Consider the following 40,726-nt stretch of genomic DNA (forward strand, 5'->3'; position numbering starts at 1 on the left):
ACCGAGTAGAAGTTGCGAACGCTGTTGCGCACGAACCATTCCTGGATATCGGCCATCATGCGCAGGCTGAATTCGGTGGAGAAGATGCAAGTGTTCTGCCCCTGATCCTCCTTGAGGATGTCGGCTTGCACGGTGCCGCGCACGGTGGCCAGCGTGCGCGCCCGGATCTCGGCGGCCTCGTCCGCATTCGGCTCCCGACCCTCGGCGGCCGTAAAGCGTTCCAGCGCTTGATCTATCGCGGTGTTGAGGAAGTAGGCGAGGATGGTCGGCGCCGGACCGTTGATGGTCATCGAGACCGAGGTGGTCGGCGCGGTCAGGTCGAAGCCGTCGTAGAGCGCCTTCATATCGTCCAGTGAGGCGATCGAGACGCCCGAGGTGCCCACCTTGCCGTAGATGTCGGGGCGCTCGGCCGGATCGTGGCCGTACAGCGTCACCGAATCGAACGCCGTCGAAAGCCGTTTCGCGTCGGAGTGCTCGCTCAGCACTTTGAAGCGGCGATTGGTGCGGAACGGGTCGCCCTCGCCGGCGAACATCCGGGCCGGATCCTCGTTGTCCCGCTTGAACGGGAAGACGCCCGCGGTGTACGGGAACCGGCCGGGCAGGTTCTCCGCGCGCAGGAAGCGCAGCAGCTCACCGTGATCGGTGAACCGGGGGAGCGCGACGCGCGGAATAGTGTTGCCGGACAGGGTTTCCCGGCGCATCGGTGTGCGAATCTCGCGGTCCCGCACCCGGACCACCTGCTCCTCGCCCCGATACGATTCGGCGAGCGCGGGCCATTCGGCCAGCAGCGCGGCATTGTCCGCTGCGAGCTCGGTGCGGGCTTGAGCCGCGAGCTCGGCGACGGCCGCGTCGTCGGGAAGTTCGGCCGCCACCTGCTCCAACCGCTGAACCCGTTGCGCGACAACGACCTGCGCGGCCGTCTCGGCGTGGTAGGCGCGCACGGTATCGGCGATCTCGGCCAGGTAGCGCACCCGCGCGGGGGGAATGATCTGCGCGAACCGGGTGGACACCTTGGTGTTCACCCGGGGCAGCACACCCGGCTGTAGCTGTAGTCCCTTGTCTGCGAGCACATCCATCAGGTGCTGATACAGCGCGGTGACCCCGTCGTCGTTGAAAGTCGCCGCGCTGGTGCCGAATACCGGCATATCCTCCGGTGCGGCGCCGAACTGCTCGCGATTGCGGATCAGCTGGCGTGCGACATCGCGCAGCGCGTCGGCCGCGCCGCGGCGCTCGAACTTGTTGATCGCCACCACATCCGCGTAATCCAGCATGTCGATCTTCTCCAGCTGGGATGCCGCGCCGAATTCCGGCGTCATCACGTACATCGCCAGGTCGACATGGTCGGTGACGGCGGCGTCGCCCTGCCCGATACCGGGCGTCTCCAGGATGATCAGGTCGTAACCCGCTGCCTTACAAGCGGTTACGATGCCGTCGATACCGTTCGGCAGCTCGCGGCCGCCGCGGGTGGCCAGGGAGCGGAAGTAGATGTGCTCGCCGTCCAGCGCGTTCATCCGGATCCGGTCGCCGAGCAGTGCGCCGCCGCCGCGCCTGCGGGTCGGGTCGACGGCGAGGATGGCGACCCGCAGCTTGTCCTGCTGGTCCGAGCGCAGCCTGCGCACCAATTCGTCGGTGAGCGAGGACTTTCCGGAGCCGCCGGTGCCGGTGATGCCGAGCACCGGAACGGTGCGGGCCGCGGCGGCCCGCTCGAGTGCCGCACGGGTCTGCTCGGGCAGCGCGTCCTGCTGCAGGCAGGTGATCGCGCGGGCGAGAGCCGCCCGCTCACCGGACAGAATGGCTTCCGCCGTAGGCGGTTTCGCCGAAAGGTCGATATCGCAGGCGCGGATCAGCTGATTGATCATGCCGGGCAGGCCCAGCCGCTGACCGTCCTCGGGGGAGAAGACGGTCACCCCGGATTCGGCGAGCCGCGCGATCTCCTCGGCGACGATCACCCCGCCGCCCCCGCCGAAGATCCGGACATGTTCGGCCCCCGCCTTTTTCAGCGCTTCGGCCAGGTATTCGAAATATTCGACGTGTCCGCCCTGATACGAGCTGATCGCGACGCCCTGGGCATCCTCGGTGAGCACGGCGTCGACCACCTCGCGCACCGAGCGGTTGTGGCCGAGGTGGATCACCTCCGCACCCTGCGCCTGCAGGATGCGGCGCATGATGTTGATGGCCGCGTCATGACCGTCGAACAGTGCGGCCGAGGTGACGAAGCGGACGGGATTTTCGGGCGTGTGCAGCGCGGTATCGGCCACGGGTTCCTCCGGCGAGTCCTCTTTGGCGCCCGATACTAGGACGTCAAAGTAATTCTACGGTGACAGCTGTCACATCGCCAGGCGACACGGGTTTCACTCAGCCTGACGACAACTCGCGACATTCCGCGGGACTCGAGTTGCGATAAGTGTGCTTTCTCGAAAAACCCCTTATCCGTCCGCTGTCTCGAATCAGAAGGTCGATCACCATGGGGCGAATCTCCTTTCGGCTGGTGGCCGCGTGCGCCGCGCTCGGCATCGCCGGTCTGTCCGCACCGCTCGCACATGCCGAACCCACCCCGCTCAACGGCCTGTTCGCGCTCGCGCCAGGCGTTTGCGGAAACGGCGTGGTGACCGGAAGTTTCTTCCGGATGATTCTGCCGACCGGCGACGCGAACGGGCCCTACCTGCAGAACAGCGACTCCCGCTGCGGCGACCAGACGGTGACACCGCTGGCGGCGGGCACCGACGGCGGCCTGGTCAGCGGCGAATATCAGCCGCAACCCGCGGCCGCCTTCGACGCCGCGGGCAATGCGCAATCCGGTCGGGTGACGACGCCGGTCCGGTTCTACGGTGTCGACTTCGCCACCGCGACCAACCCCACCGACCCGCAGACCGGCGCGGCGACCGGGCTGCCGCAGCTGTTCAGCGACGGCGGGCAGCTGTCCGGCGACCTGAGCAGCCTCGGCGTCACCTGGAACAACCAGGTGTTCAACCAGGGCTCCCCGAAACCCGGCGGCGGACTGCCAGGCAAGACCAGCAGGCTCGGCGGAACCATCGATGGCGCGGGGAATTTCGTCATCGAGTGGACGAGCCAGATCGTCGGCGGCCCGTTCAACAACTTCACCGGGCTGTGGCATCTGGCCGGGCAGTATCGGGGCGCGCAGGCCGCGCCCGCGGCACAGCCCATCGCGAATCCGCCTGCGGCTCCGGCTGGTCCGGCCGCGCCCGGGGCGCCTGCTGGTCCGGCGGCTGCTGGTCCGGCCGCGCCCGCGGCTGATGTGCCCGGTCCGGCTCCGGCGCAGGCCGTGCCGCTGCTGGCCCAAGCGGTGAACCAGCCCAAACAGGCCGATCCGGTGTTGGCGACCAAGACGATCTCGGTGCCGCGCGAAGACGGCCCGCCGGTGTGGTTGGTGCCGGTGCTGCTCATCGTCGCGGTGGTGGCGGCGGGCGTCTTCTTCAACGCCGACCGGCTCGTCGGCCGGAATCGCGAATGACGGCCCCGCCGTCGGCATCCGGGCTTCCCGCATACGCCGACTATGTGTCGAGCGTCGAGCGCGCACCCGCGCGGGCAGGTACGCGCTGGCCCTTTCTCGTGCTCATCGTGCTGGGCGCGCTGCTGGTGGTGACGCCGATCGTGACCGCGATGTTCCCCCGCGCGGTCAGGGGCGAGGCCATGATCGATGCGTTCCGGCCGTATGTGACGCAGCCGAGCGTCGACGGTTATCGTGCCGACCTGCGGGTGCTGGCCGACGCGCGCACGAATGTCCTTGCGCTGCAAGCGCGCGATCAGGTGCCAGGGCACTACGAGCGAATCGATACCTTCGTCCGGGAGTATCCGGCGATCGATTCCGATATGTCCGCGATGATCGATACGATTGACGCCAATCGGGCGAACTATGAAAAACTTTCGGCGACAGCACCTTTCGGCTCACTGCCCTGGCTGCTCGCGCTGCCGGGTCTGGTCATCGCCGGTGCGGGAATCCTGGGTTTGCGGCGTGCGGGTGCCGGTCGGCGGACCACGGTATGGCGGGCGGTGGCCGTATTCGGTGCGCTCATCCTGATCGCGGTGCCGTTCGCCGGTCGGCTCTTCCCGGCCGCACCCGCCGCGCAACCGCTGATCGATGGGTTCCGGTCGATCCTCACCCAGTCGGAGGTGCGCAAGGTCCAGGGCTACTTCGTCACCCTGGTCGCGGCCGACGGCGAGCTGAACAGCAGGTTCACCGCCGCTGTCCGCACCGCCCACCCCGATGCCGAGCTAGCGGGCATCACCGCACTCGAATCCGACTGGCAGCCGATGACTTCCCGCTTCGCGGCGCTGATCGGTGCGATGAACGACAACGTCGACAATTTCGATGCCATTGTCGCGCTGAATGATTCGACAAAATCGCTGGGGTTCAAGGCCTTTCGCGGCATCGGTTGGTTCTACCTGATTCCGGGCGCGCTCGTCCTTGTGCTCGCGACCGCGGGAATCAGGCCGCGCCGGATCGTACGCGGAGGTGAATCACAGTGAGCGGCAGAGCCGGTGGTGTTCGGCGGGCGATATGCGGTGTTCTTCTTATGGTGGGTTTGTTGGTGACCGGGTGCTCGAAAGATACATCCGCGCCCTCCGGGCCGGAACAGTTGATCGGACTGCTGCGGTTCACGCCGGGTGCCGTATCCGGAGATACGGTGAGCGGCACCTGGTTCCGGATGGTGCAGCCGGGTGGCACACCGGAGCACGGTCCGTACATGCCCAACGGTGACTCGCCCGCGCAGGGCGGCGCGACGACGTTGCTCGAACCGGGCACCGCGGGCGGCCTGCGCGTCGGCGGGTATCAGAGCGAACCCAAACCCGGCTTCGTCCAGGGTAATTCGCTTTCGGCCTCGATAACCAAACCCACCAAGTTCTTCGCCGTCGAGTTCGGGATCTCCACCAATCCGACCGATCCGCAGACTCAGCGGCGGGTGCCGCCACCGACCGTGGTGAACGACAACGGCAAGCTCACCGCCGACCTCTCGTCCTGGGCGGCGTCCTGGAACGACCAGGAATTCAATCAGGGCGCGCCCAAACCGCCGGAGAAACAGGCCGCCCAGGTGGCGGGCGCCGAACAGGTGCAGAAGGTCTGGGACTGGGTCGCGCAGCAGTGGTTCGACAAGCCGAAATCCGATGCCGCCCAAGGACCCTCCGCCACCGGCAGCTACGACCCCGGATCCCGGCGCTTCACCCTGCAGTGGACCAGCCTGATCGTCGGCGGACCGTTCAACGGATTCACCGGCGTCTGGCATCTGGAGGGCATCTTCGAACCCGCCGCGCCTGCCCCGAAACAGTCTGTGCCACCGACGAATTAAGGAGTACGGTCCGATGACTTCCAGCACCACCCGGCGCCCGGCGCTGGCCGCGGCCATCCGTGCGGTGGCCGCGCTCACCGTCGTCGGCAGTGCCGTAGCGGTCACCGCGCTGACCGTCCGCCATGGCGATCAGGTCGCCACCGTGGTGGTCACGCAGGAGCGGGCCGCCGATGTGTCCGCGAACGCCGCTCCGGCCCAACAGGTTCCGGCCGCACCGCCCAGTCAACCGAAACCCGTTCCCGCTGCGCCCGCCCCTGCGGCCCCGCACGGCGCACCCGCCGCGGTGGCGATCGCACCCGGTTCCGGTGTCCCGAGTAGCGCTGTGCCGCTGGGGACCTCGCCCGGTGCGCCGAGCAACGCGGTGCCGCTGGGCACATCACCGGGCGCACCGAATAACGCTGTCCCGCTGAATACCTCACCTGGCGCATCCGGGCCGAACACTTCGGTGCCGCTGGCCACGGGGCCATTCGCCGCCACCCCCGCCAACACCCAGCCGCCGTGCCCGCTCGGCTGGCCCGCCCCGAAACAGCAGGGTGGGCTGGCCTCGCTCATCGGCCTGGCCCCGCTGGCAGGTCCATTCTCCTCGGAAGCATTCGCACTGGGCTCGGTGTACCAACCGATTCTGCAATTGGCAGGCCCGGTGCTCGCGGAGATCGCACCCGTCATCGCGCGGTACCAGCCGGTGCTGGACCCGATCATCGCCAAGGTGCAGGGCGTGGAAGCCGTTGTCCTGCAAGCCATTCTGCCGTACTACGGCCCGTACCGCGACCAGCTCATCGCCGCCGAGGGCGATCTCGCCAAGGTGCTGGCCCCGGTGCTGAACCGTGCGTACAACAGCGAAATCGCCTCATGCTTCGTCGCCTGGCAGGGTCAGCTCATCGAACAGGCCAAGGGCGGCCGGATCACCGTCGCATCCCTCGCGCACCCGGGAACGGTCGTCGAACTCGGACCAGAGGAGTAGTCCGGCCTGGACCGATTGGTGCGCGGTGCTTCGGCTCGGCAGGCCAGGTTCGGAGGTGTCGGTGCGCCGAGCGATTGGTTGCGTCGCTACGACGACTGGATCGCCGAGGTAGGCGCGGGATGCGTTAGTCTGGGCGATTCCGGTTCCCACCCCGGATGACGCTGTTCCCACGCGGGTTCGTCGTAGCGGCTTAACCACTCATCTGAACCTGCCGATCACTCGCAACATGGCAGTCGTGGGATGGATCACAATCCCTATTTACTAGGACATCCAACTATAGGATCTCCGTAGATACCCAGGAAAGGACTGGCATGGTTCGCGAACTCACCCACTTCATCGGTGGACAGCATGTACCGGGGACCTCCGGCGACTTCGGGGATGTCTTCGACCCCAATATCGGCCAGGTGCAGGCCAGGGTGCCGCTGGCGAGTGCGGACGAGGTGGCGGCGGCGGTCGCGAATGCCGAAGCGGCGCAGCAGGTGTGGGCCGCGTTCAATCCGCAGAAGCGGGCCAGGGTGCTGATGAAGTTCCTGACGCTGGTGCAGGATGAGATGGATTCCCTTGCGGCGCTGCTGTCTTCGGAGCACGGCAAGACCATCGCGGACGCCAAGGGCGATATCCAGCGTGGGCTGGAGGTGGTGGAGTTCGCCGCCGGTATCCCGCATCTGCTCAAGGGCGAGTACACCGAGAGCGCGGGCACCGGCATCGACGTGTACTCGATGCGTCAGCCGCTCGGCGTCGTCGCGGGCATCACCCCGTTCAACTTCCCGGCGATGATCCCGCTGTGGAAGGCGGGTCCGGCGCTGGCATGCGGAAACGCGTTCGTGCTCAAGCCTTCCGAGCGCGATCCCTCGGTGCCGCTGCGGCTGGCCGAGCTGTTTCTCGAGGCCGGGCTGCCCGCGGGCGTCTTCAACGTGGTCAACGGCGATAAGACGGCCGTCGACGCGCTGCTGCACGATTCGCGGGTCAAGGCCGTCGGCTTCGTCGGCTCGACGCCGATCGCCCAGTACATCTACGAGACCGCGACCGCGAACGGCAAGCGCGCCCAGTGTTTCGGCGGCGCGAAGAACCACGCCATCGTCATGCCGGACGCCGACCTCGACGATGTCGCCGACCAATTGATCGGCGCCGGTTACGGTTCCGCCGGCGAGCGGTGCATGGCCATTTCGGTGGCGGTCCCGGTCGGCGAGGAGACCGCGGATCGCCTGGTGGCCAAGCTGACCGAACGCGTGCACAAGCTGAACATCGGCCGCTCCGACGATCCGGGCGCCGATTTCGGCCCGCTGGTGGGCCGGGACGGCGTCGACCGGGTGAACTCCTACGTCCAGCTCGGCGTTGATGAGGGCGCCGAGCTGGTGGTGGACGGCCGCGGCCTGACCGTCGACGGCGGCGAGAACGGATACTTCGTCGGCGCAACGCTTTTCGACAGGGTCACCCCCGATATGCGGATCTACCGGGACGAGATCTTCGGCCCCGTGCTCAGCGTGGTCCGCGCCGCGACCTACGAGGAGGGGCTGCGCCTGGCCAACGAGCACGAATACGGCAACGGCGTGGCGATTTTCACCCGCGACGGCGATACCGCCCGCGATTTCGCGGCCAGGGTGCAGGTCGGCATGGTCGGCATCAACGTGCCGATCCCGGTGCCGATCGCCTACCACACCTTCGGCGGCTGGAAGCGTTCCGGCTTCGGCGATCTGAACCAGCACGGTCCGGATTCGATCCGCTTCTACACGAAAACCAAGACGGTGACGCAACGTTGGCCCTCCGGTCGCAAGGAGAGCAATGCCTTCGTCATCCCGACGATGGACTGAGCAATGTTCGCCCTCGACGACGACGAACGCGCCATCCGCGATACCGCGCGCGGTTTCGCGGACGAGTTCCTCGCCCCGAACGCGCTGGAATGGGATGAGCGCAAACACTTTCCGGTAGACGTGCTGCGCAAGGCCGGTCCGCTCGGCCTCGGCGGCATCTATGTGCGCGAAGATGTCGGCGGCTCAGGCCTGCGCAGGCTGGACGCGGTCCGCATCTTCGAGCAGCTGGCCACCGGCTGCCCGGCCATCGCCGCCTATATCTCGATACACAATATGGCGACGTGGATGATCGATCGGTACGGCGACGACAGACAGCGCAACCGCTGGCTGCCTCGGCTCACCGCGATGGACGCGCTAGGCAGCTACGCGCTCACCGAACCCGGCGTCGGCTCCGACGCCGCGGCCCTGAGCACCAGGGCCGTTCGCGACGGTGACGACTACATCTTCAACGGCGCAAAGCAATTCATCTCGGGTGCGGGCAGCACCGATGTCTACGTGGTGATGGCGCGCACCGGCGAGCCCGGTTCGCGCGGCATCTCGGCGTTCATCGTCCCGGCCGATACGCCCGGAATCTCATACGGCGCCAACGAGAAGAAGATGGGCTGGAACGCACAGCCGACCCGCCAGGTGATCTTCGAGGACGCGCGCGTGCCCGCCGCCAACCTGCTCGGCAATCCGGGCGACGGCTTCCGCATCGCGATGAACGGCCTCAACGGCGGGCGGCTGAATATCGCCGCCTGCTCGGTCGGCGGCGCACAGGCGGCGCTCGACCGGACGGTGCCGTATCTGGCCGGGCGCAACGCCTTCGGCAAACCGCTGTTGAAGAATCAGGCGCTGCAATTCGAATTGGCGGATATGCGAACCGAATTGGAGGCGGCCAGGACGCTGCTGTGGCGGGCGGCGGCGGCGCTGGACGCCGACGCGCCCGACAAGGTCGAGCTGTGCGCGATGGCTAAGCGTTTCGCGACCGACGCGGGTTTCGAGGTCGCGAACAAGGCGCTGCAATTGCACGGCGGCTACGGCTATCTGGCCGAATACGGCCTGGAGAAGATCGTCCGGGATCTGCGGGTGCATCAGATTCTCGAGGGCACCAACGAAATCATGCGGGTGGTAGTCGCCCGCTCGGTGGTAGGAGCGGCGTAGTGAACGAACCGGAAGTCCTGATCGAACGGCGCGATGGGCTCGGGCTCATCACCCTGAATCGCCCGAAGGCCATCAATGCGCTGAATCATTCGATGGCGCTTGCGATCACGCACGCGCTGCGGGAGTGGGCCGACGACGAAGCGATCCGCACGGTCGCGGTCGTCGGGGCGGGGGAGCGCGGCCTGTGCGCGGGCGGCGATATCGTCGCCATCCACACCGACGCGAAATCCGGTGTCGCCGGCCCGGATTCGCCGACCGGCCGCTTCTGGCGCGACGAGTACATCCTCAACGCGCTCATCGGCCGCTATCCCAAACCGTATGTCGCGGTGATGGACGGCATCGTGATGGGCGGCGGCGTCGGACTCTCCGGCCACGGCAGCCACCGCATCGTCACCGAACGATCGAAGGTCGGCATGCCGGAGGTCGGCATCGGCTTCGTCCCGGATGTCGGTGGCACCTATCTGCTTTCGCGCGCGCCGGGCGAGCTCGGCACGCACATCGCGCTCACCACCGCGCGGATGGGCGCGGGCGACGCCATCGCCGCCGGTTTCGCCGACTATTTCGTCGCATCGGAACACATTCCGGCCCTGCTGGATACGCTGCGCACCGAGACGGCCGAGATCGCCATCGCCAAATTCGCCTCGGCGGCACCGGAATCCGAGCTGGTCGCGCAACAGCAGTGGATCGACGCCTGCTACGCGGCCGATTCGGTGGCGGAGATCGTCGCGCGACTGCGGGCCGACGGTGCGCCGGAGGCGGCGAAGGCGGCAACCGATATTCTCGGGAAATCGCCGGTGGCGCTGAAGGTTACGCTGCGCTCCCTGCGAGCCGCCCGTGGCCTGACCGATCTGGAGTCGGTCCTGAACGAGGAATACCGGGTATCCATCGCCGCGCTCGCCTCGCACGATCTGGTCGAGGGTATCCGCGCCCAGGTGGTGGACAAGGATCGCAACCCGCGGTGGTCCCCGGCCAGCCTGGTCGAGGTGACCGACGCCGAGGTGGACACGTACTTCGCCGCGTTGGGCGACAAAGAACTGGGTTTGGTTGCTCCGGAAGGTATTCGGTTATGAAGATCGGCTTTCTAGGCCTCGGACATATGGGCGCGCCGATGGCGGCCAACCTGATCAAGGCGGGCCACGACGTGCTCGCATTCGACCCGGTACCCGCCGCGCAGGAGCAGGCGCGCAAAGACGGTGCGACCGTTGTGGATTCGGCCGCCGCGGCGGCGCGCGATCGCGATCTCGTGATCACCATGCTGCCCAACGGAAAACTCGTGCTCGACGTCTACGCCGAACTACTCCCGGCGGCCGCACCGGACACGCTGTTCGTCGACTGCTCCACCATCGATGTCGCCGACGCCAAGGCCGCCGCGGTGCTGGCCATCGGCGCGGGCCATCGCGCCCTCGACGCACCGGTCTCCGGCGGCGTCGCGGGTGCGGCGGCGGGCACGCTGACCTTCATGGTCGGCGGCGGCGCCGCGGATTTCGCCGCGGCGCTGCCGGTGCTGGAGGTGATGGGCGCCAAGGTGGTGCACTGCGGCGGTTCCGGCGTCGGCCAGGCCGCCAAGATCTGCAACAACATGCTGCTCGGCATTTCCATGATCGGCTTGTCCGAGGCCCTGGTGCTCGGCGAGAAGCTGGGCCTGAGCCATCAGTCCTTCTTCGATGTCGTCTCCACCGCATCGGGCCAGAGCTGGGCGCTCACCAGCTACTGTCCGGTCCCCGGCCCGGTCCCGGCCAGTCCGGCCAACAACGACTACCGCCCGGGTTTCGCCACCGCGCTGATGAACAAGGATCTCGGACTGGCGGCAAACGCGTTGCGCGACAACGGTATCGACGGCCAACTCGGCCTGCTCGCGGCGGAGATCTACAACCGGTTCAACCAGACCGATGCCGACCGGGACTTCTCCGCTATCGTCACCGATATCCGTGACCGTTCCGATCAAGAGGGTGCCTAGTGACCGAGTTCGAGACGATTCTGCTGGAGCGCAAAGGCCGGGTCGGCTGGATCACGCTGAACCGCCCGAAGGCGCTCAACGCCCTGAACGCCCAGGTCCTCGACGACGTAATCGCCGCGCTGGACGAGCTGGAGCACGACGACGAGATCGGCGCCGTGGTGATCACCGGCTCGGAGCGGGCCTTCGCCGCGGGCGCCGATATCAAGGAGATGCAGCCCAAGTCGTACATGGACATGTTCATGAACGATTTCTTCGCCCGCTGGGACCGGCTGGCCCAGTTCCGCAAGCCGACCATCGCCGCTGTCGCGGGCTACGCGCTCGGCGGCGGCTGCGAGCTGGCCATGATCTGTGACATCCTGATCGCCGCCGATACCGCGAAATTCGGTCAGCCGGAGATCAAGCTCGGCGTGATTCCGGGCATCGGCGGCTCACAGCGGTTGACCCGCGCCATCGGTAAGGCCAAGGCGATGGACCTGGTGCTGACCGGCCGCAATATGGACGCCGATGAGGCCGAGCGCGCCGGGCTGGTCTCCCGGATCGTGCCCGCCGACAAATTGCTCGACACCGCGCTGGAGGTGGCCGAGACCATCGCGTCGATGTCCTTGCCGGTCACCATGATTGCCAAGGAGTCGGTGAACCGGGCCTTCGAAACCACACTGGCGGAAGGACTTCGGTTCGAGCGGCGGGTGTTCCATTCGCTGTTCGCCATCGAGGACCAGAAGGAAGGCATGTCCGCCTTCGTCGAGAAGCGTCCGGCGAAGTTCACCAACCGCTGAGCGAATTCTGTTCCGGCACAACGGGAACTATTTGGTGACGGTGTCGCTCGGCGTGCCCGCGATCCGGACCGGGGTCGGCGTGCTGCCGGTCTCGGCCGGTTGCGCCGAACTGCGGTCCATCGCAAGCAATCCCGCGATGGTCGCGCCGAGCGCCAGCGTCACCGCGACGGCCGCGAGCACCTTGCGCCGGTCCATCGGGCCGGGTGCGCGCAGCGCGGCGCCGACTCTGGCCCGGGCCATCCGCACGTCACCCATCGGGCGCTCGGCCGCCAGCAGCACCGCGCCGCGCGCCGAAACGTATTCGGGTTCCGGGTCGTAGATCATCGGCAGATCGACGAGCTCGGCGAGCGCTTCCCGGATGCTCGGGCTGCGGGTGCAGCCGCCGAGCAACACCATCGCCTCCGGCTGCACCCCGGACTCCTCGATGATCTGCCGCACGAACGACGCCGAGTGGTGAATACCCGCCGCGCACAGTTCGGCCAGGTCGCTGCGGGTGACCACGGCCCGGCCGCCGGAGACGGTGTCCATCGCGGTGACCACCCTGGCATTGCTGAGCGCCTCGCGGTGCCTGCGGCTGGTGATCTTGTCGGTGAGCACGCCGCCGCGCGCCAGCTGCCAGCGCAGCAGCGCGTCATAGCCGTCGCCGCCGAGTACCGTGCTGCGGCGTCCGGCGAGCACGGTGTCGGTGCGGCAGTCGGCGTGTGTCACGGTGAGACCGGAACTGCCCAGGTCGTAGAGGATTACCGAACCGCTGTCCGGCAGTAGACCGGTGAATCGGAGATAGCGCAGTTGGGCGAGCGGCTCGTCGACGATGGTCAGGCGGGTGCGGCCGGCTGTCGCCCGGATGGCCTCGGCGTGCAGGGTGCAGCGGCAGGTGACGGCGGTGGAGGTGATGAGTTCGTCGCGGCGTTCGGCGGATGCGCTCATTCGGCGGATCGCCTCGAAAACCGGTTCTTCGACGCCGCCGCCGGCCCGGCGCGGCACCTGGCACCGATCGATCGGGGGGAGGTGGGGCTGATCGGAATGCGTGAGCATCGCGCGTGCGCCACCAGCGCCCGCCGACACCCCCAGGACCAGCACCATGGACTCCATGGTGGACCTTTTCCCCTTCGCTGCCAAGGCGACCGCGCGGGGAATTCGCTAGTTGGATGCCGGACCGTTACCGGTTGGTCGTCTCGATAGCGTAGGGGACCGGCCGGTACCGGCGCTAGCCGTCGGCTGGGTCGGCGGCCCAGCGGACCGCCTGGCCGCCCGCGTCGAAGTCGCCCGCCGCGTGCCGGAACTCCGCGAGCAATTGCAGCAGTGTCCGCAATCGGTCCGGCGGCAGACCCGGCATCGAGAACACCTCGGCATTCAGGCGCTCGGTGGCCTGTGCCACCAATTTCCTTCCGGCGTCGGTGATTTCGATAAGCGTAGCGCGGCGGTCGCTGGGGTGCGGCACCCGGCGCACCAGTGCGGCCGCCTCCAATCGGTCGACGGTGTTCGTGACGCTGGTCGGATGGACCTGCAGCCGCGCGCTGGCCTTCGCCATCGGCAGGGCGCCGGTTTTGCTGAAGCTCAGCAGCATGAGCAATTCGTACCGGGAGAAGGTGAGCCCGGTCGGTTTCAAGGCCTCGTCCACCCGGGCCATCACGATTTGCTGGGCACGCACGAGTGAGGTGACGGCGGCCATGCCGTCGGCCACGTCGCCCCAGCCGTGGCCGCTCCACTGACGATGCGCCTCCGCGATGGGATCCAACGGAAGTGGGCGTGGCCGAGACATATTCCGATCATTGCACGCTGCTTCGGATCACGGTGAGCGCAACGATGGGCGCGCCGGGGCGAATTCGGCAAGATCTATCACACGACGCGACGGTGAAATTCCGAAAGTCACCGTCTCCGTCGCGAATTGGATGCAAGCGGGCGTGGCTGAGTGGTTGAGGCAACGGTCTGCAAAGCCGTTTACGCGGGTTCAATTCCCGCCGCTCGCTCCAATTTACGGGTGCGCTGCCGGGCAGGGCCCCGGACCGATGGATGTCCTCCCGCCGGTCCGGGGCCGCTCGTATTTCAGACGAGACCGGAGAAATCCCGCGCTACGGCGTGGTTGCGATCGGCGCAGGTGCCGAGCGTGTAATCCGGGTAGAACCCGTAATATTCGCCGCGGGTGGTCGTGCTCCAGAGCCGGGCGCCCGGGCTGCGGGTCTTGTAGAAGTTGACCAGATATCCGCCCTCGTAGACGCGCAGCAGCGAGTAGCCGCCCGGATACTCCTTGACCGCCGCCACTTCCAGGAATTCGACGGCGCAGTTCGCATCCGGCCTGGTGCGCCGATTGCGGTGGGTGTGGCCGCTGTGCTGGAGAAATACACCGGGCGCTCGCTCGTACATGCCCTGTAGTTCGGCGCTGGTCGGCCCGTCGAGTACGAAGGCGGGGCCGGCGATATTGGTGAGACCGGATTCGGCGGTCACCGGGTGATGGCCGAATACCAGGGTGGGGCGGTCCGGATCGGCGCGCAGGATTTCGCCGAGCCGATCCAGCTGCGGGCGTTCGATGCTGCCGCCGGAGCCGTCGAGCTGGCTGGTGTCCAAACCGATGATGCGCAATTCGCCGAGCGTATGTTCGGTGAGTTCCTGGCGCGGCAGGAATTGTTCGCCCCAGCAGTCCCGGTGGTCGCCCGCGTATACGGGGCAGCCCGCGTAGTCGGCGCCGATGTGCGGCCGGTCGTGATTGCCGCGCGCGACCAGATAGTCGCGGCCGAGCACGCCCCAGGAATCGAGCCGGGCGCGCACCGCCCGCGACTGTTCCGGTGTCGCCTCGGCGGTGAGATCGCCTGCGACAAGCAACCTTTCGGCACCACGGGCGCGCGCGTCGTCGAGCAGCGCGGCCAGCATCACCTCCGGATACGGCGGCACGTCCTGGCTGAAACCCGGCGGCAGACCGTCCGCGATGATGCCGCTGATCGTCTCGCCGTAGTGCACGTCGTTGCTGAGCGCGATGGTGTGCAGCAGCCGCCCGGGCGGCGGGGTCAAAGTGGTGAATTCCCCAGTGGATTCGGGTGTTCCGGGAGCTCCGGCGACGAGATTGAGCGCGGGCGTCGCGCGTACGCCCCGCGACCTGGCCTCGAATCGGTATGCGCGCCCGGGTTCGAGACCGCCGATTTCGGCGTAGTGGTACGGGGTCGGGGCGGCGTCGTAATAGACCTCCACGAGCGGCCCGAGTCCGTCGGCGGGGCCGAGCAACACCTCGGCGTCGGCATCGGCGGGCAGCGGGCGGCCCGCGGCGTCGGGGGAGCAGGTCGTCCAGGTGAAGATCACCGAGGTATCGGTGATGGTGACCACCTCGAGGTCCGTGGCGAAGAGCGGATTCGCCTGTGCGCCACCCCTTCCCGTATTCAGCATCGGTAGCATTGCCGCGAGGCCGATGGCGCCGAGAACCGTGCGCCGGGACGGTCCGCAGCAGCTCATAGCTCGCGGATCAGTTCTTGCTCGACTGTCCGGAACAGACCTTCCACGTTCCATCTTCCTTCGTGAGGCGCTCGTTGGTTGCGGTGTCGGTATCGGGTTCCTGCCCCGGCATGGTCAATGTCAACCTACCGGTGATGTGCGCGGTCGCCTTGTTGCCGGTGATCACGATGTTGTCGATTCTATCGATGGTCACGTCGACTTTCGCGGCGGCGAACTGGCGCCGCTGCTGTTCGGGCAGCGCGGCGAAATCCGCGCGATCGGCCGCGCAGGCCTTTGCCGCGGCGGCCTGGAAACCGTTCGCGCCCAACGTATTGTAGAAATCGTGGATGGCCAGTTCGATGCGCTTGTCGTCGGCGGCGAACGGTCCCTTCCCCTCGGCGGTGAGCAGCGCGGCCGCGGTGATCGCCGCCGCCACCACGATGCCCAGCGCCGCGACCAGCGCGATGACCAAACCGGCCTTGGCTTTCCGTGAACTCAGCGGTCCGGCGGGAGTGGGTAGCAGCTGAAGCCACATCGGGTACTGCGGTTGCGCCGGGTCCCGCGGTGGGTCGTCGGGCGACTGCGCGCCCTGCGGATGGTTCATCTCCTCATCCTTGGTCCGAGTCCGTAATCCGATAGCCCGCTCGTGTGCAGGCTACGTGCCGCCTCCGCGCGCCACGCGGGAAATGCGGCGGTGACAACGGGTTGTCCTCCGGCCCAGCGTCGGCACGAATTCCGGAGCGATTCATTCCTCGAATTTCGGCGCGAATCGCGCGGATCAGGCCATCGACCAAGATCATGGTCAACAATTGGCAAATTTTATCGTGAAAGAGGAAATCGCTGATACAGTCCCATAACTGATCCGGAATTAGCGTGCGACATGGCGTCATGTCGCAAGAACTGCTATCGCGTGGCAACCAGACGTGCTGGCCTCCAGCATCGACCGAAAGGTGTGACCGCATGAGGATCAGGAAATTCGTCACGACATCTTTGCTCGCCATTGCCGCGACGAGCATTTCGGCAACGGTCGCGCATGCCGACCCGGCGGTGCCCGTGCAGAGCGGAACCGAACACGGTGTCGGCTACACGACCACCATGACCGAGGACAACCAGGGCGTGACGACGCACCTGACCAACGGCAGGTTCGACCTGACCCCGGACGGGAACGTCATCAGCATCACCGCCGATGACGGCACGCTGGTCGAGCGCTGGCCGACGGCGTTCCAGGCCCCGGGTTACCTCATCCGGGTATCCGCGGACGTCAGCCCGGACGGCAGCACCATGACCGTGCACCCGACGGAGCGGATCGTGACGCCGACCGATCCGGCGCAGCCGCCGTTGAAGGATGTCGGCCTCATCGGTGGTGTCGCGGGCGTCATCGTCGGGGCGCCGATCGGCGTAGTGCTCGGCTGCGCAGTAGGTTTGGTGTTCCTGATCGTCGGCTGTATTCCCGGCATCTTCATCGGCGGCGTGATCGGCGGCGCCGTCGGTGGTTTGATCGGCGTGGTCCTCATCTGAGTCGATCCGGGGCCGCCGCGGTGCACGCACGCGCCGCGGCGGCCTCCGGTCGTTCCGCGGTGAGGCCCGAAAAATCGTGGAGCACAACGTGATTGCGATCGGCGGTGCTGCCGAGTGCGTATCCGGGCAGCAAACCGAAATACTGGCAGCGGGTACGGGTGCTCCAGCGGCGGGCGGCATCGGTGCGGGTCTTGTAGAAGTTGATCTGGTAGCCGCCCTCGTGGACGCGAAGCAGGCAGTAGCCGCCCGGATATTCCTTCACCGCGGCGACTTCCAGGAATTCGACATCGAGCGGGATATCGGGTGTGCTGCGCCGCGTCCGGTGGGTGTGGCCGCTGTGCTGCAGGAAAACACCCGGGGCCGTGCGATATAGCTCCTGCAGCCGAGCCGCCGCACGCCGATCGAGGACGAAGCCGGGGCCGCCGAGGTTGGTGAACGCGGAATCCCTCGTGACCGGATGGTGGCCGAAAACCAGTGTCGGACGGTCGGGTTCGGCGCGCAGCACGGTGCGCAGGTGATCGAACTGCCTCGGCTCGATGCGGCCGCCGGACGCGTCGAGGTCGGTGGTGTCCAGTCCGAGCAGGCGCAAGCCGCCCACCTCGTGCACCTGAAGCTCCTGGTGCGGCAGGAAATTCGCGCCCCAGCAGTCGTGGTGTGCCGAGCCGGGCACCGCGGGTCCGGTGCGGTACTCGGGACCGATGTGCGGACGGTCGTGATTGCCGCGACAGACGAAATAGTCCGCGCCCAGCGCGCCCCAGGTATCCAAATGCGCGCGTACGCCGCGGCATTCGTCCGGCAGGGCTTCGTTGGTGAGATCCCCGGCGACTATCAAGTGATTTGCGCCGTGTGCGCGTGCGTCGGCGAGCGTGGCGTCCAACATCACCTCGGAGTACGGCGGGTGGCCGGGATCCTGACGCACACCGCGCGGCCGGTTCCGCAGGACCAGCCCGCTCACCGGTTCCCCATAGTGAATATCGTTGGCCAGCACGAAGGTTCGCAGCAGCCGGCCCGGTGGCGGCACCAGGGTCGTGAAAACACCGCTGGATTCGGGACGGCCCGATCGTTGGGTGGTCACATTCCTGGCGGCCGTCGCGCGGACCCCGCCGGACCAGGCCTCGAATCGGTAGCTACGTCCGGGTTCCAGGCCGTCGACCTCGGCGTAGTGGTAGGCGGTCGGCGCCGGATCGGAATGGGCGAGCACCGGCCGCCTGCCCGAATCCGCCGGGCCGATCCACAATTCGGTATCGGCGGGCAGCGGCATCCCGGTATCCGGGGCGATGGTATTCCAGGTCACTATCACCGACCGGTCGGTGATAGTGACCACCTCCAGACCGGTGGCCACGGTCGAATCGCGTTGCGCCCGAAACGAACCGGGGCGCGCCGCCAGTAACCCCGGCACCGCGGCGGTCGCCGCGAGCACCCCGAACACCGTCCTGCGCGACGGCCCGTAGCGGCTCATCGCGAATCCCGATCTTGCATCGCGCCCTCCGATCCCTCGGATATGCCCGACGTTAGCGGGAACAGCGATCACGAAAATGAACGTGACCAGCCGTTTTCACGAACCCTCCGCAACGGTGGGCCGAAGCTCTCGTCGCGATCCGATCGATGGCCGGTACACGGAATCCGAACGCCCGGCGAACAGTCCGGTGTTTCAGTCCAGCGCCGCGTTCAGGACGGCGGTGTCGACGTACTGGTGCAGGCGGAAGAGTTTGCCGTCGCGGACCTGCCAGAGGTGGGCGAATTCCGCCTCGAATTCGCGTCCCGTTTCGCGTGCGGTGCCGCGATAGTGCCCGGTCACCACCACCGTTCCGTCGGTCGTGCGCTGGCAGGTCTCGTCGTATGGGGCCATATCGAAGTTCTGGTGAACGACACCCCACAGCCGGGTCAGGGCGTCGTGCGGTCCGGCATAGGCGCCGCCGAGGCCGAGCGGGAGTCCCGGCGCCGCGCGCACCTCCAGTTCCGGGTGCAGCAGATCGCTGACCGAGGTTCCGTCGTGTGACTGGATCGTGGTGTAGAAGGCCTTGACGATATCCAGGTCGGACATGATGCCACTCCATCTAGTGTGATTGTTCTAGAATAATCACACTAATACCGAGAGTTGGCCTTGCGGTTGAGATATGGCGCACAGCATCGGCCGTTCAGTAATCGGCGAGGGCGATCGCGTTGGCCGCGCGATTGATCGGCTTCATGATGGGGCGCAGGGCCAGTCCCTTCCACGGCATCCGGCGCAGCATGCGGAACATGGCGGTCTGCATGCGAATATCGCGCGGCGTACACGCCACCATGCGGGTGGCATTGGTCCAGCCGAGGGTGAGGTTCTGATCGATATAGGCGCCGACGGTGCGTTGGTAGTTCGGGAACGCGATCCGGTGCTCGCCCGCCGCCGATTTCAGCTCTCCGGCAAGAACATACGCGCCCACCAGCGCCATGCTGGTGCCCTGGCCGGCCAGCGGCGACGGACAGTAGGCGGCGTCGCCGACGAGTGCGACCCGGCCCCGCCACCATTGCTCCAGCCGCACCTGACTCACCGAATCGAAGTAGAAGTCGGGCGAATCAGCCATGGCGGACAACAGCTTCCGGGTCTCCCACCCGCCATCGGCGAATGCCGTGCGGACCAGGCGCTGCTGAGCCGCGATATCGCGGCGGTCCGGCAGATCCGGCGGTGCGGGAAAGATGAACTGCACCTTTGCCTCGGACGGATGCGTGCTGTACACCTGCACGACGTGCCCGGGCGTCGGGTAGAGCAGCTCCCAGTGATCGAGATCGAAGAAATTGGGGATCGTGTAGACGCACGCCATCATTCCGGTGTGCCGGACGAATTCGGTTTCCGGGCCGAAGATCTGCCCGCGCACCCCGGAATGCAGGCCGTCGGCACCGATCACCAGATCGAAAACCCTTGGGGTGCGGTGCCGGAAGGTCACCTCCACACCGTCGGCCCGCTCGGTCAACCGGGTGATCGAATCGCCGAACAGGTATTCGACGTCGGCTCGCGTTGCGTCGTAGAGGATTCGGGCCAGGTCGCCGCGCAGCATCTCGTCATCGCCGGGGGCACGCAGGCCGATCAGGTCCGGTCCGAGTGTGGCCAGCGGCTCACCGGTGCCCGCAATCCACTGGCCGCCGCGGATTCCGGTGCTCGCCGCCGCGACCGCGTCGGCACAACCCATGCGGCGCAACAGCTCCATCGCGACGCCGCGCACATCGACCTTGTATCCGCCGTCGCGCGGCCCGGGCGCCTGCTCGACCACCGTCACCGTGAACCCGTACCGGTGCAGCCAATACGCGAGTGCGGGTCCCGCCACGCTCGCACCGGAGATAAGTACCGTCTTCTCGCTCATGCCGGAAAGCTTCGGCAGGGCGGCTCACCGAACGCTCACCGTCGGCTCACCGCGAGTCACGGGTCCTCGTGCGGAAGTTGGTCGAGGCGAGACTTGCTCAACCCGAGCTGCCTGCCGATCTCGGTGTAGCTCAGGCCGCGGTCGCGGGCCTCCTCGATCGCCGACTGGCGGATGCCGGACAGTTCGGCGATCCGGATCTGGTAGTAGATGATGAGTTCGGAGGACAGCCGGGCACGGCGAATAGCGTTGGCAATGGCGCGAATTCGGTCGACATCATTGTCGATGGACGGCGGCCGCTCCGGCGCGTCCTCGGCCGCCGCGACATATGTCCCGTGCCCGCGCACCGTGCGGACCAGGCCCTCGTCGCGTAGGAGGTCGAGCGCCTTGCGGATGGTGAGTCGCGAACAGCCGTGCCGCTCGGCGAGTTGTGCGTGGCTGGGTAGCTTCGTGCCCGAGGGAAGCGCTCCGTCGCGAATCTGTCGGGCGTATTCGTCTGCGATGGAGACATACGCCGGATCAGCCATAGCCCGAGGTTACTGGTTACTCGCTGGCGCGGTGCCGAGCTCGCGGCTAGCGCCCCAGGCCCTCGATCACCTCGACGCCGGGCAGCCCGGCGAGCGCCGCACCGGAAATGAACAGTTTGCTTCCGCGAATCCCGCTGCCCACCACCAACTCCGGCGCCGCGGCCACCGCGGCATCGATCAGCACCGGCCACTCCTTCGGCAACCCGACCGGTGTGATTCCCCCATAGGCCATACCACTCGACTCCACCGCCTGCTCCATCGGCGCGAACGACACCTTCCGCGCGTCGAGCAGGCGCCGCACCACCCCGTTCACATCCGCCCGCGTTGTCGCCAGCACGACGCAGGCCGCCAACCGTTCCACCCCGCCCCGTTTCGCCGCTACCACAACACAATTCGCCGAAGCTCCCAGCGGCACCCCGTACGCCTCGCAAAACGCCGCCGTATCGGCGAGTTCCGCATCGATGGCCGCGACCCCGACGTCATCGTGCCCCGGAACCTCCCGCAGCGCCTCGGCCACCGGCACCGCCAACAAATCGGGCCGCTCCACCGCGACCTCAACCATCAAACTCCCGCCAATGGTCCATTGCACATGGCCCAGCGTAGTAGGCCCTGAGATGCGTTTGATCGTCAGCGCCGGTCGGGTCGCAGGTCCGCGATGCGGAAGTGGTGCGCTCACCCGCCGGTAGTGCGAACGTGCCGATGCCCATCGCCGGGAAATTCGGGCGGTGCCGGAGGTAGCAGCTCATGCAGGATGAAGCCGCATTTGTGCGCCACCCGGCAGGAGGCTCGATTGTCCACCGCGTGCAGCAGCTCCAGTCGCGTCAGCCGGACCATATCCTGTTCAGCCAGTGCCCACCGGGATACTGCCGCCAAAGCGCGGGCGGCGACGCCTCGCCCCCGGGCGTGGGCAGCGGTCCAATAGCCGACCTCGGCCGCATCCGCTCCGGCGACCTTCACCGCCACGTGGCCGACGATCGACCGATCATCGTCCTCGACGACGGCGAAACTGAAACGCGTGGCGTCGGCCCAGCCGATCGCCTGTGCCTCCAGCCAGTTTCGAGCCTGGGCCGCGTCGGCCAGTGAGGTGGCCAACCAGCGCCGCAGATCCGGATCCCGATGCGCCGCAACCAAAGACGGCAGATCGTCGAAATCCCACGGGCGAAGCCGTAATCCGGCCGCTCGCTCGGTCGGCGGCACCGACAAGATGATCGTCACGAGCATCCATTATGGATTCGGTTCGGCAGACCGCACGAGATGGTCTGCGGCGGGTGGTCTTTCGGCGGATGGTGCGGTCCGATGAGGTGCAAGAGTCGAGCAAGAGCTGTGTAAGCGGGCGCGGACATGATGGTGGCATGTCGATAGTGACCGATAGCGTCGAGTCCGCGGATGGCACCCGCATCGTTTTTCACGTGCAGGGGGAAGGGCCGCCACTGGTAATCCTGCACGGGACCCTGGTCACCACGGAGATGTACCGGGATTTGGCCGATCTGCTCGCCGCGCGGTACCGGGTCGTGACAGTCGAACGCCGTGACTACGGGCCAAGCGGAAGCGGACCGCGACCGGCCCGATTCGCCGGGCACGCCGCGGATCTGGCCGCGGTGCTCGCCGCCGTGAAGGAGCCCGCCTTCGTTTTCGGGCACTCCTTCGGCGGCCTCGTCGCACTGCACGCGATGAACGACATTTCCTCTGGTGTGCGGCGATTGGCGCTGTACGAGCCCCCGGCCACACTGACCGGTCCGGTGTTGGCACCGGCACTGGCCACGATCCGGGAGCTGACGAGCACTCACCGCCCGGTGGACGCGATACTCGAATTCTTCGCCGCGATAAGCGATTCGGCTCCCCGACCCGACGCCTTCCGGCCGTTTGCCGAGACGCTGGCCGGCCGCGCCACCGGTCTGGTCGCGGATCTTGAATGTATGACGGCGATGTCGCCCGACGTGAGCCGCTGGTCCGGCATCGACACGCCAACCCTGCTGCTCAACGGCGACCTCAGCGACTCATATGGCAGGAAAAGCGTCGACCTCCTGCGAGCGACGCTTCCGAACGCCCACACCACGAGCTTGGCGGGCCTCGGCCACCACCCCGACGACCCGGTACCGGTGGCCGCTGCACTGTGCGAGTTCTTCGGCTGAACTCGGCACCCGCACTGCTCTGAATACTGCTGGTGGCCAACCGAGGCTCCGAGCAGGCCGCCGTCGGATTGTTCGGACCGCGACGGAATTCCGGTCTCGAAGGTCCGGCCGGACTCGACATTTCAGCCTCCCGTTACCGGAGACTTCGCCGAGAGTTCCGGACTGGACTGTCCGGCGGTGGCAGCGCCGAAGGTTGTGGCATCGCGGCCCACCGGGGCGGCGGCTACGGAAGGAACGTCGAAATGCCCTACTTCACAACTCCGGACGGTATCGATCTGTTCTACCGCGATTACGGTTCCGGTCGCCCAATTGTGTTCGCGCACAGCATGCTCATGAGCAGCGATATGTGGCAGCGTCAGCTGGTGCACCTGGCCGAACACGGTCACCGTGCCGTCGCCTACGACCGCCGAGGGCACGGCCGGTCCGACGACCCGGGGACCGGATACGACTTCGACACTCTCGCCGACGATTTGGCCGCGTTGCTGGATCGGCTCGATCTCACCGATGCCGTGCTGGTCGGGCATTCGATGGGCGGCGGTGAGGTCATCCGATACCTGACGCGTTACGGCACGACGCGCGTCGCGCGCATCGCACTGGTCGGCGCGACCGCGCCGTGCCTCGATGCCGACCCGCGGACAGCGGATGCGCTGCTGGACCAGTTGAGCTTCGGCTACGGCCGATGGGTGGCCGAGAACGCCGCGCTGTCCTTCGGTGACGACCTGCCCGGCTGCGACATTCCGCAACTCGAGAAGGATGCCACCATCCGGGATTGGATGCGGGTGGCGCTGCATGCCGCGGTCGAATGCACCAAAGCCAACCTGGCAGCGGACTTTCGGTTCGAGGCGCGCCGAATCACGGTGCCTACGTTGGTGATTCACGGCGACCATGATGCCTTCGCGCCGTTGCACACCTGCGGCCGCCGCTCGGCGGAGCTCATCCCCGACAGCAAGCTGGTGATTTACCGCAACGCCTCGCACATGCTGCATTTGTCGCATCGCGAACAACTCGATCAGGACCTGCTGATGTTCGCACGGTCCTAGCCGCGCCGTTGGACCGCGCCCGGCAGCGCATCGATATCACCGGCGTGCATCGGCTCTCCCCAACGGGCGCACCGCAGGTCGACCTCGCTGATCTCGCCGCGGGCGTGGCAGCGGTACAGCACCGGCGGGCCCGATGTCGGCACCGGCTCGTGCATCCGCACGGTTGTCCGATCCGCTGGAGGTGCGTACCGCGCACCGGAGTCATGGTCGTGTGAACCTGTGAATCAACGGAATTCAGTGCCGGAATGCCGGATTCACAGCTGCCGCATAGTCGTATCGAGCAGCGTGCCGGAAGATGAACGGCGCACCGGATGCGAAACCGTTGTATTTCGTTGGCGGGGGCGAGAGTCCGCGTTATCGGCCAGGTCCTCGGTATCGCGGAATGGCTGATATGAGGCCGCGCACCGCATCCGGACGTGTCGACGGACCGGCGTAAGCCCGCATCTTCCCAAAGTTGGGAACAGTCAACTCGACCGAACCTGGCACACTGACTCGATCGAAGGTCACCTTCGCGAACTGTCGCAGCGTTTGCGCACCGGTTGGTTCAGCGGGCTGTTCAACTGGGGAGCGCGGGGTTGACAGCGGGCGGCGCGGATCGGCGGCGCGGACGCGGGTCGGCCGCCAACGTGCGGCAACGCCGTCGGCGCGCGGAAGTCGGCATCGGCGCCGGCGACCGAGTTCCTTGCCGGGTCGGCCGTGCCTGCCGGTAGATAATCCATTTCGGGCCCGAGTAGCGAGAGAAACGACTGTTCTATTTGGTTTTGCGAAGTACGCATACCGAATATCCGCAACATTTCAGATAATTTGTTTGCCAACTATTGGGGAATGCCTGCCCACGGAAGCATGGGCATAGCCAGCCGATCCCTGTCGTTGCTGCGGCATGCTTTCGAGTGGTAACGTTTCGCTCATCCGGTCGATGGTGATGCAAATCACCTGACCCTGGTCGGCGAAACATGCCGAAGGTGGTTTGATCGAGGGGAATCCAGCGTGCACGATATCGAACAGCATGCGCATTATAATTGTGTCGGCATCGGGGTTGGGCCCGCGAATCTGAGCCTGGCGTCATTACTGTATGGAAATCCGGATATCTCGAATCTCTTCCTGGATGAGAAGACGGAATTCAGCTGGCACGACGGTCAGCAGGTGCCGAACACCACCCTCCAGGTTTCACTCCTCAAGGATCTGGTGAGTCTCGCGGATCCGACGAACAGATTCTCCATTCTGTCCTATCTGCACTCCCGTGGCCGGATCTATCATTTCCTGAACGCGCAGTTCGACGCCATGCCGCGGGCAGAATTCCGCAACTATCTGAAATGGGCCGCCGACCTGAACGAGAACATCGCGTTCGGTGAGCGGGTGCTCGAGGTCGACTTCGACGGTGTGTTCAGCGTGCGGACGAATCGCCGCACGGTGACCGCCGACAATCTCTCGGTAGGTGTCGGCACCAGCCCGTGGGTTCCGAAGATGGTGGAGAACCTGCTGGGTGCGCAGCATTTCCACGTCAGTGAGATCATGTCGCGGGCGTACGACCTCGCGGGTAAGCGGGTCTGCGTCGTCGGCGGCGGACAGTCCGGCGCCGAGGCGTTGCTCGAGCTGATCTCGCGTCAGCAGCACGAGCGGCCGCGGCGCGTGTCCTGGGTGAGCAGGCGGCGCAACTTTTTCCCGATCGACGATTCGCCGTTCACCAACGACTTCTATATGCCGAGCTTTTCCGACTATTTCTACCGACTCGACTACGCCAAGCGTGAACAGTTCAACAATGAGCAGGTACTGACCAGCGACGGTATATCCATGTCGACACTGCGCGCGATTTATCAACGCATCTATACATTGCGCTTCATCGACGGCGAAACCGATCTGGTCGCACTCTATCCGAACCGTGAAGTGATCGAGGTCCGGCCCGGCAGCCGCGATGATTGGATGCTGCGGGTAGCCAATAGCAATCATCCGGGAGTGCTCGGGCAGATCGATGCCGATGTGGTCATCTGGGCGACCGGTTTCCGGTCCGCCGCCACGAGTTTCCTGAACCCCATCGCACATCGTCTCGAACGCGAGGGCGATGAACTGAAAATCGACAACCAATTCGCGGTGCAATGGGACGGCCCGGCCGACCGGAATATATTCCTGCACAATTCGGCCGTGCGGCAGCGCGGCCTGGCGGATCGCAATTTGAGCCTCATCGCCTGGCGCAGCCGCCGCGTGATGGATCGGCTCTGCGGCGTCCGCAGCGACGAACAGCTCGGATCTTTCATCGAATGGTCCGCGAAACTGTCACCCGGGGACGCCGTCACCGAGGCACTGCCGCGATGACCGATTTCGATGTGATCGTCATCGGCGGTGGCATCATCGGCTGCCTCATCGCGCGCGAGGTCATCGCCCGTGGCACGGATGTCTCGGTCGCGCTGCTGGACCGGGACCTGGTGGGCTCGGGCGCCAGCAGGCGTTCGGCCGGTCTGCACTTCCCGCGCGGCGCCAGCGCACGGGTGCGCGACATGACGGCCGCCAGCCAGGACTATTACGAGCAGCTTCGATACGACCGTCCGGATCTGCCGATCCACTCGCTGGAGATGTCGGTGCTCGCTCGCGAGACCGAAGGCGTGGATCGGTACTACCTCGATCGCGCCAACGCGACTCGGATCGCCGGGCTGCCGGGCGATTCCGTGCCGGTCCCGCCGGGGATGGGTGTGTGGAATGTCGATGGCGGCCATTACGCCGACGTGGCCGCACTGGTGGTGGCATTGACCGCGGAACTGCGCCAACGGGTCCATATCCGGGAGTCGACCGCCGTCACCGCGGTCGAGCCGGACCGGGACGAGGTCGTCGTGCGGCTGGGCACCGGCGAAACCTTATGTGCCGCAATAGTTGTCCTGGCGCCGGGACCATGGGTGCACGCCCCGGCCTGGCGGGCGGCCACCGCACCGCTCGGGGTGCGGGTGAAGCTGGTGGCCGCCATGCACATCGATCAGGCGCCGACGGCATCCGACCGCGTGATCGTATTCCAGGACCCCGACGCATTCCTGCTGCCGATGGCGCATCGCGGTCACTGGCTGTTCAGCTTCACCAGTCAGCAGTGGGATGTCGAACCGGATGCGCTCACCGGCGGCGCGAGCGCGGCCTGCCTGGCGGAAGGCCGCGACGTCCTCGCCGCGGTCGCACCGCGACTGGCCGGACGGGCCACCGCCGGCCGCGTGTTCTGCGACGCGTACAGCCCGAACCGAGAACCGCTGATACGGGCGCTCGCCCCGGACCGGCGCGTGATTTTCGCGGGCGCCGCCAACGGCTCCGGCTACCGACTGGCCCCCGCCATCGCGGCGGAGGCCGTCGATCTGCTCTCTATCGGACCTGCGAGGAGACCCCTTCATGTTGATCACCCGATACGATCCCGCTGAGTTGTCCGCCGCGTTCGGCATCGATATGAGTTCGGAGCACGGCTTCGGGCTGGGGGCGGGCTGGGGCCGGGTGCTGCCCGGCGGGGCCAGTCAGCCGCATCAGCACGACGAGACCGAGATGTTCGTAATCGTCAGTGGCAGTGGCGAACTCGTGGTCGACGGCAAATCGATTCCGGCCGCGCCCGGCACGGTGGCCAGATTCGAGCCGTTCGAAACCCACGTCGTCCGCAACACCGGTGCGGACGACCTCATCTTCTTCGATATGTACTGGCGCGATCCCGCCGAGGCGGTCGCGGCCAGTTCGGTGCACCGTCGGCGATTCGACGAGCGGCCCGTCTTCGTATTCTCCACGCCCGCAACGCCGAACGGCGATCTGCACCTCGGGCACCTGTCGGGTCCGTACTTCGGCGCCGACGTATTCGTTCGATTCCAGCGGCTCAACGGCGTCGAAGCCTGGCACCTCACCGGCAGTGACGACTATCAGAGTTACGTCGTCGACCGGGCGGCGGCCGACGGGCGCCCGCCCGCCGAGGTCGCTGCGCACTTCGGCGCCGAGATAGCGGCGACGCTGGAACTGCTCGATATCGTGCCCGATCAGTTCCTCGAGACGGATGCGGACGACACCTACCGGGCCGATCTGCAGCGCTTCTTCTCCAGGGTCGTCGCTTCGGGAGCGGTCAATGTTGTTGCCGCACCGGCCTTATTCGACCCCGAGACCGGCGAGTACCTGTACGAGGGCCGGGTCGCCGGGCGCTGTCCCGGCTGTGGCGCGGGCACGGCTGGCAATATCTGTGAGCAGTGCGGTGAGCCGAATCTCTGTGTCGACCTTGCCGATCCGCGGCTGAAGGGGACCGACGCCAGCCCCCGGGTCGGCGAAATCGGCCGATTCTCATTGCCGCTACACGAGTTTCGCAAGGACATCGCCTCGCACCACAGTCTGGGCCGGGTGCCCGCACGGTTGCGCGAACTCGCGAATCGAGTATTCGGCCGCGATCGGCTGGATCTGCCGATCACCCATCCGGCCGCCTGGGGTGTCCCGCCCGCCGAAACGGCGGTGGACGGTCAGGTCATCTGGGTCTGGCCCGAGATGGCGTACGGCTTCCTGCACGGCATAGAGGTGCTCGGGCGACGGCTCGGCCGTCCGTGGCGCGCCGCGTCGCCGGAGCAGGACTGGAAGATCGTGCACTTCTTCGGTTACGACAACAGCTTCTACCATTCGCTGCTCTATCCGGTGCTGTACAAGCTGGCCTATCCGGGTTGGGAGCCGGATATCGATTACCACGTCAACGAGTTCTACCTGCTGCACAACGAGAAGTTCTCGACCAGCCGCAAGCATGCGATCTGGGGTAAGCAGGCGGTACGCCCCGGCAACGTCGACGCGATGCGATTCCATCTCGCCCGCACCCGGCCCGAGGGCAGGCGCACGAATTTCTCTCCCGCGGAATACAATTCGACGCTGCGCGATACCCTCATCGGCTCGTGGCAGCGCTGGCTGCACGATCTCGGCGCGCGGGTGCGGGAGGGCTACGGCGGCACGGCGCCGGATGCCGGAGTGTGGACGCCGGAGCACACGGCCTTCTTGGCCAGGCTGGCGGCCCGCCGCTCGGCCGTCACGACAAGCCTTGGCCAGGACGGCTTTTCGCTGAATCAGGCCGCCGCCGAACTCGACGGGATCGTGGCCGACGCGGTTCGGTTCGGCGAGTTGGAGCGCGCCGTCACCGGAATCGACCTGTGGCGCGACGAGGCGCGTACCGCCATCGCACTGGAACTGGCCGCGGCGCAGCTGCTCGCCCGCTGCGCGCTGCCGGTCATGCCGCGGTTCGCGGCCCGGCTGGCGGCCGCGCTCGGCGTCGCGCCGACGAAGAGCTGGCCGCACACGGTCGAATTGGTCGCGCCGGGAACATCGATCGATCTCGCGGTCGATTTCTTCCCCGCCGACGGCGTTTTGGAGGAAAGCAATGTCTGATGAGGTCACCGATGTCATCAATGCGATTTCCCGCAACCAGAGCCGGGATACGAAACATCGCATCCACTATGTCATCGACGGGCAACCGCATTCGCTGACGCTGGCCGAACTCGACGCGAAGGCGATCAAGGTGGCCCATCGGCTGCGCGCGCTCGGGGTCGGACCGCGCGACCGGGTCGGCATCATCTCCCCGAACCGGATCGAATGGGTGCTGCTGGACTTGGCGGTGTTGAAGCTCGGTGCGGTCATCGCACCCTTCGAATCCGATCGCTTCGATCCCGAAAAGGTCGGCGGCGACTTCGGTCTCGCGGTGGTGTTCGCCGAGCGAGCCGCCGAAAGCGGCGACGTGCTGCCGATGACGACGATCGCCGAATGGGCCGACGGCCCGGAAGGTGAACCGCTGCAACCGCATTCGGGCTACGACCCGGCCGATATCTGCGCGATCAAATTCACCTCGGGCAGTACCGGTACGCCGAAGGGGCTGGAAGCGACGGTGGTGAGCATCAACAGCGATATCACCGCCGTACAGGAGATGTTCCACCACACCGATGGGGACAACCTGCTGTCCTTCATGGGCATGTGGTTTCTGCAGCAACGCTATTGGGTCTACTCGGCGCTGATGTACGGACACGACATCACCATCTCGACCTACGAGGCCGCCCTCGAGGTGGCGGCATTGACCGCGCCGACGGTGGTCATGGGCGTGCCGGGCTTCTATGAGGAACTGCTGGAACGGCTCGAAACCACCGGTCCGACAGCGGATCTCGACAAGCGGCGGGAACGGATCCAGCAGGAACTCGGCGGGCGCGTCCGTTACCTCTGGACGGGTTCGGCGCCGCCGCGGCGGGCGCTGCTGGATTTCTTCAACGACTGCGGCATTCCGCTGTACGAGGGTTACGGGCTCACCGAGGTGTGCATCGTCGCGAAGAACCATCCCGGCGCGGTGCGCCTGGGCAGTGTCGGAAAGTTGTTGCCGGGCAAGACCGTTCGCATCGCCACTGACGGCACGATGATCTTCGGCAGCAGTCATCCGGTGAATATCCGCTACACCTGGGCCGCGCCGCACGTCAACGAGCAGACCTTCCTGCCGACCGGCGAGGTCAAGACCAGCGATATCGGCTACCTGGACGAGGACGGTTTCCTGTTCGTCCGCGGCCGGTTGGACGAGGCGTTCTCGTTGACCACCGGTCGCACGGTGTATGTCCGCACGATCGAGGAGCGGCTGCGCGCCCATCCGGACATTCACGAATGCGTGCTGTACGGCGCGGACCGCAGCTATTTGACCGTCATCATCTCACCCGCCGTGCCGGATCCGGACCATGCGGCGCTGCGGCGGTTCATCGTCGAATGCAACGAGGGGGTGCCGCACGAGGAGCGCGTACATGCCGTCGTGCTGGCACCCGAGCGGTTCTCCATCCAAAATGGGCTGCTGACAATGCAATTGAAGCTGCGGCGGCGGGATATCCACGCGCGCTTCGCAAACGAACTGGCGGCGGTGTACCGGGAACCGGATCCCGGTCCGGCCGATCCGATGCTGATCGTCGCCGAATGACCGCGAGTAGGGAACGGATTATGAGCTGGGACAAGTTGAAGGATCTCGTACTGGTGAACGACCGGGTCGAGCTGCGTCGGGTGCGGTTCACCGATCGCCCGGGTTTCGAACGCATCGTATTCGACCCCGAGATCTGGAAGTACTTCGTCGCGCGTGTCGGCACGCAGGACGAACTGGACGATTTCCTCGAATCCGCCGTGGTGGACACCCTGCGCGGCACCAGGATCGTCTTCGCCATCATCGACCGCGCCAGCGGCGAAATCGTCGGCAGCTCGGCATACGGCAACCTGGCCGAATCGGAGCGCCGCGTGGAGATCGGTTGGTCGTGGCTGGGTGCGCGGGCCCGGCGCACCGGCATCAACCGTGCGGCCAAATTCGCCCTGCTGGAGCATGCCTTCGACGAACTCGACTGTGAGCGAGTGGAATTCAAGACCGATGTGCTGAACACCCCGGCGCGGACCGCGCTCAGCAGGCTCGGCGCCACCGAGGAAGGCGTGCTGCGCAGCTTCAACTACATGCCCGGCGGACGGCGGCGCGACGTCATCTACTACAGCATCCTGCGCCGTGAATGGCCCGATGTGCGCGCCAATCTGCGCGGCGTCGCCGGTGCGTGAAAGGAGCGGCGTGTACAGCGAAGAAGTGGTCTTCGACGCGGGGGACCAGAAGCTGGCGGGGACAATGATCTACGCCGACAACGGGCGCAGGCCGAGCATCGCACACCTGCACGGCCTCGGGCCCACCGCGAGCAGGCACCAGGTTCGGTACCTGCTGGACCCCTTGGCCGAACACGGCTACGGCTCGTTGACCTTCGAATATTCCGGCAACGGTGACAGCACCGGCGTGATGGAGGAATCCTGCATCGCCCGGCGAATGGCGGAAACCCTTGCCGCCGTGTCACTTCTGGACCCAGACGAACCGCCGCTGCTGATCGGCGGCAGTATGGGCTGCCACCTCGCGGCCAGCCTCGTCCCGACCATCAAGCCGCGGGGCCTGGTGTTCTTCGTTCCCGCCGCCTATCCGGGTGGCGCCGAACATCTGGTGTTCGACGAAAATCGGGCCAGGGCGGGCAATTACGCCGATTCCGCGGCCTTCGCCGGTATGCGGGAATTCGACGGTGATCTGCTGATCATCGCCGGTAAATACGATCAAATAGTGCCGTCCGATGTGGTCGGCGGATATCTGGACAGCGCGCGCAACGCTCGTTCCACCGAGGTGATCTGGCTGGAGGGCGATCATTTCGTGCATCGCTGGCTGCCGGGACCCGACTGGGCCACCGAGCGCGCCGCCGTACAGGAGGCGCTGCTGCGCTTCGTTTCCACCGACTATGCCCGACGGTGAAAGAGGAGAAAGCATCATGGTTTCCGAGGACAACATTCTCCGGCGACACGACCAGGCGAGCATCGATCTTGTCGAGAACGGCTTCCGCGAAGGCCCATTGGCCGATGCCATCCGAACCGCGCCGACGCTGGCGACCCGCACCGGGCTGACCAAGGCCGAATTCGATCGGGAATATCGTGCGCAGCTGCGCCCGGTGGTATTGAAAGGCTTCGTCTCCCATTGGACTTCGGTGCAGACCTGGTCCTTCGAGCATCTGCTCGCCTTGGCCGGCGACGCCGAGGTGACGATGGACAGCGTGCGCGGAACACCCACGCGCCGAGTGACTTTCGCGGAATTCGTCAACCTGATGAAGGTCAACGAGGTTCCGCCCGCCGAGCCGCTGCATCTGCAGGAGTGGTACTACCAGACCAACGCCCCCCAACTGGTGCCCGAACTGCCCGAACTGGAGATCGCGCAATACGACTTCCGACGAAATCTATACGGCGACAAGGCATCCGTGAATCACCAGCTGTGGGTCGGCCAGCAGGGCGGCATCACCCGGATGCATCAGGACTCGTATTCGGTCGATGTGATGCACGCGCAGATCGTCGGCACGAAGCGCTGGCACGTCATGGGGCCGCACGCCCGGCTGACCCGCGACGCGAACGGCGAGCCGGATTGGGCCGCGCTGGTGGCCGATCCGCATACCGAGCTGCATATCTTCGATCTCGAACCCGGTGACGTGCTGTACCTTCCGGCGAACTGGTACCACCGGATCGAGCTGCTCACCGATTCGATCGGGCTCGGCCGTAAATGCTTGGACGAGAAGAACCTTCAGATGCACGTTCGTCAGCGGATGAACGAACTGCTCGCGCTGCTGTTGAATTACGACGAGGTGGCGCAAACGCATCCGGAGCTCGTGCCGATCCTGATGCTGCGCAGCCGGGCGCTGGCCAAGCAGATGGATCTCGACCTGTCCCGGTTGCGTCCCTAGAGGTACGCCGCATGCGCCCCAACACTTCTCGAGCGCCGTCGACGGCTCTCGTACTCACCGCGCTGGCGGCCGGATTCGGCATGGCCTCGCTCGACGTCAGCGTGGTGAACCTGGCGGGCCCGCGCATCGAGGCCGATCTCGGCGCCTCGCTCACCCAGCTCACCTGGATCATCGACGGCTATGTGCTGACCTTCTCCTCGCTGCTGCTGCTCGCGGGCGGGTTGGCGAATCGGTTCGGTATCCGCCGGATCTATCTGATCGGGTTGGTGCTGTTCATCCTCGCCTCGGCCTGGTGTGCCGGGGCGCGGGATCCCGGCATGCTCATCGCCGCCCGGATGACGCAGGGCGTCGCGGCGGCGATGTTCATGCCGAGCTCGATGGCCTTGCTGGTCAATATGTTTCCCGATCCGGTCCGGCGCGCGAAACTGCTCGGGGTCTGGTCGGCGATGATCGCCACCACGCTGGCGCTGGGACCGTCACTCGGCGGATTCCTGGTGAACTGGTTCGGCTGGCCGAGCATCTTTCTGGTGAATCTGCCGATCGGGTTGATGGGGCTGGTGCTCACCGTCCGCCACATTCCGCCGATGCCGCCGAAGGATGTCGTCATCCCGTTTCGCGGCAATGTGCTCAGCATCGTGATCCTGTCGGCGCTGTGCTTCGTGTTGATCGAGGGCGTGCACCTGGGCTGGACCGCACCGCCCATCCTGGCCGGGCTCGCGGTGGCGATCTCGGGTGGTATCGCGTTGGTGATGAACGAACGTCGTTGCGCGACAGGCGTGATGCCGTGGGAGATGTTCCGGATACCGGAGTTCGGCGGTGCGAATACGATCGGTTTCCTGTTCAACTTCGCCCAGTTCGGCTCGTATTTCGTGCTGTCGATCTATTTCCAGCAGGTCTGCGGTATGAGCCCGGTGGCCGCCGGATTGGCGCTGCTGCCAATGACTTTCGCCATCCCGTTCGCGAATATCTTCTACGCGTGGATCTCTCGGCGGGTGCCGGACGGCAAACTGCTGACGATCTGCCTCACCACCGCGACCCTGGGCACGGCCGGGCTCGCGCTGGTCTCGACCCCGGCGGCCGCATATCTGCTGGTGGCCGTGTTCGGCTGCCTGGCGAATCTGGGGTCGGGCGTCGTATCCCCGGCGATGACCGCGACACTGTTCAACGCGGCGGGCGTCGATCGCTCGGCGGCGGCGGGCGCGGCGCTGAACACCAACCGGCAGATCGGCACGCTGGTCGGCATCGCAAGCACCGGAACGCTGTTGGGCCTCGGCTTCGGTACGGCCACCGATGTGCGCATCGCGTTCGCCGTAATGACCGTCGTCTACCTGACCGCCATCGCGGCCGCCTACCTCCGCGTGCTGAACCCTCGCCGCATGCCGGTTCGTTCGGCGGCATTGGCTCGGTAACGGTTCGTGTCGGGCAGACTGAGCGGTGTGGCCACACCGACCATCCGCCCCGCGACGCTGTCCGACGAGCCCGCGCTCGCCCGAATCAATTGGCGCACTTGGTCGCCGATCAGCGAGATAACACCGCGCCCGGTCCGCGAGACCCCGTTCTTCGGCGAATCCACCCGGCCCGAGCAGTGCCTCATCGCCGAATTCGACGGGCAGTCCGTCGGATATGTGCGCCTGGTTCAGCCCATACCGGTCGCCAGCGTCGCGCATGTCCGGCAGATCCAGGGTCTGGCGGTCGAAACGCATGTCCGCGGTCGCGGGATCGGCGGCGCGCTGCTCGAAGCGGCGGTAGCCGAAACCCGGCGCCAAGGCGCGCACCGGCTGACCCTGCGCGTACTCGCTACCAACCCCAACGCGCGCCGACTGTATGAGCGAATGGGCTTCGTCGTCGAAGGCGTGCTGCGCGGCGAATTCCACATCGACGGTGCGTATGTCGACGACATCCTGATGGCGCGTGGCGTCTGATCAATCCGAATGCCGTTCCGCCAAGCCGTTTTTCGCATGGCGTGCCGTTTCGAGCGCGGTGAATGCCGCCGCGGCGAGGATCAGTATCGCCGAAACCAGCAGGGCCACATCGAGTCCGTGATGGAATGCGGACTTGCCGGTCGCGATTATCTCGGAGACCTTCGAGAGGTATTTCAGATACGGGGCGAGGTCGGCGCCCTTGGGTATGCGGCCACGTTCGGCGGCGTCGATCGCGTTGAGCTGCAAGGTGGGTGGCAGTCCCAATTCGGTCATTCGCGCCTTCAGATCGGAGGTGAGGAACGAGTTCACCAGCGCACCGAGCACGGCGACGCCGACGGCCGATCCGACCTGACGCATCGTATTGGTCACCGCGGCGGCCATACCCGAATGAGCTGCCGGCACTCCGGACAGCACCGCCGAGGTCAACGGCACGACGGCGATGCCGAATCCGAATCCGGCTACGGCCATCGCGGCGGCCAGCGGTAGGTCGTGCGGTGGTCCGGCCAGGGTGTGGCGGGTCAGCAGGATGCCACCGGCGCCGACCACGCATCCGGCGATCATGGGAATCGGTGCGCCGCGCCGAGCCACCCAGACTCCCGCCGCCAGCGATCCCGCGATGATCGCGCCGGCCATCGGCGCGAAGACCGTCGCCGTATGCGCGGCCGAATACGCTTGCATCACTTGCAGATACGCCGTGGTGAAGAAGAAGATCGAGAAGACGCCGAAATAGACGGCGAAGGCGACGACCAGCGCACTGCGCACCGTCGGCAGGCGCAGATACCGGAAGTCCAGCATGGGCGCGGGGGCCCGCGTTTCGACGGCGACGAATCCGGCGCCCGCGACAGCACCGAGGACATACAGCGCGATCACCGAAGGCTCGGTGAAGCCGCGATCCCCGCCCGCGGTCGTCGCGTAGATCAGCGAACCGAGAAACGTTGCGCCGAGCAGAAATCCGGCCCAGTCGACCGGCCCCGAGCGCGGGTCCGCGCTTTCCGGGATCGACCACAGCGCCGCGGCCAGCGCCACCACCCCGATCACCAGGTTGAACCAGAAGATCGCACGCCATCCGTACGCGTGCACCAGCGCTCCGCCCAACACCGGTCCGGCGGCCAGCGCGAGTCCGGAAACCGCCGCCCAGACGCCGAGCGCCCTGGCGCGCGCCCGCTCCTCGGGAAAGATATGCCGCAGCACCGAAAGCGTGCCCGGCTCCGACGCGGCCGCACCGACGCCCATGATCGCGCGACCGGCGACCAGCACCGGAACACTGGCCGCGAGCGCCGCGACCACCGATCCGGCACAGAAGATCACCAGTCCGGCGGCCATCACCCGCTTGCGCCCCCAATGGTCACCGAGCGATCCGCCCGCCAACATGAGACCGGCGAAAACCACCGTGTAGGAGTTGACCACCCACTGCAGCAGTGTCACGTTCGTGCCCAGGTCATGCCGGATATCACCGAGCGCGACGCTGACGACCGTCGTGTCGAGGAAAGTGACGAACAGTACGGCGGTAACCGCCGCCAGTGCGACGCCCGGCCGTGCCGCCGTGCTCGATGCATTGCCGATCGACCTCACCGGCATAGGCTAATCGTGAGCGCCGCCGCCGCGAGCGGTCCATCAACTTCCCGGCGTGGCGGGGGACTCGGCGGATTCGCTCTCGTCGGCCATGATGGCGCCCGCGCTGCCCCACCCTGGGTTCCGGCCGAGGAGTGCCACGATGGCATCCATCGGGTTATCCGAATCGTATTGCACCCGAGCCTGATACGCGCCGTCGAAGCCGGTGCCGTCGGCGGTTGCCGAGATGGCCATCGGCAGTGCGGCGGCCGTGAGCCGCGACGGCGTCGGACATGGGAGGCCGAGCGCTCGCCGGAGATCCCAGCGGTGGACGAGCATGTCGACGATGTGGATCGAGAGCAGTCTCTCGGCCGGGATCGATCCCCGGCCCGGTAGGTCGACCGTATCGCCGAAATGTTCGGCCGCCACCACCCAGTGCGCGGCGATGCGGGCGAATTCTGCGCGGCGCTCGTCGTTCTGCGACATGAATTTCGGCGCGAGGAAGGCCGAATGCCGTTGGTTCATATGGTCGATCAGATCCGCGACGACCCAGCCGTCGCACGGGGTCGGCGCGGTGAGGTCGGCGTCGTCGACTGTCACCACATCGTGGTTGAGCAGCGCCATTGCCATCGCATCGAGCAGCAGAAGCTCACGCATCGGTTCATCCTTCAGTTTTGGCTCACGATCGTTCGCTAAATGGCGAACGATCGTAAGCTAAACTTGAGTCGTGTCTCCTCGCAACTCGAATGCCGAAGCCGCGCGCACCAGAGAACGAATCGTGCGGGTCGCCGTAGCGGAGGCGTCACGAATCGGCTTGGACGGCTTGACAATCGGCACGCTCGCCGAGCGTCTCGCGCTGAGCAAGGCCGGTGTCGTAGGCCCCTTCGGATCCAGGGAAAACCTGCAGATCGCCGCGTTGCGGCAGGCCCGTCTGGTTTTCCGCGACGCCGTCATCGCCCCGCTCGCCGATATGCGGCCGGGTGCGGACCGCCTGGCCCGACTGATCGACGCGTGGATCGCCTACCTCGCCGAATGCCCTTTTCCCGGAGGATGTTTCGTCACCGCGGCCTCGACCGAACTCGACGGCCGCCCCGGCCCGCTGCGCGACCGTCTCCGCGCGGCCGTCGCGGACTGGCGCGGTTTTCTGACCGCCGAAGTCGAGGCGGCACAAGCCGATTCGAGCGATCCACGGCCTCCCGCGGAACAGATCGCCACCACCCTCATCGGCATCTCGATGGCCGTCAATCAGGAGGTGCAACTCCTGGAGGATCCGTCGGCCGCCGACCGCGGCCGCGCGGCCATGCGCGCTGCGGTCGGATTGCCTTGATACGGCTCGAAATACGGTTTCCTCAGGCGGCGACGGCGCCATTCGGGGTTCGGCGAGCCGCAGGTAGTCCGCGACGGCGACCGAGCGATCGAGGCGCGCGGCCTCGAGCCGCGTTGGAGGTGCAGATGGTGTCCAGGATGAACGACGGCTTCACGACCATGGCGAACGGCCACTGGTCGCGGTAGAAACTCGCTTGGTATCTGGCCTGTTGTTCGGCTGCGGCGGCCGTGGCGCCGTGCCCGAAGGAGTACATGGGTGCGGTATTCCCCGTGAGCAGGTAGTGGTAGTCCGTTTCGGCCACCGAACCGCACTCGTTGTGGATCCGCGTAATGACTGTGCAGCTGAGGTACGGCTTGGCCGGGTTCAGCAGTTTGCGGCACGCCTCGAGGGCCGCCTGATCCGCGCCGCCCTGGTCCGGGTAGTCGAATGCCTCCCCCACACTGCCGCCGACAGGGTCGACGGCGATCGCGCCGTACAGATCGCCGGACGCGTGCGCGGTCCCGGCCCCGAGCAGTGCCGCGACCGCCGCAACCACCACGGTCAGCCCGCACCTTCCCGATATCGCCATGTAATCAACCCCCGAGGTCGAACAACAACAACCGGCAGATCATCGCGGTGATCGTGCCCGCTGTCCAGCCCGGACTCTTCCCGGCCCCGTCCGCGGCAACCACCTGAAGGACCGAATCCTTGTGCCGCAGAGACGGTTACGCCCGCAGGCCAGTTGCGCCCGATAAGAACTCCGTTGGGTGGACAACCCACTCGTGTCTTGCGATGGTCCTGAAAATGCCGCGCGGGCGCTGGTCGATCACGCAGATCAGTTGGCCGACAGGGGCTTCCAACGCGCGGAATGGCGACGAGTCGACGTTTTCTGTTACCGCCGAACCTGGTGTAGCCGAAGATCGACGCCGGTCAGCGCCGAACTGGCGGCCCAGAGCCGGGTCACCAGAAATGTCTTTCCCTCGCCCCGACGGCCGCTGTTGCGCATCATGTCATCGACACTCGTAGCAGCTCTTGCGCCGGACCAACATCCCACTGGCACCGATCTGCCCTCGACCGATGAGTTCATGGCCCGACGGAAGTCCACATAATTATCACCACCCAGGAGGAATCTGCTATGCGCAGCAAGGCAATGGAGCAGTTGGACGTCCTGATCGGATCGTGGCGGGCGACCATGCGGAACGCATGGTTCCTGGATCCGCCCGACCAAGAAATACCGGGTTCGGCAACGGTCGAATGGCTCGGCGACTCATTCGTGGTCTTTCGCTGGACGATAGCCGGTGACATCGGAAAGGCCACGAATGAAATGGTTCTGGTCCTCGGCCGCAGCGACCCCCGCGACGCCTACACGGCCCTCTACCACGACGAACGAGGAGTCTGCCGCGTCTTCACCATGACATTCGACGCCTCACACTGGACCATGACCCGCGAGGACCCCGACATGTTCCAGCGTTTCATCGCGGACATCGGCCCCACCCGAATCGAAGGCCGCTGGGAGGCCTCCACCGACGAAGGTTCAACCTGGCGAAAGGATTTCGACCTCATCTTCGACCGGCCCTAGCCGATGGTCGATCCAATGCCCTGAGCTGTTTTGATCTCGAGCAGCGCGGTTGCGCGTTCATCTATGAGGCTCATGCGAGCGCGCCATTCATCGGCTTGACTGTGTTCGGCCTTGGCGGTTTCTTGTCCGGGCCACTTCCGATAAAGTAACCCCACTTCGCTATCGAAGAATCCGTTCGCCAACAAGCTTGCGGCGATAAGCATTCCGGTGTCGTCGGAGCCGGGCACGCCCATCCATCCACCAAGAGCCACCACCAGGGCGCGCCGAATGCATATCGTCGTTGGATGAACCGGCAGACGATAGTTGTGCGCACGCCAATGATCAAGCACGACACCGGGAATCAGCTTGCCATGCGGCGGATCGTTGTCGAATCCGACAGTTGTACCGTCCGGCAACAGGTCGAGCAGCCGCGACGTCGTCCACGCGACATCGTCGTGCCGTGTCGTAAGATTCGCAATATCCCGAATGAGAACTCCGGGCATCAGAATATCGTCAGCATCAAGATTCTTGACAAGCTCTCCCCGTGAATTAGCCAGAGCCAGATTCCGTGTCAGCGCAACGCCCCCTCGACGACCGGTATGAAAGAAAATCCGATCATCGATTCCACCCAGAATGTCCCTCGCTATCCCACTGTCACCATCTTCTTGAATTACCCACTCCAATGACCAGCCGCGCGGAAGTTCCTGGGACAGAACAGATTCGCATGCCTGCTTCAAATGGTCCGGATCAGGATTGTAGACCGGTGTGATAATCGAAATCAGACGTCCCACATCAGCTCCGTCAACCAAGTTGTGCATACAAGTCGAGTGCGGTCGCCTGCCGCCTCACCGCCATCCTAAGTCCTCGATAGCCCCCTTTGATCTTGCACTGTTACCTGCGCGGCACGGTGATTCGGCTGCGCTTGGATGGATTACGTTGCAGCGGAACAGATTTCACCCGCAAGACGATCACCGCGCACACCGGTCGTCGGCGGGCTGCAAGCTCGTGGAGAAGATGCCCGCCCTACATGACCCTAATCACACCAACTCCCGAAAGAGCATCACCCGCAACCCCTCACCAAACCGCAACAAACCCACAAACCGCAACCAAGCAACAAAGGGGGGTCCGGGGGGCGAAGCCCCGCCGGGCGGGGCGTGGGGGGGGGGGCGCCCCCCAACAACCACACAGACAGAACCACCCCCACAGAGACACCACAAGGGGGACCCCCCCCGGCGAGCGGGCGGCCCC

40 protein-coding genes and 1 tRNA gene (1 of these 41 only partly in view) are annotated in these 40,726 nt (G+C 66.2%); 24 read left to right on the forward strand and 17 right to left on the reverse strand.

What is annotated here, in order from left to right; genetic code table 11:
* A protein-coding gene (gene icmF / locus LGY53_RS33825; RefSeq protein ID WP_225730761.1) for a fused isobutyryl-CoA mutase/GTPase IcmF crosses the window boundary here: on the reverse strand, nucleotides 1–2,258 show its 5' portion. 958 nt of this gene lie to the left of the window's left edge; only the first 2,258 of its 3,216 coding nucleotides appear in the window; it begins with the start codon at nucleotides 2,256–2,258; the stop codon falls past the left edge of the window.
* Nucleotides 2,259–2,464: 206 nt separating this feature from the next.
* Between icmF and LGY53_RS33830 the strand changes: the two genes are divergently transcribed.
* From LGY53_RS33830 to LGY53_RS33870, 9 genes are all read left to right on the forward strand, one after another.
* Nucleotides 2,465–3,472, forward strand: coding sequence for a hypothetical protein (locus tag LGY53_RS33830; RefSeq protein ID WP_225730762.1), 1,008 nt, complete (start codon nucleotides 2,465–2,467; stop codon nucleotides 3,470–3,472).
* Entirely contained in the window at nucleotides 3,469–4,488 is a 1,020-nt protein-coding gene (locus tag LGY53_RS33835) for a hypothetical protein (RefSeq protein WP_225730763.1), read from the forward strand. The genes LGY53_RS33830 and LGY53_RS33835 overlap by 4 nt, the downstream gene beginning before the upstream one ends.
* Nucleotides 4,489–4,535: 47 nt before the next feature.
* Entirely contained in the window at nucleotides 4,536–5,306 is a 771-nt protein-coding gene (locus LGY53_RS33840) for a hypothetical protein (RefSeq protein WP_255664711.1), read from the forward strand.
* Between the two features lie 13 nt (nucleotides 5,307–5,319).
* Nucleotides 5,320–6,267 carry a hypothetical protein gene (locus tag LGY53_RS33845; protein WP_225730765.1) on the forward strand — a complete coding sequence of 316 codons (948 nt, stop codon included), beginning with the start codon at nucleotides 5,320–5,322 and terminating at the stop codon, nucleotides 6,265–6,267.
* Between the two features lie 311 nt (nucleotides 6,268–6,578).
* Complete coding sequence (locus LGY53_RS33850) at nucleotides 6,579–8,078, forward strand: CoA-acylating methylmalonate-semialdehyde dehydrogenase (protein WP_225730766.1); 1,500 nt, start codon at nucleotides 6,579–6,581, stop codon at nucleotides 8,076–8,078.
* A gap of 3 nt (nucleotides 8,079–8,081) precedes the next feature.
* Entirely contained in the window at nucleotides 8,082–9,221 is a 1,140-nt protein-coding gene (locus LGY53_RS33855) for an acyl-CoA dehydrogenase family protein (RefSeq protein ID WP_225730767.1), read from the forward strand.
* Nucleotides 9,221–10,291 (forward strand): enoyl-CoA hydratase/isomerase family protein, encoded by a 1,071-nt coding sequence (locus LGY53_RS33860; protein WP_225730768.1) that lies wholly within the window; start codon nucleotides 9,221–9,223, stop codon nucleotides 10,289–10,291. Before LGY53_RS33855 ends, LGY53_RS33860 begins: the two co-directional genes overlap by 1 nt.
* Complete coding sequence (gene mmsB / locus LGY53_RS33865; protein ID WP_225730769.1) at nucleotides 10,288–11,178, forward strand: 3-hydroxyisobutyrate dehydrogenase; 891 nt, start codon at nucleotides 10,288–10,290, stop codon at nucleotides 11,176–11,178. The genes LGY53_RS33860 and mmsB overlap by 4 nt, the downstream gene beginning before the upstream one ends.
* Nucleotides 11,178–11,954: an enoyl-CoA hydratase gene (locus LGY53_RS33870; RefSeq protein WP_225730770.1), complete on the forward strand. Its 777-nt coding sequence runs from the start codon at nucleotides 11,178–11,180 to the stop codon at nucleotides 11,952–11,954. The genes mmsB and LGY53_RS33870 overlap by 1 nt, the downstream gene beginning before the upstream one ends.
* Nucleotides 11,955–11,981: 27 nt before the next feature.
* On the opposite strand, the gene LGY53_RS33875 is transcribed toward LGY53_RS33870, so the two are convergent.
* Both LGY53_RS33875 and LGY53_RS33880 read right to left on the reverse strand, forming a co-directional pair.
* Nucleotides 11,982–13,037, reverse strand: a complete 1,056-nt coding sequence (locus LGY53_RS33875) for an Hsp70 family protein (RefSeq protein ID WP_167472464.1) — start codon at nucleotides 13,035–13,037, stop codon at nucleotides 11,982–11,984.
* Between the two features lie 124 nt (nucleotides 13,038–13,161).
* Nucleotides 13,162–13,716, reverse strand: coding sequence for a MarR family winged helix-turn-helix transcriptional regulator (locus LGY53_RS33880; protein ID WP_225730771.1), 555 nt, complete (start codon nucleotides 13,714–13,716; stop codon nucleotides 13,162–13,164).
* Nucleotides 13,717–13,852: 136 nt separating this feature from the next.
* On the opposite strand from LGY53_RS33880, the gene LGY53_RS33885 reads away from it, so the two are divergent.
* Nucleotides 13,853–13,927: transfer RNA gene (locus LGY53_RS33885), tRNA-Cys, on the forward strand.
* Nucleotides 13,928–14,000: 73 nt separating this feature from the next.
* Here LGY53_RS33885 and LGY53_RS33890 read toward each other — a convergent pair.
* Together LGY53_RS33890 and LGY53_RS33895 are read right to left on the reverse strand one after the other, a co-directional pair.
* Nucleotides 14,001–15,329: a metallophosphoesterase gene (locus tag LGY53_RS33890; RefSeq protein ID WP_225730772.1), complete on the reverse strand. Its 1,329-nt coding sequence runs from the start codon at nucleotides 15,327–15,329 to the stop codon at nucleotides 14,001–14,003.
* Nucleotides 15,330–15,405: 76 nt separating this feature from the next.
* On the reverse strand, nucleotides 15,406–15,978 hold the full coding sequence (locus tag LGY53_RS33895) for a hypothetical protein (protein ID WP_225730773.1): 573 nt from the start codon (nucleotides 15,976–15,978) through the stop codon (nucleotides 15,406–15,408).
* A 356-nt stretch (nucleotides 15,979–16,334) separates the two neighbouring features.
* On the opposite strand from LGY53_RS33895, the gene LGY53_RS33900 reads away from it, so the two are divergent.
* The gene (locus tag LGY53_RS33900) at nucleotides 16,335–16,892 is read left to right on the forward strand and encodes a hypothetical protein (protein WP_225730774.1); all 558 of its coding nucleotides are present in this window, start codon (nucleotides 16,335–16,337) and stop codon (nucleotides 16,890–16,892) included.
* Here the strand turns inward: LGY53_RS33900 and LGY53_RS33905 are convergent.
* From LGY53_RS33905 to LGY53_RS33930, 6 genes are all read right to left on the reverse strand, one after another.
* The gene (locus LGY53_RS33905) at nucleotides 16,885–18,351 is read right to left on the reverse strand and encodes a metallophosphoesterase (protein WP_225730775.1); all 1,467 of its coding nucleotides are present in this window, start codon (nucleotides 18,349–18,351) and stop codon (nucleotides 16,885–16,887) included. The two genes, LGY53_RS33900 and LGY53_RS33905, sit on opposite strands and share 8 nt — an antisense overlap.
* 192 nt (nucleotides 18,352–18,543) lie before the next feature.
* Nucleotides 18,544–18,936, reverse strand: coding sequence for a nuclear transport factor 2 family protein (locus LGY53_RS33910; protein WP_225730776.1), 393 nt, complete (start codon nucleotides 18,934–18,936; stop codon nucleotides 18,544–18,546).
* A 94-nt stretch (nucleotides 18,937–19,030) separates the two neighbouring features.
* Nucleotides 19,031–20,227 carry an FAD-dependent monooxygenase gene (locus tag LGY53_RS33915; protein WP_225730777.1) on the reverse strand — a complete coding sequence of 399 codons (1,197 nt, stop codon included), beginning with the start codon at nucleotides 20,225–20,227 and terminating at the stop codon, nucleotides 19,031–19,033.
* A 56-nt stretch (nucleotides 20,228–20,283) separates the two neighbouring features.
* Nucleotides 20,284–20,751 carry a GntR family transcriptional regulator gene (locus LGY53_RS33920; RefSeq protein ID WP_225730778.1) on the reverse strand — a complete coding sequence of 156 codons (468 nt, stop codon included), beginning with the start codon at nucleotides 20,749–20,751 and terminating at the stop codon, nucleotides 20,284–20,286.
* Nucleotides 20,752–20,797: 46 nt separating this feature from the next.
* Nucleotides 20,798–21,313, reverse strand: a complete 516-nt coding sequence (locus tag LGY53_RS33925) for a YbaK/EbsC family protein (protein ID WP_225730779.1) — start codon at nucleotides 21,311–21,313, stop codon at nucleotides 20,798–20,800.
* A 110-nt stretch (nucleotides 21,314–21,423) separates the two neighbouring features.
* Nucleotides 21,424–21,966, reverse strand: coding sequence for a GNAT family N-acetyltransferase (locus LGY53_RS33930; RefSeq protein WP_225730780.1), 543 nt, complete (start codon nucleotides 21,964–21,966; stop codon nucleotides 21,424–21,426).
* A 137-nt stretch (nucleotides 21,967–22,103) separates the two neighbouring features.
* Between LGY53_RS33930 and LGY53_RS33935 the strand changes: the two genes are divergently transcribed.
* Complete coding sequence (locus LGY53_RS33935) at nucleotides 22,104–22,883, forward strand: alpha/beta fold hydrolase (protein ID WP_225730781.1); 780 nt, start codon at nucleotides 22,104–22,106, stop codon at nucleotides 22,881–22,883.
* Between the two features lie 242 nt (nucleotides 22,884–23,125).
* Entirely contained in the window at nucleotides 23,126–23,923 is a 798-nt protein-coding gene (locus LGY53_RS33940) for an alpha/beta fold hydrolase (protein WP_225730782.1), read from the forward strand.
* On the opposite strand, the gene LGY53_RS33945 is transcribed toward LGY53_RS33940, so the two are convergent.
* Nucleotides 23,920–24,084: a hypothetical protein gene (locus tag LGY53_RS33945; RefSeq protein WP_225730783.1), complete on the reverse strand. Its 165-nt coding sequence runs from the start codon at nucleotides 24,082–24,084 to the stop codon at nucleotides 23,920–23,922. The genes LGY53_RS33940 and LGY53_RS33945 overlap by 4 nt on opposite strands.
* Nucleotides 24,085–24,718: 634 nt before the next feature.
* Nucleotides 24,719–24,931, reverse strand: coding sequence for a hypothetical protein (locus tag LGY53_RS33950; RefSeq protein WP_225730784.1), 213 nt, complete (start codon nucleotides 24,929–24,931; stop codon nucleotides 24,719–24,721).
* Here LGY53_RS33950 and LGY53_RS33955 point away from each other — a divergent pair.
* From LGY53_RS33955 to LGY53_RS33995, 9 genes are read left to right on the forward strand one after another with little or no spacing between them, the layout of a single operon-like run.
* Nucleotides 24,911–26,233 (forward strand): lysine N(6)-hydroxylase/L-ornithine N(5)-oxygenase family protein, encoded by a 1,323-nt coding sequence (locus tag LGY53_RS33955; RefSeq protein ID WP_225730785.1) that lies wholly within the window; start codon nucleotides 24,911–24,913, stop codon nucleotides 26,231–26,233. The genes LGY53_RS33950 and LGY53_RS33955 overlap by 21 nt on opposite strands.
* The gene (locus LGY53_RS33960) at nucleotides 26,230–27,312 is read left to right on the forward strand and encodes an FAD-binding oxidoreductase (RefSeq protein ID WP_225730786.1); all 1,083 of its coding nucleotides are present in this window, start codon (nucleotides 26,230–26,232) and stop codon (nucleotides 27,310–27,312) included. The genes LGY53_RS33955 and LGY53_RS33960 overlap by 4 nt, the downstream gene beginning before the upstream one ends.
* Nucleotides 27,284–29,278, forward strand: coding sequence for a class I tRNA ligase family protein (locus tag LGY53_RS33965; RefSeq protein ID WP_225730787.1), 1,995 nt, complete (start codon nucleotides 27,284–27,286; stop codon nucleotides 29,276–29,278). Before LGY53_RS33960 ends, LGY53_RS33965 begins: the two co-directional genes overlap by 29 nt.
* Nucleotides 29,271–30,830: an AMP-binding protein gene (locus tag LGY53_RS33970; protein WP_225730788.1), complete on the forward strand. Its 1,560-nt coding sequence runs from the start codon at nucleotides 29,271–29,273 to the stop codon at nucleotides 30,828–30,830. The genes LGY53_RS33965 and LGY53_RS33970 overlap by 8 nt, the downstream gene beginning before the upstream one ends.
* 20 nt (nucleotides 30,831–30,850) lie before the next feature.
* Entirely contained in the window at nucleotides 30,851–31,444 is a 594-nt protein-coding gene (locus LGY53_RS33975; RefSeq protein ID WP_225730789.1) for a GNAT family N-acetyltransferase, read from the forward strand.
* Between the two features lie 10 nt (nucleotides 31,445–31,454).
* Nucleotides 31,455–32,168 carry an alpha/beta hydrolase gene (locus LGY53_RS33980; protein WP_225730790.1) on the forward strand — a complete coding sequence of 238 codons (714 nt, stop codon included), beginning with the start codon at nucleotides 31,455–31,457 and terminating at the stop codon, nucleotides 32,166–32,168.
* 16 nt (nucleotides 32,169–32,184) lie between these two features.
* Complete coding sequence (locus LGY53_RS33985) at nucleotides 32,185–33,141, forward strand: cupin-like domain-containing protein (protein WP_225730791.1); 957 nt, start codon at nucleotides 32,185–32,187, stop codon at nucleotides 33,139–33,141.
* An 11-nt stretch (nucleotides 33,142–33,152) separates the two neighbouring features.
* Complete coding sequence (locus tag LGY53_RS33990) at nucleotides 33,153–34,550, forward strand: MFS transporter (protein WP_225730792.1); 1,398 nt, start codon at nucleotides 33,153–33,155, stop codon at nucleotides 34,548–34,550.
* 27 nt (nucleotides 34,551–34,577) lie between these two features.
* A complete protein-coding gene (locus tag LGY53_RS33995; protein WP_225730793.1) occupies nucleotides 34,578–35,063 on the forward strand; it encodes a GNAT family N-acetyltransferase in 486 nt (161 codons plus the stop codon).
* Here LGY53_RS33995 and LGY53_RS34000 read toward each other — a convergent pair whose 3' ends face one another.
* Together LGY53_RS34000 and LGY53_RS34005 are read right to left on the reverse strand one after the other, a co-directional pair.
* Nucleotides 35,064–36,641 (reverse strand): MFS transporter, encoded by a 1,578-nt coding sequence (locus LGY53_RS34000; RefSeq protein ID WP_225730794.1) that lies wholly within the window; start codon nucleotides 36,639–36,641, stop codon nucleotides 35,064–35,066.
* A 36-nt stretch (nucleotides 36,642–36,677) separates the two neighbouring features.
* Complete coding sequence (locus LGY53_RS34005; protein ID WP_225730795.1) at nucleotides 36,678–37,271, reverse strand: maleylpyruvate isomerase family mycothiol-dependent enzyme; 594 nt, start codon at nucleotides 37,269–37,271, stop codon at nucleotides 36,678–36,680.
* A gap of 70 nt (nucleotides 37,272–37,341) precedes the next feature.
* Here LGY53_RS34005 and LGY53_RS34010 point away from each other — a divergent pair, with 70 nt between their 5' ends.
* Nucleotides 37,342–37,941 carry a TetR/AcrR family transcriptional regulator gene (locus LGY53_RS34010; RefSeq protein WP_225730796.1) on the forward strand — a complete coding sequence of 200 codons (600 nt, stop codon included), beginning with the start codon at nucleotides 37,342–37,344 and terminating at the stop codon, nucleotides 37,939–37,941.
* A gap of 22 nt (nucleotides 37,942–37,963) precedes the next feature.
* Here the strand turns inward: LGY53_RS34010 and LGY53_RS34015 are convergent, their stop codons facing one another.
* The gene (locus LGY53_RS34015) at nucleotides 37,964–38,509 is read right to left on the reverse strand and encodes a DUF4189 domain-containing protein (protein ID WP_225730797.1); all 546 of its coding nucleotides are present in this window, start codon (nucleotides 38,507–38,509) and stop codon (nucleotides 37,964–37,966) included.
* Nucleotides 38,510–39,055: 546 nt separating this feature from the next.
* Here LGY53_RS34015 and LGY53_RS34020 point away from each other — a divergent pair.
* Nucleotides 39,056–39,499, forward strand: coding sequence for a hypothetical protein (locus LGY53_RS34020; RefSeq protein WP_225730798.1), 444 nt, complete (start codon nucleotides 39,056–39,058; stop codon nucleotides 39,497–39,499).
* Here the strand turns inward: LGY53_RS34020 and LGY53_RS34025 are convergent.
* Nucleotides 39,496–40,269 (reverse strand): glycosyltransferase, encoded by a 774-nt coding sequence (locus tag LGY53_RS34025; RefSeq protein ID WP_225730799.1) that lies wholly within the window; start codon nucleotides 40,267–40,269, stop codon nucleotides 39,496–39,498. The two genes, LGY53_RS34020 and LGY53_RS34025, sit on opposite strands and share 4 nt — an antisense overlap.
* Between the last annotated feature and the right edge of the window lie 457 nt (nucleotides 40,270–40,726).

Source organism: Nocardia sp. JCM 34519.1 (genome assembly GCF_020361265.1).
Taxonomy (GTDB): Bacteria; Actinomycetota; Actinomycetes; order Mycobacteriales; family Mycobacteriaceae; genus Nocardia; species Nocardia arthritidis_A.

Coding starts and splice junctions, on each gene's coding strand:
- LGY53_RS33875 (WP_167472464.1), bottom strand. CDS start 13,037: ATGGTGCTGGTCCTGGGGGTGTCGGCGGGCGCTGGTGGCGCACGCGCG.
- LGY53_RS34005 (WP_225730795.1), bottom strand. CDS start 37,271: ATGCGTGAGCTTCTGCTGCTCGATGCGATGGCAATGGCGCTGCTCAAC.
- mmsB (WP_225730769.1), top strand. CDS start 10,288: ATGAAGATCGGCTTTCTAGGCCTCGGACATATGGGCGCGCCGATGGCG.
- LGY53_RS33940 (WP_225730782.1), top strand. CDS start 23,126: ATGCCCTACTTCACAACTCCGGACGGTATCGATCTGTTCTACCGCGAT.
- LGY53_RS33835 (WP_225730763.1), top strand. CDS start 3,469: ATGACGGCCCCGCCGTCGGCATCCGGGCTTCCCGCATACGCCGACTAT.
- LGY53_RS33975 (WP_225730789.1), top strand. CDS start 30,851: ATGAGCTGGGACAAGTTGAAGGATCTCGTACTGGTGAACGACCGGGTC.
- LGY53_RS33880 (WP_225730771.1), bottom strand. CDS start 13,716: ATGTCTCGGCCACGCCCACTTCCGTTGGATCCCATCGCGGAGGCGCAT.
- LGY53_RS33920 (WP_225730778.1), bottom strand. CDS start 20,751: ATGGCTGATCCGGCGTATGTCTCCATCGCAGACGAATACGCCCGACAG.
- LGY53_RS34020 (WP_225730798.1), top strand. CDS start 39,056: ATGCGCAGCAAGGCAATGGAGCAGTTGGACGTCCTGATCGGATCGTGG.
- LGY53_RS33960 (WP_225730786.1), top strand. CDS start 26,230: ATGACCGATTTCGATGTGATCGTCATCGGCGGTGGCATCATCGGCTGC.
- LGY53_RS33935 (WP_225730781.1), top strand. CDS start 22,104: ATGTCGATAGTGACCGATAGCGTCGAGTCCGCGGATGGCACCCGCATC.
- LGY53_RS33970 (WP_225730788.1), top strand. CDS start 29,271: ATGTCTGATGAGGTCACCGATGTCATCAATGCGATTTCCCGCAACCAG.
- LGY53_RS33895 (WP_225730773.1), bottom strand. CDS start 15,978: ATGAACCATCCGCAGGGCGCGCAGTCGCCCGACGACCCACCGCGGGAC.
- LGY53_RS33990 (WP_225730792.1), top strand. CDS start 33,153: ATGCGCCCCAACACTTCTCGAGCGCCGTCGACGGCTCTCGTACTCACC.
- LGY53_RS33845 (WP_225730765.1), top strand. CDS start 5,320: ATGACTTCCAGCACCACCCGGCGCCCGGCGCTGGCCGCGGCCATCCGT.
- LGY53_RS33985 (WP_225730791.1), top strand. CDS start 32,185: ATGGTTTCCGAGGACAACATTCTCCGGCGACACGACCAGGCGAGCATC.
- LGY53_RS33840 (WP_255664711.1), top strand. CDS start 4,536: ATGGTGGGTTTGTTGGTGACCGGGTGCTCGAAAGATACATCCGCGCCC.
- LGY53_RS33890 (WP_225730772.1), bottom strand. CDS start 15,329: ATGCTGAATACGGGAAGGGGTGGCGCACAGGCGAATCCGCTCTTCGCC.
- LGY53_RS33950 (WP_225730784.1), bottom strand. CDS start 24,931: ATGCTGTTCGATATCGTGCACGCTGGATTCCCCTCGATCAAACCACCT.
- LGY53_RS34015 (WP_225730797.1), bottom strand. CDS start 38,509: ATGGCGATATCGGGAAGGTGCGGGCTGACCGTGGTGGTTGCGGCGGTC.
- LGY53_RS33855 (WP_225730767.1), top strand. CDS start 8,082: ATGTTCGCCCTCGACGACGACGAACGCGCCATCCGCGATACCGCGCGC.
- LGY53_RS33965 (WP_225730787.1), top strand. CDS start 27,284: ATGTTGATCACCCGATACGATCCCGCTGAGTTGTCCGCCGCGTTCGGC.
- LGY53_RS33910 (WP_225730776.1), bottom strand. CDS start 18,936: ATGTCCGACCTGGATATCGTCAAGGCCTTCTACACCACGATCCAGTCA.
- LGY53_RS33905 (WP_225730775.1), bottom strand. CDS start 18,351: ATGAGCCGCTACGGGCCGTCGCGCAGGACGGTGTTCGGGGTGCTCGCG.
- LGY53_RS33925 (WP_225730779.1), bottom strand. CDS start 21,313: ATGGTTGAGGTCGCGGTGGAGCGGCCCGATTTGTTGGCGGTGCCGGTG.
- LGY53_RS33830 (WP_225730762.1), top strand. CDS start 2,465: ATGGGGCGAATCTCCTTTCGGCTGGTGGCCGCGTGCGCCGCGCTCGGC.
- LGY53_RS33900 (WP_225730774.1), top strand. CDS start 16,335: ATGAGGATCAGGAAATTCGTCACGACATCTTTGCTCGCCATTGCCGCG.
- LGY53_RS33850 (WP_225730766.1), top strand. CDS start 6,579: ATGGTTCGCGAACTCACCCACTTCATCGGTGGACAGCATGTACCGGGG.
- LGY53_RS33915 (WP_225730777.1), bottom strand. CDS start 20,227: ATGAGCGAGAAGACGGTACTTATCTCCGGTGCGAGCGTGGCGGGACCC.
- LGY53_RS34000 (WP_225730794.1), bottom strand. CDS start 36,641: ATGCCGGTGAGGTCGATCGGCAATGCATCGAGCACGGCGGCACGGCCG.